The sequence below is a fragment of the Ensifer sp. PDNC004 genome (assembly GCF_016919405.1).
Taxonomy (GTDB): domain Bacteria; phylum Pseudomonadota; class Alphaproteobacteria; order Rhizobiales; family Rhizobiaceae; genus Ensifer.
The window spans coordinates 614,670-671,507 of sequence record NZ_CP070353.1 but is presented as its reverse complement, the minus strand read 5'-3'; the positions used below and the strand labels follow the sequence as shown (position 1 = coordinate 671,507).

Below are 56,838 nucleotides of genomic sequence, written 5' to 3'. Positions count from 1 at the left end.
GGGCATCGCGGCCTTCGAGGATCGCGAGCGCCATGTCCGCAAGACCGGCGGTGCGGTAGTTCGCCATCGGTCCCTGCGGGTGCTCCTGGTTGGCGATGCCGAAGGGATGATCCCAGGCTTCCAGCGGCTGGATGTTCTTGTCCTGCCCGCTGATCTCCACGGTTCCGCCGAAGAAGTTCGGATCGGGCACATAGAGCGAGCCTTCAGTGCCATAGAGCTCCATGTTGGCATGGCGGTGCGACCAGACATCCCAGCTCGCCGACAGCGTGATGGTCGCGCCGTTGTCAAATTCGAGCAGTGCGTGGATGTTGGTGGGGGTCTTGACCGGGATCACCTCGCCCTTGCGCGGCTCGCTGGTGATCGTGCGGGTCGGGTTGGCCATGGTGGCGAGCGCCGCCACGCGCTTCACAGGGCCGATCAGGTTGATCAGGTTGGCGATGTAATAGGGACCGAGATCGAGGATCGGGCCGCCGCCGGGCAGGAAGAAGAAATCCGGGTTCGGGTGCCACATCTCCATGCCCGGGCTCATGACGTGGCACGTGCCGGACGTCACCCGGCCGATCTTGCCGGCATCGACCGCGCTGCGGGTAAGCTGATGCGCCCCTCCGAGGAAGGTGTCGGGGGCGCAGCCGACCGAAAGGCCCTTCGCCTTGGCGATTGCCCTGAGCTCTTCGCCCTGCTCGAGCGAGAGCACCAGCGGCTTTTCGGAATAGACGTGCTTGCCCGCTTCGAGGATCGCCTTGGACACCGGATAGTGCGCATCCGGGATCGTCAGGTTGACGACGATGTCGACGGCAGGATTGGTGAGCAGCGCCTCGATGCTCTGGGCCTCGACGCCGTACTCAGTCGCTCGTGCCTCGGCAGCTGCCGGGTTGAGGTCAGCGCAGGCGACGACCTTGATGCCCTTAAAGAGCGGGGCGAGCTTGAAGTAGGTGGTGGAGATATTGCCGCATCCGATGATGCCGACGCCAAGTTCCTTGGTCATGGATGAACCTGCTTCTCAATAGGATTGAATGGAGGCGAGCGAACGCTTGGCGAAGCGTTTGAAATCGCTCGGATTGTCGTGCTCGGCGATGAAATAGCGCGCCTTGGTCCCCGAGAGCGCCTGGAACAGGCCCTTCCAGTCGACGGTGCCCTCGCCGACATCGGCCCAGCCGTCCTCGTCCTTCTTCTCGCCCGAAGGCGCGATGTCCTTCACGTGCACGGCGGTGATGCGGTTGCCGTACTTCTTGATCCAGGCGATCGGGTCGGCACCGCCGCGGATGATCCAGGCGACATCGGCTTCCCACGAGAGATCCGGTCCGCCCTCAAAGATCAGGTCCTGCGGGATGCTGCCGTCAGGCAGGGCAAGGAACTCGAAGTCGTGGTTGTGCCAGCCGAAGATCAGCCCGGCGTCGCGATAGGGCTTGCCGGCCTTCTGCAGCCGCTCGCCGAAGGCACGCCAGCCGGCGGCATCGGTCGGGCGCTGGTCGGGCATCAGGTAGGGGCAATAGATCGCCTTGATGCCGAGCGCTTTGGCGATTTCGAGCACGCGGGCCGGATCGCTCTCGAGCATGTCGAGACCGAAATGGGCGGTCGGCATGGCAAGGCCGTTCTCGTCGAGACCTTCCTTGAAGCTCGCGATCTCCGCGTCGCTGAGCGCCGCATAGAGCGCGCCATAGCCTTCGACCTGGCTGTAGCCGGCATCGCCGAGCGCCTTCAGCACATTGGCGAAAGGCGGGAAATTGCGGGCGCTATAGAGCTGGAAACTGACGTCCTTCATGAAATCCTCCTCGATTTCGTCTTGGGTCCTTGGGGGGCTAAGGGGGCTTGGGATTGTCGGGTCCTGGGGATCACTTGAGCCAGGTGTCGTAGTCCGACACCAAGAGGTGGGTTGGGCTTGCGTCCTCCTCGATCGCCGAGAAGCGACCGACAGGCTCGCGGAAGTAGTTGTCGGTGAGATCGTCGTTGACGGTCGAGACTTCGCCCATCAGCACGTCGGCGCCTTCCGCCCAGAAGGCGTGCCAGTTGCCGGGCAGCAGCGTGACGCTTTCACCAGCCTTCAGCTTCAGGAGGTCGCCGGCTTTGAGCGTGCGCAGGCGCGCATCGGTGGCGACAACCACGTCGCTCTCTTCGTCGACCGAGCCGTCGGGCTTGGAGTTGTACATCTGCAGCACCAGCGCGCCGCCGCCACGGTTGATGATATCCTCGGTCTTGACCGCATGACGATGCAGCGGATTGACCTGATCCTTGGCGGTGATCATCAGCTTTTCGGCATAGACCATGCCCTGCCCGGTGGTCAGGTTCGCGGCATTGCCGTTGCGCAGGGTGAAGAGCACGAGGCCCAACTGGTCGAAGCGGCCCTTGCCATAGTCGGTGATGTCCCAGCCAAGCCGGGCGTCGAAGATCGTCGGGCTGTCGGACCGGACACGCACCTTAAGCTGCTCCGGCGACCAGTAGGCAAAGGGCGGCAGGGTGAAGCCGAAGCTCTTCATGAAGGCATCGCTTTCGGCGATGATGTCGTTGACGTGGCTGCGTTTCATGGCGGTCAGCCCTTTCCCTGGCAGGATTCGAGATCGAAGGCGACAAAGCGCGGACGCTCACCCGCGCCAAGCGGCACCTTCGGGGTGAAGCGGATGACCTTGGTCTCGCCGGCCAGGAGGTCGAACGCGTTGTCGGAATAGCGCCCGGCGACATCCGCCTCGATCATCACATGCAGCGCCAGGCCGCTCGCCTTGACCGTGACATCAAAGGCGCCCTCGCCCGCAGGCGCCACGTCGAGCGTCAGGCCGGAGGGCTTGAGGTCCAGCGCCTTGTAGGTGCCGTTGACGTGGTGCCCCTCGCCCCGCATGCCGTTCGATGCCTCGAAAGACCAGAACAGCAGGTCGCCTTCCGGAATGTCGAAAGCTGCAAGCGTCGCCAGCGTTGCCGCCCGGTCCGGGCTGCAGGTGCCGGCGACAGCCGCGAGCGGCGTGCGCTGGCCGTCGAGCGAAACGAGGAAGGTCTGCAGCTCGACGGTCACGGGCTCAGCGGTGTCGTTGACCATCGAGAAAGCGATCTCCTTGCCGTCAGCCGACGGGATGGCCGCGACCGAGACCGGCTGGAAGAAGCGCCGCACCATGTAGTGCATCGCCTTCCAGCTGCCGCCATAGTCGAGGCTCGACCAGGAGGCGACCGGCCAGGTGTCGTTGAGCTGCCAGTAGAGCGTGCCCATGCAATGGGGCTTCAGCGAGCGCCAGTAGTCGACGGCGGTTTTGATCGCCAGTCCCTGCTGGATCTGGCTCAGGTAGACGAAGCTCGGGAAATCCTTGGGGAAGCGGAAGTAACGGAACATCGTGCCGGCGATGCGCTCGTTGCCGCCGACATTCTTCTGGTGGCTCTCGATGACAGGCGACGCGATGTTGAGATCCTTCTCGGCCGCGAACTGCCGAATGACCGGCATCGACGTATAGGACTGGAAGCCGAACTCCGAGCAGAAGCGTGGACGCACGCTGCGATAATTGTCGAACGACTTGTTCTCGTGCCAGACCGACCAGTAGTGCATGTCGCCGGAGCCATCGGCGTGCCAGGCGTCGCCGAAGTCGAGATAGCCGGACGCCGGGCTCGACGGCCACCAGATCGCCTCGGGCAGTGCCGCCTTCAGCGCCACCTCGATGGTGCGGTTCAGCCGGTCATAGGAGACGAGATAGCGGTCGCGATCCTTGCGCGGCTCGTCGAACCAGGTGAGCGCGCCGACAAGCTCGTTGTCACCGCACCAGACAGCGATCGATGGATGCGACGACAGGCGCTTGGCCTGATAGTCCACTTCGGCCGCAACGTTCTCCAGGAAATCCGGCGTCGAGGGATAGAGGTTGCAGGCGAACATGAAGTCCTGCCAGACCATGAGCCCGAGACGGTCGCAGAGATCGTAGAACCAGTCCGGCTCGTAGAAGCCGCCGCCCCAGACGCGGATCATGTTCATGTTGGCATCGACCGCCGAGGTCAAAAGATCCTCGACGCCGTCGCGCGTTACCCGCGACGCCAGCGCATCGGCCGGGATCCAGTTGGCGCCCTTGCAGAAGATTTCGCGGCCGTTGACGCGGAAGGCAAAGCGGCTGCCGGCCTCGTCCTTGTCGGTCAGAAGCTCGATGGTGCGCAAACCGATCTGGCGCGTTACCTGCTCTTGCGGCACCTCGACCGTCAGCTTCGAGAGATCTTGTTCGCCGCTACCGGCCGGCCACCAGAGCTTGGGTTCGCTCACAGTGAAGACATGGGTGATGCGTGTCTCGCCCTTGCCGACGGCGCAGTCCAGTCGTTCGCGGTCCTCGTCGAGCGAGAAATGCACTGGCACGATGCCCGGCCCATCGGCAAAGAGCGTCAGCGTCACCACGAGATCGACGCTGCCGTCCTCGAGCCAGACCTGCCGGGTCGTCACATGCTCGATGCGGGCGATCTCCAGCCGGCGCAGCGAAATCTCGCCGTAGACGCCGAGCGGCGCGATCGCGAGGTTCCAGTCCCAGCCGAAATGGCACTGGGGCTTGCGCAGCATGTTGCCGTTGGCGATCGGCGAATTGCCGGGATGATAGGGCACGTAGAAGGGCTGCTCCGCCTGACGGCGCGCGCCCTCTGATATCGAGGAATGCAGCACGATGCGAATGCGGTTTTCGCCGGCGACGAGTGCCTTCGAAACGTCAGGCCGATAGCGGCGGAAGCAGTTCTCGGCTTCGAGCACCGGCTTGTCGTTGACGAAGACGGACGCGACCGTGTCGAGGCATTCTAGGTCGAGATACCAATGGCCAGCGAGGTCCGCAGCCGCGACCGACACCGTGCGCTCGATTACCCAGTCCTTGTGCGCCACCCACTGCACGTCGTTCTCGTTGCGGCCGACATAGGGATCGTCGATCACGCCGGCCTTCTGCAATGCCGAGTGCACGTCGCCCGGCAGCGCGATCGCCAGCGTGTGGCTGTTGTCGACGGAGGAGAGCTGCCAATCCCCCGCAAGGTCGAGGCGGATGGCTGTGCGGGTGTAGTCCTCAGAGAGCATTGTCGTATTCCATGGGGTCGACCGGCTGTGCCGGCACAGTCATTGTCGGGATGGGCCGGGTGGCAGTTCCGCCCGGTGCCATCTCCATTGTTTAAAGGCGATTCTCGCTCGTTGCATCGAAGATCGAGGCAACGCCCATGTCGAAGGATAGCGTGACCGCGGTGCCCGGGGCATAGCGCCGTTGGCCGGCGATGCGCACCGACATCGATTGCCCGGCGAGCTTCAGCCAAAGCAGATTGTCGGCGCCCATCGGTTCCTCGATATCGACCACCGCCCGGTGCGAGGCCGCAGCACCGCTTGCTGCCTCGTCGACGCGTACGTGTTCAGGCCTGAGGCCAAGAACGACTTTCTGCCCATGCACGAAGGGTGCGCGCGACGGATAGGCCGACACGTCGAAATCGACGCCGTTGACGTGCACATAGGCGCGCTGGTCGCGCAGCTGCAGCTCGCCACGGAAGAAGTTCATCGACGGCGAGCCGATGAAGCCGGCGACGAACAGGTTTTCCGGGGCGTTGTAGATCGTCATCGGATCGGCAAGCTGCTGGATCACGCCGCTCTTCATGACCGCAATGCGATCGGCCAGCGTCAACGCCTCGATCTGGTCGTGGGTGACGTAGATCATCGTGTTCTTCAGCGACTGGTGCAGCCGCTTGATCTCGACGCGCAGTTCCGAACGCAGCTTGGCGTCGAGGTTGGAGAGCGGCTCGTCGAACAGGAACACGTCGACATCGCGCACCAGCGCCCGGCCGATCGCAACGCGCTGGCGCTGGCCGCCCGAAAGTTCCGAAGGCTTGCGCTTCAGGAGCGGCTGGATCTGCAGGATTTCGGCGGCGCGGCTGACGCGCTTGTCGATCTCCTCCTTCGGAACCTTGGCGACCTGCAGGCCGAAGGAGAGGTTCTTTTCCACCGACATCTGCGGATAGAGCGCGTAGGACTGGAACACCATGCCGATGCCGCGGTCCTTCGGTTCTTCCCAGGTGACGTTCTTGTTCTTGATGAAGATCTGCCCGTCGCTGACGTCGAGCAGCCCTGCGATGCAGTTGAGCAAGGTCGACTTGCCGCAGCCCGACGACCCCAAGAGCACCAGGAACTCGCCGTCCTTGATGTCGAGGTTGAGCGTGTCGAGCACAGTGACGGCACCGAAGCTCAACGACAGGTCTTTGACCGATACGCTGACGTTTTGCATGTTGTTACCCTTTCACTGCGCCGGCGGCGATACCGCGGACAAAAAGCCGTCCGGAGACGAAGTAGACGAAGAGCGGAACCGCCCCGGTCAGGATCGTCGCCGCCATGTTGACGTTGTATTCCTTCACGCCCTGGACCGAATTGACGATGTTGTTGAGCTGAACCGTCATCGGGTAATATTCCGGGCGGGTGAAGACGACGCCGAACAGGAAGTCGTTCCAGATGCCGGTGACCTGCAGGATCATCGCCACGACGAAGATCGGCAGCGACATCGGCAGCATGATCTTGAAGTAGATTGTCCAGAACCCGGCACCATCGACGCGCGCGGCCTTGAACAGTTCCTCCGGCAGACCGGCGAAATAGTTGCGGAAGAGTAGCGTCAGGATCGGCATGCCGAAGATGGTGTGCACGATGATGAGGCCGGTCAGCGTGCCATAGATGCCCAGTTCCCGGAGCACGATGACGATCGGATAGATCATCACCTGATAGGGGATGAAGGCGCCGACGATCAGGATGGTGAAGAACAGCTCCGCACCCTTGAAGCGCCAGTTGGCAAGCGCATAGCCGTTGACCGAGGCGATCGCGATCGAGACGATCGTCGAGGGAACGGTGATGCGCACCGAGTTCCAGAAGCCACGCGAAAGCCCGTCGCAGTTGAGCCCCGTGCAGGCGCTGGCCCAGGCCTTGACCCAGGGCTCGAAGGTGATTTCGACCGGCGGGGCAAAGATGTTGCCGAGCCGGATTTCCGGCATGCCCTTGAGCGAAGTCATGACCATCACGTAGAGCGGCAGCAGGTAGTAGAGCGCGACGACGATCAACGTGCCGTAGATCATGATGTTGCGGCCGGAAAGCGCCCGGCGGGGCTTGGCGCCGCGGGGACCGGCGAGGACACGCGCGGCCTGCGCCTTGGGTGCGGCTTCTTCCGCCACAGAATTGAAAGCAACGATATCAGACACGCTTGCGCCCTCCCCCGAATTCCAGATAGGCCCAAGGCACGATGATGATGGCGACGGTGATGAGCATCATGGTCGAGGCGGCGAAGCCCTGGCCGAGGTTCTGAGCCTGGAACATGTAGTCGTAGACGTATTTTGCCGGCACTTCCGACGCGATGCCCGGGCCGCCGCTCGTCTGCGCCACCACCAGGTCGTAGACCTTGACGATGCCGCTCGCGATGATCACCAGCGTGGTGATGAAGACGCCGCGCATCATCGGGATGACGACGAAGATATAGGTCTTCCACATCGGAATGCCGTCGACGCGCGCGGCCTTCCAGATGTCCTCGTCGATGCCGCGAAGCCCCGCAAGCATCAGGCACATGACGAGCCCGGTGCCCTGCCAGAGGGCTGCGATCAGGATGCCGTAGATGACGATGTCGGCATTATAGAGCGGGTCGAAGGTGAAGCTTTCCCAGCCGAGCGAGCGCACCACCGACTGGATGCCGAATTCCGGATTGAGCAGCCATTGCCACACCAGGCCCGTCACGATGAAGGACAGGGCAAAGGGATAGAGCATGATGGTGCGGAAGGTGTTTTCGAAGCGGATCTTCTGGTCCATCAATGCGGCCAGCACGAAGCCGATCACCAGGCTGAAGATCAGCGAAAAGATGCCGTAGATCGCGAGATTCTGCACCGAAATCAGCCAGCGCGGTGCCGCCCACAGGCGCTCATACTGGTCGAGGCCGACAAAGGACAGCCGCGGCAACAGCTTGGAATTGGTGAAGGAATAGACGACCGTCCAGATCGTACCGCCGAGGAAAATGACCACGGCCGTCAGGATCATCGGGACGGAGGCAATCTTCGCGTTCAGGTTCCGCAGCCACTGGTTCGGTCGGCCCGAACCCTGAGTGTAGCCTGCCATGTTTTGTTCCTCCGGAACTGCAATGGGTTTCGGACGATGGGCAGCGCCAATTGCGCCTTGCCTCATCAGGGCGACAACCACTCCCAAGGGCCCGCGAACGCGATCACGCGCGGACTGCCGGCACGGTCACGCCACGCCGAATGGGAGGCTTTGACCGGCCTCTTTTGAAAGCAAGGCCGGTCAAGGCAGTTGCGGTTACTCCGCCGCGGCGATGATGTCGGCGAAGCGCTTCTGCGCGTCTTCCGGCGTGATCGACGGGTTGGCGAAGAATTCGGAGAACAGGTCCTCCTTCTGCTTCTGGCTGTCGGCCGAAAGCAGCTGGTCGGTGCCCTGGATCACGTTGCCCTTGGCAAGAATGTCCAGGCCCTTCTTCATGCAGTCGTTGGCAGCCGCAAGATCGACGTCACCGCGCACCGGCAGCGAGCCTTTCTTGAGGTTGAAGGCCACCTGCGTCTTCGGATCGAGCAGCGTCGAGGCAAGCGCCTCCTGGGCCTTCGACTTCTCCTCATCCTTCAGCAGCGGGAAGTAGAAGGCATCGCCACCGGTCGAGATGATCTCGTTGACACCGAGACCGGGCAAGCAGGTGTAGTCGGTTCCGGCCTTCTGGCCGGCAAGCGCGAATTCGCCTTGCGCCCAGTCACCCATGATCTGGCCGCCGGCCTTGCCGGTAATCACCATGTTGGTCGCCTGGTTCCAGTCCTGGACATTGGTACCCTTCGACATGCGGCGGGCGTCGTCGGCAGCCTTGAAGACCTTGGCGATCTCGGGGCCCGCGGCCACTTCCTCATCCTTGTCACCGAAGACCTTCTGGAAGGTATCCTTGCCGGCAATCGCCACCATCAGCACGTCGAAGGCGCCGGCTGCCTGCCACGGCTGACCGCCGACGGCGAGCGGCACGATGCCTGCCTTTTCGAGCGCCGGTGCGGCGGCAACGAATTCGTCCCAGTTCTTCGGAACCTCGACGCCGGCCGTCTTGAAGGCGGCATTCGACAGCCACAGCCACTGCCAGGAGTGGATGTTGACCGGGGCGCAATAGATCTTGCCGTCGATCGTGCAGGAATCGAGCAGGCTCGCCGGCTTGATGATGTCCTTCCAGTGCTCGCGGGTCGCAACATCGGTGAGATCACGCATCAGCCCGGCCTGGACCAGCTCCTCCGCCTGACGGCCGTGGTTGAACTGCGTGGCGCCCATCGGGTCGCCACCGGTGATGCGGCTGATCATGATCGGACGGGCGGTGCCGCCGGAACCGGCGATCGCGCCGTCTACCCAGTGATTGCCCGTCGCATCGAAAGCCTTGGCAAGTTCGGCGACTGCGGCGGCTTCACCGCCTGATGTCCACCAATGCGTGACTTCGAGATCGGCGGCGCTGGCCGCACCAAGCGGTAGAGCCACGGCGGTTGCCAGCATGGCGGCGAAAGAACGTAATTTCATGAGTCTCCTCCCTCACTGTAACGTTACCGTAAAAAACTTAGTGCAATCGATTACAGGACGCAACACCCACCACAATCGATTTAAACAGAATCTTAAAAAACACCTATTGCGTGCAGATGACAGCGGCATTCCAAAGCGCTTTGCACCCCCTGCCAGCCCATTAGCGGCCAACGGGAAATCCCTATAGCATGCTGAAATTCATGTATTTTCAGCAAGAAAGGCACCCCATCGCCGGGATCGTCATTTCGCACGTGCAAAAATCACGTGTCGAAGGCTCTGATTCAACCTGCCCGCTCCATCTTTCGCAGCGCAGCAACGAAAACGCTCGACATCGCAACTGTATCGTTACAGATTTGAAGCAAATTGATCCGTCCAAAGCAGCATAGCCGCCAATGACTTTTCGTATATAAGGCGAGGAAGTGACAGGGCGACGGCGCGGCGGACGGGACTGAACCGACGCGTTTCGCTGCCGGGTGGGCAAACCGGCGGCGTGCGGCAAGAGAGTGGGCGGGTGACGGCGATGGACAACAAGACGAAAAACAGGCCGCAGTCACTGCCGGATGGGGCCCGGCCGACGTTGAAGACGATCGCCTTCATGACCGGGCTCGGCATCACCACTGTTTCGCGAGCATTGAAGGACGCGCCCGATATCGGCGCCGAAACCAAGGAGCGCGTCCGCCTCGTCGCCAAGCAGATCGGCTATCAGCCGAACCGCGCCGGCGTGCGTCTGCGCACCGGCAAGACCAATGTCATCAGCCTCGTCCTGACGCTGGAAGAAGAGATCATGGGCATCACCAGCCCGATGGTCGTCGGCATCACCGAGATCCTCGCCGGCACGCCCTATCACCTGGTCGTCACCCCCTATAGCGCCGTCAAGGACGCGATGGCGCCGATCCGCTATATCCTCGACACAGGCGCTGCCGATGGCGTGATCATCTCGCGCACCGAGCCGCACGACCCGCGCGTGGCGTTGCTCACCGAGCGCGGCCTGCCCTTCGTCACCCACGGCCGCACCGAGATGGGCATCGTGCATCCATATCACGACTTCGACAACGAGCGCTTCGCCTATGAGGCGGTGCGCAAGCTGGTGGCGCGCGGCCGGCGCAAGCTGGTGCTGCTCGAACCGCCGCCGCACCTCACCTTCTATTCGCACATGCGCGCCGGCTTCGAGCGTGGACTTCGCGACTTCCAGGCCGATGCGGTCGGCTTCCACCAGACCAACATCGACCATTCGCTGGTCGAGATCCGCGACGCCTTCGAGGTGCTGATGCGCTCGGACGATGCCCCCGACGGCATCGTCTCGGGCAGTGGCTCCGGCGCGATCGCGCTGATCGCGGGACTGGAGATGGCCAAGAAGAAGCTTGTCGAAGACTGCGACATGGTGTCGAAGTCCCCGAGCGACTTTCTGCGCTGGCTGCGCCCGGAAGTGATGACCATGTACGAGGATATCCGGATTGCCGGTCGCGAACTGGCAAAGGCGGTGATTGGCCATATCGACGGCCAGCCGCCGGAAACGCTGCAGAGCCTCAGCCAGCCGGAGTTCCAGCCGCCGATCTCGCGTGGTCTCAGGGCCTAGGAACGGCCGAAAACAGCCGTGAAGTCTTGCTTGTGACGCAGAAACCTGCGACAGGCCGGGGCAACAATTGGGCGCGTGCGCGCCCCGCTCCTCCCTTCAGGCTACCGCAGACATGATCCGTATCGAAAACATCAGCAAGCAGCTCAGCCACCGCATCCTCTTCATCGAAGCCTCCGCCGCGCTCAACCGCGGCGAAAGGGTCGGCCTTGTCGGCCCGAACGGCGCCGGCAAGTCCTCGCTCTTCCGCATGATCACCGGCGAGGAAACTCCGGACGAAGGCCAGGTCGCGGTCGATAAGGGTGTCACCATCGGTTACTTCAACCAGGACGTCGGCGAGATGTCCGGCAACAGCGCGGTTTCCGAAGTGATGAACGGTGCCGGGCCTGTCAGCGAAGTCGCCACCGAACTGCGCGAGCTCGAGGCCGCCATGGTCGATCCGGATCGCCTCGATGAAATGGACGCGATCATCGAGCGCTACGGCGAGGTGCAGGCACGCTACGAGGAGCTCGACGGCTACGCGCTCGAGGGCCGCGCCCGCGAAGTGCTGGCGGGCCTGAGCTTTTCCCAGGAGATGATGGATGGCGACGTCGGCAAGCTCTCGGGTGGCTGGAAGATGCGCGTGGCGCTCGCCCGCATTCTGCTGATGCGCCCCGACGTGATGCTGCTCGACGAACCGAGCAACCATCTCGATCTCGAAAGCCTGATCTGGCTCGAAGACTTCCTCAAGAACTACGACGGCGCGCTGATGATGACCTCGCACGACCGCGAGTTCATGAACCGCATCATCACCAAGATCATCGAGATCGACGGCGGCCAGCTCAATGCCTACTCGGGCGACTACGGCTTCTACGAGCAGCAGCGCGCCCAGAACGAGAAGCAGCAGCAGGCGCAGTTCGAACGCCAGCAGGCGATGCTCGCCAAGGAAATCAAGTTCATCGAGCGCTTCAAGGCGCGCGCCTCGCACGCCTCCCAGGTGCAGAGCCGGGTGAAGAAGCTCGAAAAGATAGACCGGGTCGAGCCGCCGAAGCGCCGCCAGACGGTCAACTTCGAATTCCGCCCGGCGCCGCGTTCCGGCGAAGACGTCATCAACATCAAGGGCGTGCACAAGAAATACGGCAGCCGCAGCATCTATGAAGGTCTCGACTTCATGGTGCGCCGCCGCGAGCGCTGGTGCATCATGGGCATCAATGGTGCCGGCAAGTCGACGCTTCTGAAGCTCGTCGCCGGTTCCACCGAGCCGGACGAGGGCAACGTCGCGCTCGGCGCCAGCGTCAAGATGGGTTACTTCGCCCAGCATGCGATGGACGTGCTCGATGGCGACCGCACGGTGCTGCAGCAGCTCGAAGACACCTTCCCGCAGGCGGGCCAGGCGCCGCTGCGCGCGCTCGCCGGCTGCTTCGGCTTTTCCGGCGACGATGTCGAGAAGAAGTGCCGGGTGCTTTCCGGCGGCGAGAAGGCGCGTCTCGTCATGGCGATCATGCTCTTCGACCCGCCGAATCTGCTTGTTCTCGACGAACCGACCAACCACCTCGACCTCGACACCAAGGAAATGCTGATCAAGGCGCTCGCGGACTACGAAGGCACGATGCTGTTCGTTTCGCACGACCGCCACTTCCTCGCAGCCCTTTCCAACCGTGTGCTGGAGCTGACGCCCGAGGGCATCCATCAGTATGGCGGTGGTTACACGGAATATGTCGAGCGGACCGGCCAGGAAGCGCCGGGTCTTCGCAGCTGAAGCAAAGCAAGCTGGGCGTCGCGCGCCGGCGCCCAGCATTTCGCAGTCACCGCCTTCCTCGGCGGGACCGAGGACCTGCAAGCAGAACCCAAACGCATAACGCGACCCTGCTCTAAATCGGTACTGAAAAAACTAGGTTCTTGTGGCGCTGCCGTGGCAACGCCCACCGATCCTAACTTATCGCGCCGTGAAATCGATGGGACTTTGGTCCGACTCTTGCTGCCAAAGGTCTGAGTGTCATTGCCGCGCCATGCACCGGTCACATATTGCACGGGCTGGGGCGCCATCGCAGCAAACAAAAAGCTGCCAATCACTTCAGACGGGTGATGTTCGGCATGACATCGAGAATTGCATGGAAAGACAGGCTGACTAACCGCGCGTGGGCCTTCCTGTCCAATCCCTTGACCATCGGCATCTATCTTGCGTTCGCCATGCTTTGCGCCTTCGTCGGCAGCGCAACGACCGGTGTCCCGGCCTATCTGCTTATGGCCATCGGCTTTCTGCTGGTGATCTTTGTCGATCCGCCAAAGAGGCTGGGTAGGCTGCGGCAACGGCGCCGCCGCTCGTCACCGGCAAACACGGTTGCGCCATTCCCACGTCGCACGGATGAGCGCGAAACGATGCGGGGTTCGCAGCGCCCTGGCGAACGCAGCCGAACCCGCGACGACCGCCACGCTTCTCGGCGCTAGCCGCGCCCGCCAGGGGTCTTTGGGACAACTGGCGTCACGCGGCGCACAAGCCTCAGCCCGCAACAATCGGCCCTTTCGGCCGTTTTCCGTCTGACGTACATTCCCATGAACGGACGCATGACGTCCACGGTGCAGCCAAGCCATCCAGCATGAGATGGCGATGAAAGCGCGTGGGCACGATGAAGACGAAACAGTACGTGCTGCAAATCTTTCGCGCCGCCTTCACCGATAGGCTGGTGCTGATCATCGTTGTGCTGATGATTGCCTCGCTTTTCGCCGTCCTGCCGATCAAGTCCTGTTCCAATCCCAGCGCTTCAGGCGGCGGGGGAACCACCGAACGATCTGTACCCGTCTCGATGACAGGCTAGCACCCCGTCCAGGCAAAACGAGGCCCAAACGAAAACGGGGCGACCCGAAGGCCGCCCCGCATTGATCTGTTTACCCGAACGGTCAGGCGTTGAGGCCGCTGCCCCACGGGCCATGATGGCTGTCGGCGCCGTCGACGCGGTCAAAGCCATGGGCGCCGAAGAAGTCGCGCTGCGCCTGGATGACGTTGGCCGTGCCGCGGCCGCGGCGATAGCTGTCGAAATAGCCGAGTGCCGAGGCAAGCGCCGGCACCGGCAGGCCGCCGAGAACGGCCGCCGAGACGACGCGGCGCAGTGCCCCGTCGGTGTCCTTGACCATGGCGGCAAAGGCCGGCGTGACGATCAGGTTGGCGGCGTCAGGCGCCTTGGTGAAGGCGGTGGTGATTTCGTCCAGGAACTGCGAACGGATGATGCAGCCGGCGCGCCAGATCTTGGCGATCGTCGGCATCGGCAGATTCCAGTCGAACTCCTTGGAAGCCGCCGACATCACGGCAAAGCCTTGCGCATAGGCGCCGATCTTGGCGGCAAGCAGCGCACTTTCGAGATCCTTGATGAAGGCCGCCTTGTCGGCCACCTTGAACTCGCCGACTGCGGGAAGGCCGAGGATCTTCTCGGCCGCTTCGCGCTCGTCCTTCATCGAGGAAATGCTGCGCGCGGCAACGGCAGCCTCGATGCCGGTTGCCGGCACACCCATGTTCTGCGCCTCGATCACCGACCACTTGCCGGTGCCCTTCTGGCCAGCCTTGTCGAGGATCAGGTCGACGATCGGCTTGCCGGTCAGGGGATCGGCAGCCTTCAGCACCTTCTCGGTGATCTCGATCAGGTAGGAATTGAGGCGTCCCTTGTTCCAGGTGCCGAAGACTTCGCCGATCTCGCTCGCCGACATCTTCAGGCCGTCGCGCAGGATGCCGTAGATTTCGGCGATCATCTGCATGTCGGCATATTCGATGCCGTTGTGGATGGTCTTGACGAAGTGGCCGGCGCCGTTTTCGCCGAGCCAGGCGACGCAGGGCACGTTGTCGTATTTGGCAGCGATCGAGGTCAGCACGCTCTCGACACGCTTCCAGGACTCTTCCGTTCCGCCGACCATGATCGACGGACCGTGGCGTGCACCTTCCTCGCCGCCGGAAACGCCCATGCCGATGAAGGTGAGGCCCGAATCCTTCAGCGCCTCGAAGCGACGCATCGTGTCGCGGAAGTTGGCGTTGCCGGCATCGATCATGATGTCGCCCTTGGCGAGGTACGGCTCAAGGATCTTCATCTGCTGGTCGACCGGCTCGCCTGCCTTGATCATGATGATGATCGGGCGCGGCGGGCGGATGGCGGCGACGAATTCTTCAATGGTGTCGCAGGGCACGATCTGGCCCTGGAGTTCGCCGGCTTCCGCGTAGAATTTGTGCGTGGCCTCGACGGTGCGGTTGAACACCGCGATCTTGTTGCCTTTTTCAGCGATGTTGAGCGCCAGGTTCGAGCCCATGACGCCGAGACCGATTAGGCCGATTTCCGCCTGTGACACGTGATTGTCTCCTTGGACAGAAGTGCCGGGCGCGATCGGGATAAGCGCGTCAGAGCCGGCTCTTCGAATTGAACTTCGCCCCGTCGCGCGGGGCTCTGTCGAAGGCCCGGGCGCGAGAAGCGACGGCGGAGGTTGTTTTGGCATTCAAATCGATTAAGGACAAGTGATTACTGCCGAAATCACTTCTTTTCGGGCTTGCCGTCGCCATCGTCCAGCACCCGCCAGGAGGCCCCTTCGAGGTCTTCGTACTGGCCGCTCTTCAACGCCCAGAGGAAGGCGACGAGGCCGATCCCACCGAGAAACAGCGCGATGGGAATGAGATAGATGAGCGTGTTCATGAGGCACTCCCGACCGGCCGCAGCGTGACGGCTGCCTTCTGTTCGGCTGCCGCCGTGACATTGCCGGTCGCCGCGCGCAGGCGCAAGGCATTGGCAACGACGATCACCGACGAGGTCGACATGGCAACCGCCGCGATCAGCGGCGTGGCATAGCCGAGGATCGCGATCGGCACGGCGATGACGTTGTAGCCGATCGCGAGCGCAAAGTTCTGGCGGATCAGCCGCCCGGCCCGGCGCGACGTATCGATCGCCATCGGCACGGCGTTCAGCCCCTGGTGCAGGAAGACGAAGTCCGCCGCCTGGCGCCCGACATCGGCCGCCGTTGCCGGCGCCATCGAGACGTGAGCCGCCCTGAGTGCCGGCGCGTCGTTGATGCCGTCGCCGACCATCAGCACCCGGTGGCCGCCCTCGGCAGCCGCCGCACATTCGTCGACCTTGCCGCGCGGCGTCAGTTCCGCCTTGTAGCGTTCGATGCCGATCCGGCGGGCGAGCGCCGCAACGACAGGCTCGCGGTCGCCGGAGAGAATGCCGGTCGACAGGCCGAGGCTTCCGAATTCCTCGATGCTTTCGCGGGCGAAGGGCCTCAGCCTATCCTCGAAGCGGAAGCAGGCGAGTTCGCGGCCGTCGAGCGACAGGATCACTTCCGACTGACCGGTCGCCTCGCCGGCATCGCCACAGGCAAAGGCGCGGCTGCCGAGCCGGTAGACACCAGCGTCGGTCTGCGCCGAGATGCCGGCACCGGGGATTTCGCGGATGTCGCCGTTGACGACGGGCGCGAGCGCCGCCGCATCATGAATGGCCATCGCCAGCGGATGGCGCGAATGCACCGCAAGCCCCGCCGCTGTCGCGAGAATCGAAGGTTGAATGTCCTGACCGTTGACGAGACGCGGCTCGCCCACCGTGAGCGTGCCCGTCTTGTCGAGCAGCACCGTATCGATCTCGGCAAGCCGCTCCATCGCCGAGCCGTCCTTGACCATGACGCCGTTCTGGAAGAGCCGACCGGCGGCAATCACCTGCACGACCGGCACCGCAAGCCCCAATGCGCAGGGGCAGGTGATGATCAGCACGGCGACCGCGACCAGCATCGCATGGTGGAAATCGCCATTGACGAACATCCAGCCGATGAAGCTCATGAGCGCCAGCAGATGCACCGCCGGCGAGTAATATTGCGCCGCGCGGTCGGCGATGCGGCGATAGCGCGCCCTGCCTCCTTCGGCGGCTTCCATCAGCCCCATGATCTCGGCAAGCAGCGAGTCGCGTGCCGCCGCCGTCGCTTCGATCGTCAGCGGTCCGGTAAGGTTCAGCGTTCCCGCCTCGACGGTGTCGCCGACCTTGACCGGCGCCGGCGCGCTCTCGCCGTTGACGATCGAGCGATCGAGATCGCTGGCGCCCAAGAGAATGCGGCCGTCGACGGGGATCCGCTCGCCGGCAGCGATGGCCAGCTTTTCGCCGGGCTTGATCTCGTCGACGGGACGATATTCGCGTCCGCCCTCAGCATCCACCACCATGGCGCCGCGCGGCGAGAGCCGCGCGAGGCCGCTGATCGCCGAGCGGGCGCGCCCGCGCATCATGTGGTCGAGCGTGCGGCCGATCAGCAGGAAGAAGAGCAGCATCACCGTGCCGTCGAACCAGGCATGGGTGCCGTGGGTGATCGTCTCGTAGAGAGAGATCGAATAGGAGAGCGTGATCGCGAGCGCGATCGGCACGTCCATGTTGGTGCGGCCGTGCTTCAACGCGTTCCAGGCGGACGCATAGAAGAAGCGTCCGGCATAGATCAGCGTCGGCGCGGCAATCAGCGCCGAGATCCAATGAAAGAGATCGCGGGTTGCCGCCTCCGCCCCCGACCAGACGGAGACCGAAAGCAGCATGATGTTGGCCGAGGCAAAACCCGAGACGGCAACGGCGCGCACCAGCTTCTTCAGCGTCTGGTCGCCGTCTTCCTCGCCCGGTGCGAAAAGATGGGTTTCGTAGCCGCGCGAGCGGATGGCCCGCGCCAGTTCTCGCGGATCGGTACGCGAGCCATTGACCTCTTCCTTCCAGACGATCGACACGCGCCGCGATGAAAGGTTCACGCGCGCCCGGTCGACCTCCGGCCGCGTCTTCAAGGCGCCTTCAAGCGTGGTGATGCAGGCGCCGCAATGAACGCCGGGAACGCTCAAATCCGTCTGGCGCAGGCCGCCGCCGAGCGCGCGGCTCATCAACCACAGCTCCTCCGTGGTCGGCAGTCCCTGCCCGGCCCTGTCTGTCTCCAGAGCCATTTCGGTTCCGGGGGCGCAGCAACTCATTGGGCGGCTCCCGGCACCATGAAGCGGATCGCCTGGCGATAGACGACGGTGTCGCCCGATGTCGCGGTGATGTCGGCGATCCACTGGCCGCGCTTCAACACGGTTGCGGCAACGAAGACGCCCTCGCCCTGATGCGCCATCTCGACCGTGACATCCTCATGCTCCTCGACCGGGCGCTTCAGCACGGCGACCACCTTGTCGGCAGTCATCTCGGGATTGCCCCGGCGCGTCAGCGTGTAGCGCAACGCCTCGTTTTCGACGCTGAGCTTGCCGTCGAGGCCATCGGCGACAAAGGCCTTCGCCTCCTTCACCTTGCCGTTGAACTGCTGGCTCGCGACATAGGTGTTCTGCACCACCAGCCCGCTCCAGCTGTTGCTGGCGTTCCAGGCCATGATCAAATTGACGGTGATGATGGTGCCGAAGAACAGCACCATGACGCCGAGCATGTGCCAGCCGGTGAAGGGCCGCGGTGCCTTTGCCTGTTTTGCCCCTGCCTGGTTGATTGTCATTTTGCGGCTCCCGGGCTGTTGAAGTTGGCCTTGTAGACGTCGCGCTCGTGGCTCGACGGATCCTCGACGATCAGGCTGAAACCGTCAGCCGCTTCGGTCAGCTTGTCCTTCGGCAGCGTTACGAACACCTTGACCGCCGTCACCTTGTCCGGATCGACACCGAGGGCAAAGGTGCGGCCGTCGCCCGGTGCCTGGCCGGCGATGCGCATGGTCGCCGAAGGCATGCCGTCGATGGCAAGCGTGATCGTGCGTTGTTCCGGGATCATGTTCAAGAGCTTGACCATGTAGCCGTTGCGTACCGAACCGTCGGATTCGACGACGAATTGCGGGTTGCGGTCGTGCAGCACGTTGAGCTCCAGCCGGTCGCGCGACAGAAGCGCATAGAGCAAGCCAATGCCGACGAGCGTCCAGACGCCGAGATAGACGAGCACGCGGGGGCGGAAGACGATCTTCCAGTTGAAGTGGCGCACCTTGTCGGAAAATGCGCCGTCGGCGTTGCGCACCCGGCCCGGATCAATCGCCGCCGTGCCGCCGTTGGTGGCAAGCGCCATGTTGGCGGCATAATCGTTGAGCGTCGCATAGGAGATCAGACCGCGCTCGCGCCCGAGCTTGTCCATGACGCCGTCGCAGGCATCGATGCAGAGCGCGCAGGTGATGCATTCGAGCTGCTGGCCGTCGCGAATGTCGATGCCCATCGGACAGACGACGACGCAGGCGTTGCAATCGACGCAATCGCCGACAGCCTCGCCGGCGGCAACCGCCTTCTTCTGGTGGCGGGAGCGCGGCTCGCCGCGCCAGTCGTTATAGGTCACGACAAGCGAATTCTCGTCAAGCATCGCCGCCTGGATGCGCGGCCACGGGCACATATAGGTGCAGACCTGCTCGCGCATCAGCCCGCCGAAGACATAGGTCGTCGCCGTGAGGATAGCGACGGTCATGTAGGCGACCATGGGCGCTTCCAGCGAAACGAAGCTTTTCAAAAGCGTCGGTGCATCGGCGAAATAGAAGATCCAGGCGCCGCCCGTGGCGATGCCAATCATGATCCAGATCGAGTGCTTCGACACCCGCTTGACGATCTTGTCGAACGTCCAGGGACCGGCATCGAGCTTCATGCGGGCATTGCGATCGCCTTCGATGTAGCGTTCGACCACCAGGAAGAGATCCACCCAGACCGTCTGCGGACAGGTATAGCCGCACCAGGCGCGGCCGACGGCCGACGTCACCAGGAACAGGCCGAAGCCGGCCATGACGAGCAGGCCCGCGACGAAGAAGAACTCCTGCGGCCAGATCTCGATGAAAAAGAAGTAGAAGCGCCGGGCGGCGATATCGACGAGCACCGCCTGATCCGGTGCATGCTCACCGCGATCCCAACGGATCCACGGCGTCAGATAATAGATGCCGAGCGTGACCAGCATCACCAGCCACTTGAAGCGGCGGAAACTGCCTTCGGCGCGCTTGGGGAAGATCTTCTTGCGCTTTTCGTAGAGCGGCTTGCGCACATGCGCCGCATTGACCGGTTCGGCCTCGTGACGTTCGACAGAGGCAGGATTTGCGGCGGATTGTGGGCTCATTTGTGGGAAATCCCCGGATATGTCATGTATTGCACCACGTTTTGCCTGATTTGGCCGCCGAAAACGTTGATCTGTGTCAAGTTTGCGGGCTAAAGCGCCTGCATGCGGCGAAAGGTCCGGGCATTCGCAAGATGCCTGGCTCAAGCGAAGTGAACGGCCTTTCCCATCCGATCCGCATTGCGGTTCGCCACGTCACCACACCTTGCAATACCAAAGAGGAACCGCATGGACACGATCATCGGCTTTCTGAACACGATCTTTTGGGGCTACGTGCTGATCTACGGCCTGCTCGCCGTCGGCATCTATTTTACGCTGCGCCTCGGCTTTCCGCAGATTGTGCATTTCGGCGAGATGTTCCGGGTCTTGAGCAGCGGCGGCTCGAAGGATGCGGCCGGCATCAGCCCGTTCCAGGCGCTGACCGTCAGCCTCGCCTCGCGCGTCGGCACCGGCAACCTCGCCGGCGTTGCCGTCGCGCTCTATCTCGGTGGTCCGGGTGCGACCTTCTGGATGTGGATGGTGGCGCTCGTCGGCATGGCAACGGCCTATGCGGAGAGCGCGCTGGCGCAGCTCTACAAGGTGCGCAACGAAAACGGCCAGTATCGGGGCGGTCCTGCCTTCTACATTGCCCGTGGTCTCAACGCGCCCTGGGCGGCAACGATCTTCTCCGTCTGCCTCATTCTGTCCTTCGGCCTCGTCTTCAACGCCGTGCAGGCCAACTCCATCGCTGATGCCGTCCAGGGCGCCTTCGGCGTGCCGAAGATCGCCGTCGGCATCGCGGTTGCGGCCATCTCCGGCATCGTCATCTTCGGCGGCATCCGGCAGATTGCCCGCGTCGCCGAAATCGTCGTGCCCTTCATGGCGATCGCCTATCTGCTGACGGCGATCTACGTGCTCGTCGTCAACGCGTCGATCGTGCCAAGCGTGCTGTGGACGATCATCTCCAGCGCCTTCGGCCTGCAGGAGGCGGCAGGCGGCGTTGCCGGCGGCGTCACGGCAGCGATGATGAACGGCGTCAAGCGCGGCCTCTTCTCCAACGAGGCCGGCATGGGCTCGGCCCCGAACATCGCGGCCGTCGCCACGCCCGTGCCGCATCACCCGGCATCGCAGGGCTTCGTGCAGTCGCTCGGCGTCTTCATCGATACCATCCTGATCTGCACCGCGACCTCGGTGATGATCCTGCTGTCGGGCACCTTGGAACCCGGCTCCGGCGTCACCGGCACGCAGCTGACGCAGGCGGCGATGAATGTGCATATCGGCTGGGCCGGTAGCTACTTCATCGCGGTCGCGATCTTCTTCTTCGCCTTCACCTCGATCATCGGCAACTATTCCTATGCGGAGAACGCGCTCACCTACCTGGGCGGTGCCAACCGCCTCGGCGTCACGATCATGCGCTGCGCGGTCCTTGCGATGGTCGTCTGGGGCGCGTCGGAAAGCATCACCACAGTGTTCGACGCCGCCGATGCATCCATGGGCTTGATGGCGACGATCAACCTCATTGCCATCGTGCTCCTCTCCGGTACCATTGCCAAACTGACGAAGGACTATTTCGCCCAGCGCCGGCAGGGCCTCGATCCGGTCTTCCATGCAGCCGACTATCCGGAACTGCAGGGCCAGATCGACGGCGAGATCTGGTCGCGCGAAGAGGCGATCGGAACCGGGCGAAGCTTGGAGGAAAAGGCATGGACGGCGCCCTCGGGCCGCTGACACAGACGAAGCTGCCTCCGCCAGAACCGACGCTGGCCAAACGGCGTGGCATCTATAAAGAGCATGCCGCGCCCGACGAACTTGGCCGCCATGTCGAATGCCTCTGGCGCCACCAATTGCTGGATGGGACGGCCGCACCCATCGCGGTCGTGCCCGACGGCTGCGTCGATATCCTCTGGTCCCGGCATGGCCTGGCAGTTGCCGGGCCCGATCGGGTAGCCGCCTTCCCGGTCTTTGCGCCCGGCACCGATATCATCGGCCTGCGGTTCCGCCCAGGCATCGCAGCCTCCTTCCTGCGCACATCGCTTTCGCAGATCCTCGGCGAGGTCGTTCCGCTCGATGCCTTCTGGGGCCGTGCCGCGCGCGAACTCGAAACCAGGATTGAGGACGCGCCCGATGCAGCCTGCCGCGCCGCGATGCTCGCGGAAGCGGTGCTTGAACGCCTGCCGGCCGTCTCGTCGCCACCGGGCGATATCGCCGCCACCCTCGCCCATCTGCGGCAGAGCCATGGCTCGTCCGACAACCCCATCCGCGCCCTCGCCGCCGCCACCGGCACGAGCGAAAGGACGCTGAGGCGCCGCTGCCACGAGCATTTCGGCTACGGCGCCAAGACGCTCGACCGCATCCTGCGCCTGCAGCGCTTCCTCGGGACATGCCAAAGGGAAACGTCGGCGGCGCTCGGCCTGCTCGCGCTCGACGCCGGCTATGCCGACCAGGCGCATCTGTCGCGCGAGGCCAGGGAACTCACCTCGCTCTCACCCGCCGAAATCCGCCGCCAGCTCGCAGCTGACCGGCAAGCAGCCTGACTGGCCGTTTCGTTCAAGACCGATCAGGCCGCCCATGCTACTCCTTCGCTCAGGAGAACAATGCATGGCAACACTGGAGCAAAGATCGTTCACACCACCATCGACCGCGACTGGCGCGCGGTCTATGCCTTCATGGCTAAGCCCGAGAACATGCCGCGCTGGGCGTCCGGCCTCTCGTCGGGTCTAACCCGCGACGGCGACCATTGGCTTGCGCCGGGCCCTCTCGGCAATGCCCGCGTCCGCTTTGCGCCGGACAACGCCTTCGGCGTCGTCGATCATCGCGTTACGCTGGAAGACGGCACGGAGGTCCACAATGCGTTGCGCGTCGTTCCGAACGGCGACGGCGCGGAGGTGATGTTCACGCTGCTGCGCCAGCCGGGCATGAGCGCGGAACAATTTGCCGGCGACGCCGGCTGGGTGGCGAAGGATCTCGCCACTTTGAAATCAATCATGGAATCCGGAGAAGACAGATAAAATGGGTAACAAGGGCAACGACAGCCGCATCGACTATGTCGAGTTCAACGTCTCCGACATCGCCGCCGCCAAGGCCTTCTACGGCAGCGCCTTCGGCTGGACCTTCACCGATTACGGCCCGGAATATTGCGAATTCAAGGACGGCCGACTGACCGGCGGCTTCACCACCACCGGCCCTGTCGGCAGCGGCGGACCGCTGATCATCCTCTATGCGGACACGCTGGAGGACATGCTCGCCCGCGTCGAAAAGGCCGGCGGCAGGATCGTCAAACCGATTTTCACCTTTCCCGGCGGAAGACGCTTCCATTTCGCCGACCCGGATGGTTACGAACTGGCGGTCTGGTCGGCGCAGTAGAGGGTTCAGAAGGCGCGGCCCGGAAGGAAGAGGCGACGGGACCATTCGGGTTCAGTGAAATAGTTGAACACTGGCGAACGGCCGCTCCTTCCTCATACGTCATTTCCGTGCTCGTCACAGAAATGACGTAGGAGGAGGGAGAGAGGGCAGCGCGCGTACCATGCTCGCGGCGTGTCTCTTTGCGTGACCGGCAGTCAACCGATACGTCCGGGACTGCGTCGCCGCCCCCCCGTAACCTGTGGACAGGCCATCCCGCTTTACGCCGGTTTAATCTCTACACGTCAGAATTGCGCGCGACGAACACGAGGGCGCGCAGAGCATGGCCGACACGCATGATTTTCTGAAGAACTCCGTCATCATCGGCGCCCATCCCGATGACGAGTTGCTGTGGTTCACCTCGATCCTCAACAAGGTCGATGAGGTGATCATCCTTTATCGCGACATCTGGTCTGAGCCGCAAATGGGCGACGCGCGCACCGCTGCGATCAAGGCCTATCCGCGTGGCAACGTGCGCTTCCTCGAAATGGAAGAAACCGGCTCGTTTGACTGCGCCGACTGGACGAGCCCGAAACCCGGCCCCTTCGGCATGGAGTTCGGCACCGAAGGCACGCGCCGCGAAGCCAAGCGCATCGTCAAGAAATCGCTGTCGCAGATCATGCCCGGCAGCTTCCGCCACTCGACCCGGCCGATCGCGCAGGCCTATCGCGACAACTACGAGACGCTCTACCGCACGCTCCTGCCGCTCTTGAAGCCCGACATGAATGTCTTCACCCACAATCCCTGGGGCGAGTATGGCCACGAGGATCACGTGCAGGTCTTCCGGGTGCTCGACCGCCTGCGCGACGAAATCGGCTTCAAGCTCTGGATGTCGAACTATTGCACAGAGCGCTCCATGCCGCTCGCCATGCAGTATTTCAGCCGCCGGCCGCAAAACTACGTCCGCCTGCCGGCCGACAAGGGCTTCGCCGAGCAGGTGGCCAACATCTATCGCCAGCACGGCTGCTGGACCTGGCGCGACGATTGGGTCTGGTTCGACGACGAGTGCTTCATGGAAGCGCCGTCGAGCAAGCCGGAAAGCGGCGGCTTTCATCTCCTGCCGATGAACCTCTTCAACTTCGGCACGGTCGTGAAGCGGCCGGTCAACACCTCGCTGCTTCTCGGCACGGCGCTGTCGAGCGTTGTCGTCGGCGCCACCATCGCCGCAGCTCTCGAATAGGCCGAACCAAAAGAGGCGGCCGCTTCGGTTATCGCTCTCGGGCGAGCACCGGTTCGGCGAAATAGACCACCATGCGCAGATGCCGGTGTTCGTCCACCACCAGCGTCTCATGGCGGAAACGCCGGCGCTCGGCTGCAGCATCGATCAGGGATCCGATCCCGCGCCGGGCCTCGTCGCCACCAGGGGCTGCCCACCAGCGCCTGAAATCGGCCGAAAGGTCCTTGAGGCTTTCAACCAGGGCCAGCATCGACGGATCATCCGGAGCCACGGCGAAATCATATCGAAACTGGGCGAGCAGCTTCGGCGCGTCTTCGCGCCAGGCGGGCATACGCCGCCGCATCTCGGGATCGGCAAACACCATCTGCAAAATATTGCCAAGCTCCGGCCTCCGGGCACTGAAGCCGAACAGCGCGTCCGCCGCCGCATTCCAGGCAACGACATCCCAGCGCAGGTTGACCACATAGGCCGGCCGTGCCGTCAGCTCGTCCAGCAACTGCTGGACCAAAGGCGAAACTGTGACGCGATGATGCGCCTCCGGCGGCGGCGGCCGTTTGTGGGCCAGCAGGAACAGATGGCTGCATTCGGCGTCATCGAGCTTCAGCGCCCGCGCCACATTCAACAGGAACGCCTCCGACACCTTGATGTCACGCCCCTGCTCGAACCAGGTGTACCAGGTGAGCCCGACGCCGGCGAGCGCTGCCACCTCCTCGCGCCTGAGGCCGGGGGTGCGCCGCCGGCCGTTGAACGCGAGCCCAGCATCGGCCGGCGTCAGCTTCGCCCGGTGCCGCGTCAGAAACTCCGACAGCTCGTTCTTGCTCCGCTCAAGGCTTCGTTCGTTCACGCTATTGCTCGCAGTAATAGGATAAATACTTAAATTGTAACAGGACAAGTGTGCCCTGAAGATGTGGTTTCCGCAACCAGCCCAAGCGACGACGGAGATCACTTTTGACCATGCTCAGCGACCGACCATCCCACCTCACCGAGGGACATCCCGTCCACGCGGACCCCGCAGAACCGCGCGCAGGCCTGCGGGAATGGGCCGGCCTTGCCCTGCTCGCACTCCCCACCATCCTGCTCGGGCTCGACCTGACGCTGCTGCATCTGGCCTTGCCGGCGCTCGCGGCAGACCTGAAGCCCACCAGCACGCAGGCGCTCTGGATCGTCGATGCCTACGGCTTCATGATCGCCGGCTTCCTGATCACCATGGGGACGCTCGGCGATCGCATCGGTCGCCGCAAGCTGCTGATGCTGGGCGCTGCCGCCTTCGGCGTGGCCTCGATCCTTTCGGCCTATTCCACCAGCGCCACCATGCTGATCGCCGCGCGCGCAGCCCTCGGCGTTGCCGGCGCAACGCTGATGCCGCCGACGCTGGCGCTGATCAGCAACATGTTTTTAAACCCGCACCAGAGGGCGCTTGCGATCGGGGCGTGGGCAACCATGTTCGCGCTCGGCATGGCGGCGGGGCCGATCGTCGGCGGCATCCTGCTCGAACGCTACTGGTGGGGTGCTGCCTTCCTCGTGGCACTGCCGATCGTCGGGCTGCTCCTCATCGTCGCGCCGTTCCTGCTGCCGGAATACCGTGCGCCGCAAGCGGAGCGGCTGGACATGACGAGCGTGGCGCTGTCGCTGGCGGGGCTGCTTCCCATCGTCTACGGCATCAAGCAGATCGCCAAGGATGGCTTCGGACTCGCTGCCATGCTCGGTCTGACCGTCGGAATCGTCGCCACACTCCTCTTCATCCGGCGGCAGCGCCGGCTGAAAAGCCCGCTGATCGACCTCGACCTCTTCTCCGATCGCGCTTTCAGCACAGCGCTGTTGATCCTCCTGGTCGGCTTGACGGCCGTCGGCGGCACGATGCTGCTCGTCACCCAGTATCTGCAGCTCGTCGTCGGGCTTTCTCCCCTGTCGGCGGGCCTGAGAATGGGACCCTCGGCGCTCGCCATGCTTTTGGCCGGCATCACCGCACCGCTCATCGCCCGGCGCTTCGGCCCCGGCCCCGTGATCGCAACGGCGCTGGCGCTCTCGGTCGTCGGCTACCTTCTGCTCGCCTTGCTCGACCACGCGCCGCACGGTGTCGGGCTGGTGACGGCCGCATTCGCGCTCGTCTATCTCGGCCTCGGTACCATTGCCGCGCTTGGCACCGATCTCGTCGTCAGCGCAGCACCTGCCGAAAAGGCCGGATCGGCCTCGGCCCTCTCCGAAGTGGTGCAGGAGCTCGGTCTTGCCGTCGGCATCGCCACGCTCGGCAGCCTGACCACCGCCGTCTACCGCACCGAAATGGCCGGGCAGACAAAGCTTGCAGGCGACATAGGTGGCAGACTGTCGGACAGCCTCGCCGGCGCTGTGTCGGTCGCCGCCGAACTGCCGGCGGGCGCGCTGGAGCAGGCCCAGGCCGCCTTCATGACCGGCTTTAGCGCAGCTGCCGCCGCGTGCGCCGTCGCCATCGCTCTCATGGCGACGCTGGCGGTGGTTTCGTTGCCGAGGCGTGTCGGCGAAACAGCCAAATCGTGAGAGGACAGCTCGGCCATTTCGTTGCGATCTCCCGTCAATGACGAAACGTCTCCAAACAAAAAAGGCCGCGCCCGTTGGCGCGGCCTGCTCGATGGATGGATGAGAGCTGCCCCTCACGGTCCTGCCGGACTTCTCTCGCCGCCAGGCGGGGAGAGAGACGCTGGGCGCACTGCCTCCGCAAAGCAAAGGCATTTCGGTCTGGCCGAGACCGGCGCAATCTGCGTCCTTCTCACCGCATGCCGCAGAGAAGGTGCCGGCAGGCGGATGAGTGGCAACCTCACCGCGCGGACGAGGGCAAACCCTCACCGCGTGAATGAGAGCCAGCCCCAGCCCTCAGTCACGAGACGTCGCGGGCCTTACTCGCCGCCACCCAGCGAATGCACGAAGATGGCGAGCTGCTTGACCGTGGTGTCGCCGAGGCGCGGCAGCCAGGCAGGCATGACGCCGTGCTTGGGCGCCTTCATCTGGGCGACGATCGCCTGCTCGCTCGAGCCGTTCAGCCACAGCGCATCGGCAAGGTTGGGCGCGCCGAACTCGCGGTTGCCCTTGGCGTCGGCACCGTGGCAGGAGGCGCAGTTGGTCTCGAACAGCGCCTTGCCCGGCTCCACCATGGATGCATCCGACGGCGTGCCGGTGAGGCTGACGACATAGGCTGCCGTCTGTTTGATCTCCTCCGGCTTGAGGATTTCCGCGAAGGACGGCATCTCCGAGACGCGGGTCTCGTCGTCGCCGTTGTAGCGGATGCCGTGGGCGATCGTCTGGTAGATCTCTTCGGGCTTTCCACCCCAGAGCCAGTCGTCGTCGTTCAGGTTCGGGAATCCGGCAGAACCGGCCGCACCCGAGCCGTGGCACTGGGCACAGTTGACCTTGAAGGCCGAGGCACCGCCGGATACGGCAAAGTGCTGCAGCTGCGGATCGGCCATGATGTCGGCAAGCGAGCTTGAGGCGATCTTCTCGAGGTTGCCGGCCTGCGCCGCCTTGGCGCTCGCAAGTTCGGCGCTCACCTCGGCGCGGCTCGAATAGCCAAGCACGCCCTTGGTGGCGTCGGTCAGGAGCGGCACGGCCGGATAGACGATCATGTAGCCGACAGCCCATACGATGGTCGCGTAGAAGGTATAGACCCACCAGCGCGGCATCGGGTTGTTGAGCTCGCGGATACCGTCCCATTCGTGGCCGGTGGTCTCGACGCCGCTGATTTCGTCGACGTGTTTGTCCGCCATTCTATTAATCCTCCTTCAGGGGGATGGCTGCGGCATCATCGGCGGCCTTCTTGGCGCCGGGCCGGAAGATGAAGGCAACGACGCCGAGGAAGAAGAGCGTCATCGCAAGGAGCGCCCAGCTATCGGCGAACTGGCGCATGGCCGTGTAGGTTTCCATGTGCTGATCTCCTTAGCGATAACCGGTGGTGTCGTCGTAGGTAGAGAAGTCGACCAGCGTGCCGAGCATCTGCAGATAGGCGATGAGCGCGTCCATCTCCGTCAGCTTCTGCGGATCGCCGTCGAAGTCGCCGAGCTTGGCCTTCGGATAGCGCCCCTCGACGCCTGTGGTGTCGGCGTTCGGATCGGCCTGCGCCTTGATGTCGGCAAGCGCGTTGTCGATCATCTCGTCCGTATAGGGAACGCCGACCGCCTTGTTCGCTTTCAGGTTGGCGGCGATGTTGTTCACGTCGAGCGGGGTCGCCTTGAGGAAGGCGTAGCTCGGCATGACAGATTCCGGCACCACCGAGCGCGGCTCGATCATGTGCTGCACGTGCCACTCGTTGGAGTAGCGGTCGCCGACGCGCGCCAGGTCCGGCCCGGTGCGCTTGGAGCCCCACTGGAACGGATGGTCGTACATGGATTCCGCCGCCAGCGAGTAGTGGCCGTAGCGCTCCACTTCGTCGCGGAACGGGCGGATCATCTGGCTGTGACAGACGTAGCAGCCTTCACGCACGTAGATGTCGCGGCCGGCGAGCTCCAGCGGCGAATAGGGCCGCATGCCCTCCACCTTCTCGATGGTGTTTTCGAGATAGAACAGCGGCGCGATTTCCACGATGCCGCCGACGGAGACGACGAGCAGCGAGCCGACGAGCAGCAGGGTCGCGTTGCGTTCGAGCGTCGCGTGTTTGTCGAGAATGGACATTCTCTATGCCCTCCTATTCCGCAGCCTTGAGCGCGGGCGTCGCACCGAAGATCGGAGCTTCATCGCGCACGCGGCCAAGGATGGTCATGGTTACGTTGAAGGCCATGAGCAGAGCTCCGGCGAGGAAGAGTGCGCCGCCAAGGGCACGCAGCACGTAGTAGGGAACCATGGCCGCGACCGATTCCGCGAAGGAATAGACGAGGAAGCCCTGGTCATCGTATTCGCGCCACATCAGGCCCTGCTGGATGCCGGCAACCCACATGACCGCCGCGTAGACGACGATGCCGAGGGTGGCGAGCCAGAAGTGCCAGTTGACCATGCGCACGCTGTAGAGGCGCTCGCGGTTCCACAGCTTCGGAACGAGATAGTAGATCGCGCCGAAGGTGATGAGGCCGTTCCAGCCGAGCGCGCCCGAATGCACGTGGCCGATGGTCCAGTCGGTGTAGTGGCTGAGCGAGTTGACCGTCTTGATCGACATCATCGGGCCTTCGAAGGTCGCCATGCCGTAGAAGGCAACGGCCATGACCATCATGCGGATGATCGGGTCGGTGCGGATCTTGTCCCAGGCGCCCGAAAGCGTCATCAGGCCGTTGATCATGCCGCCCCAGGAGGGCATCCAGAGCATGACCGAGAACACCATGCCGAGCGTCTGCGCCCAATCCGGCAGCGCGGTGTAGTGCAGGTGGTGAGGACCCGCCCAGATGTACATGAAGATCAGCGACCAGAAGTGGATGATCGACAGACGGTAGGAGTAAACAGGACGGTTCGCCTGCTTCGGGATGAAGTAATACATCATGCCGAGGAAGCCGGCCGTCAGGAAGAAGCCGACGGCGTTATGCCCGTACCACCATTGCGTCAGCGCGTCCTGCACCCCGGCAAAGGCCGAATAGCTCTTGGAACCGAGGAAGGAAACCGGAACCGCCAGGTTGTTGACGATGTGCAGCATCGCGATCGTGACGATGAATGCGAGGTAGAACCAGTTGGCCACATAGATATGCGGCTCCTTGCGGGTCAGAAGCGTGCCGAGGAAGACGGCGAGATAGGCGACCCAGACGATCGTCAGCCACAGGTCCACATACCATTCCGGCTCCGCATATTCCTTCGACTGGGTGATCCCCAGCAAGTAGCCGGTTGCGGCCATGATGATGAAGAGCTGGTAGCCCCAGAACACGAACCAACCGAGATTGCCGCCGAAGAGGCGCGCGCGGCTGGTGCGCTGGACGATGTAGAACGACGTTGCGATCAGCGCGTTGCCGCCGAAGGCGAAGATGACCGCCGAGGTGTGCAGCGGCCGCATGCGGCCGAAGTTGAACCAGGGCTCGATGTTGAGGTCCGGGAAGGCAAGCTGGAGCGCAACCACAACGCCGACGAGAAATCCGACGACGCCCCAAAAGACGGTGGCGATCACGCCGTATTTGACCACCTCGTCGAAATACTCCGACTGGGGTGGCGGCGGTGACGCCCTGCCCGCCGAAGCCGGGCTGAACTCGATGCGGCGCATCAAAAGGATGGTGCCGGCAAGAAGCGTGAAGAACAGCACCCACATATGGGCTTCGAAGTGCCGGTCCTGGGCAAGCCCGGCGCCGACGAGCGCCAGGAATGCACCGACCCCGAGCAGGATCATCTCGAATGTGTATTTCATGGTTGGGTCCCCAACTTGGTCCGAACGCACGCAATGACACCCCGAAACGAGGGGTGTCACCGCAGCTTGCCGGAAAGTGTCAGAATCGGGGCAAGCCGGCCTTGATTCAGATCAAGGCTTTGCCACCTCGTTTGGATCATCCTCGGCAAACAATAGGGAGCGCCGTGGGAGTTGGCGTCTGAAGCCGATGAAAAAGACTTTTGAAGACGGACGAATCCGCAGCCGACTGGACCCAGCCCCCCGGCGGGAACCCGTGGCCGAGCCGTTTGCCTGGCTTGCCCGCGCCCACGAGGAGCAGCTGGCGCTCTGCAATTGCCTGGAGGAAATCGCCGACAGCCTGCCGGCCGACATCGACCGGCAGAAATGCGTCTATGCCGCCAAGGTGCTGGAGCCGCTGATCCGCGAGATGCATTCGGGCGAAGAAAACCTGGTCTTCCCCTGGATCGAGCGCACCTACCGCTCGGACCCGACGCTCGGCGCGACACTGGAGCGGCTGAAATACGAGCATTGCGAGGACGAGTGCTTCGCCGAGGAACTGACCGAAATGCTGGAGCGCCTCGGCGCCGCCGACGAGACGGTCAATGCCGAGACCGCCGGCTACATGCTGCGCGGCTTCTTCACCAGCCTCAGGCGGCACGTCGGCTTCGAGCAGGAATGTCTGCGCAGCATTACCGCGCCGGTCGGATAGACCGGCCGCCCGAGCAGCGCGACGCAATGCGGACACGTATCGTGGCCGTTATCCGGCCGCGCATCCCCTTCTGCATTTTCGGGTATCGCCGGAACCGGCGCTTCAGGCCGCGATCGCGCGGCGGCGGTCGGCATGTTCCTGGATCACCAGGATGGCGCCGATCAGCTTGCCTGTGCTCGACATGCACGGCGTCAGCCGGCAGCGCACGACGACCGTGCGCGCATCGACCGTCTTGGCGAAGGTGTAGTCCACCACCTCGCCGGCGAAACACCGGTCGAGATAGGATTTCACCCGCAGCTCGAACCGCTGGATGCCGATGAACTCGACGATATGCCGGCCGATCAGGTCCATCGGGCGGCTTTCCAGATGCTCGGCATTGCGTGGATTGGTGTAGAGATAGCGGTAGTCGGGCGTGATCACCGCCAACCGGTCCGGGAAGCTGTCGAGGATGGCCTCGTTGAGCAATCCTTCGTCCGCCCTGCCCTTGTTCGGTTGCGCCGGCAGGCGCTCCAGCTGCAGGTCGGCAAGGTTCTCCGCGCCGGTCGCGGCGAAATAGCGGTTGATCAGCGATTGCAGCAACTGCGAATGGCGCAGCACGCAGGAAATGTCGTCGGCTTCGACGCGCAGAATGTCGATCAAGAACTGGAACTGAAGCCGGGCGTCTTCGACGCTCACCGCCTTCTCGTCGTAGACTGACCTCAAGATCGGATCCAATTCGCGATCCAGAATCCCGATCAAATGCTCGTCTGCCGTACGTACGGCATACTGCAGCTGCGAATACTTGAACCAGAACAGCTCAATCAGTGCGTTCAATTCGAAACCCCAATTCCCCCACGGCAAAGCCGCTTCGATGCACTTACAAAACAGGCGTAGATGCTCAGGACACTGATCTGGTTCTTGACGTTTCCCCCACCCCTTTCGCGTAAAACCGTACCGCTCGGGTCATCCAAAGCGCTTGCAGGCATTTTCTCACGCGACAGGCATAAGTTTACACTCATTGCGATAGCGTTCAACAGCAGAAAGAAAAACTTAACGCTTACGCACGTTTTCGAGGGAGGATCGGCGCTGATGTCCCCGCGTAGCTGGCAAAACGCAAAGCCCGACACAAGGGTGCCGGGCTTGCAGTAACGTCAAGCCTGCTTGCGCTAGGCGCAATCAGGCGCTGTTCAGATGCGAAAGAGAATCAGTCTTTCAGGTAACGCTTGATGTGCCAGCGGTCGTGATACCAGAGCCATTGGCCCGGATATTCCCTCACCCAGCTCTCCACCTTGTCGTTCAGCACCTGCGCCGTGGCGGTGACGTCGACGCTGCCGTCGGCCTTGCGGGGAATGGCGATCGCCGGTTCGATTTCCAGGCGGAAACGGCCACCCGGCAAGCGGATGCAGCGGGCCGGATAGACCTCGCAGTTGAACTGGCGCACGAGCTTGGCGAGCAGCGGGTTGGTCTGCACGTCCTGGCCGAAGAACTTGGTCTTCAGCCCCTTGCGGAACTTCTGGTCGACGAGGACGCCGACGCCCTGGCCGCGCTCCAGCTGGCGGGCGAGCGCAAAGGACGAGCCCGCATGCGACGGCACGAGCTTGCCCATGCGTTCCGCGCGGAAGTTGAAGACCTTCTCTGCCACGTAAGGATTGTTCGGCGGACGGAAGAGCACGGTCACGTCGAGCCCGAAGGCGGATCCGGCGACCGGCAGCATCTCGAAATTGCCGCTGTGCGCGGTAAAGACGATGAAGGGGCGCGGATTGTCGCGAAGCTCGAGGAACAAGGGAATGCCCGAGACCTCGACCCGCCCCGGCGTCGTGCGCTCCGGATCGAAATCGAAGAGCCGGTCGAGGAACACGTATTCGGCCGCCATGCGACCCATGTTGCCCCAGCTTTCGAGCGCGATCTCATTGATCTCCGCTTCGCTCTTTTCCGGGAATGCGTTGCGCAGGTTGGTCAGCGTCAGCTTCTGACGGCTGGTCTTCGGGCCGATGAATCGCAGGGCGCGATCCATGAAGCTGATCGCGCCGTCGGCGGGAAACATCTTCAGGATCGTCAGAAGCAGAAACACGAACTGCGCAATCAGCCATTGGCGGAAACGATCCGCCGCCAGCACCAGCCGTGTGATCACCATGCGCACAGTCGATCAATCCATCTTCAGGATGATCTTGCCGAAGATCTGGCGCGACTCCATGCGCTCCAGTGCCCGGTCGATCTGGTCGAGGGTGATTTCAGTGTCGATGACCGGATGCACGAGACCGCGCGCCATCTTCTGCATGGCGTTCGCCATGTTCTCCATGCGGCAGCCGAACGAGCCGAGCAGCTTGAGCTGCTGCTGGAAGAGCATCATCAGGTTCATGTCGGTGGAGACGCCCGAGGTGGAGCCGCAGGTAACGAGACGTCCGCCGCGCTTCATGCAGAGCATGGAGCCGGCCCAGGTGTCCTTGCCGACGTGTTCGAACACGACGTCGACGCCCTTCTTCTTGGTGAGCTTGCGCACGACGCCTTCAAACCGGTCGGTGCGGTAGTTGATGACGTGATCGGCGCCAAGCGCCTTGGCCTTCTCGATCTTGTCGTCGGAGCCAACGGTGGTGATCACGGTGCAGCCGATCTTCTTGGCAAGCTGGATCGCCGCCGAGCCGATGCCGGAGCCGCCGGCATGCACGAGGATGGTTTCACCGGGCTCCAGCTTGGCGTTGTCGAACAGCATGTGCTCGACGGTACCGAAGGTCACCGGAGCAAGGGCGGCAGCAACCGCATCGACGCCCGGAGGGGCCGGTACCAGCAGGCGCGCCGGCAGGTTGATCTTTTCCTGCGCAAAGCCGTCGAGGTGGAAGCCGTGAACGCCGCCGACATGTTCGCAGAGGTTGTCGCGGCCTTCCTTGCACGGACGGCAGAGGCCGCAGGTGCGTGCACCGTAGACCGAGACGAGCTGGCCCGGAAGCACGCTGGAAACGCCCGGGCCGATCTGATCGACGACGCCGGAGGCTTCCGCACCGATGACGAGCGGCATCTTGCGCTTGGCGAACGCCATGCCGCGCCAGCCCCAGACGTCGATGTGGTTGAGCGCAACCGCCTTGACGCGCAGCGTCACCTCGCCCGGGCCGGGTGCTTCCGGTTCCGGAATGTCGGTGATTTCGAGCTTGCGGTCATCGAGCAATTGCAGGGCGCGCATGGTTCTTCCTTTAGATCTCTTTACATAGTCGAGCGGCTGGGCCGTGCTGACTGGCATATATACACTTTGGGAGAGTGGCGCAGCACCCCCTTTGGCCTGCCGGCCATCTCCCCCAAAAGGCGATCGACCCGCGACAAGCTTATCGCTTCAACGGAGGGCTCAGCTTCGGCCCCCTGATGAGCAGGACAGCGCTACACCCGATCTCCCCTCGTGCGGGAGATGCCCGGCAGGGCACAGGGGGCAGCGCCAAATCGTATTGCCCTCGAATTGGTTCAGGCCGGCTCGGCCGTCATCACCAGGCTGGCGTTCTGGCCGCCGAAGCCGAAGGAGTTCGACAGCACCGCAGAAACCTGCTGGCTGCGCTTCACGTTCGGCACGACGTCGAGCACGATCGCCGGATCGGGGTTCTGGTAGTTGATCGTCGGCGGCAGCGTGCCGGTCAGCATCGTCTGGATCGAGAACACCGCCTCGACCGCACCGGCGGCCGTCAGCGTGTGACCGATCATCGACTTGTTGGACGAGACCGGGATCGACGGCAGGCGATCGCCGAAGACGGCCGACATCGACAGATATTCCATCTTGTCGTTTTCGGGCGTCGAGGTGCCGTGCGCGTTGATGTAGCCGATGCCGGTTTCATCGATGCCGGCGTCGGCAAGGGCAGCGCGGATCGTCGCGATAGCCGGTCCACCGTCCGGCGAGGAGCGCGTGCGGTGGAAGAGGTCGGCCTTCTCGCCGCAACCCTTGAGGATGCCGTAGACGCGGGCGCCGCGGGCAACGGCTGCTTCCAGCGATTCCAGCACCAGCGTCGCTGCACCTTCGGCGATGACGAAGCCATCACGGTCCTTGGTGAAGGGCTTTGAGGCCTTTTCCGGCGGATCGTTCTGGGTGGAGAGCGCGGAAAGCAGCGCAAAGCGGATCAGCGCTTCGGCGCTGACCGAACCATCGGTCGCAACCGTCAGTGCGCGATCGGTGCGGCCCTGGCGGATCGCCTCGACGCCGAGCTGGATCGCGGTCGCGCCGGAAGCGCAGGCGGTCGACAGCGTCACCGGCAGGCCACGCGTGCCGAAGCGATCGGCAAGGCGCTCGGAGATCGAGCCGAAGAGCACGGCCTCATGGAACACCGGATCGGCCTTCTGGCGCATCGCAGCGAGGAAGCGGTTATAGGCATCGCCTGGCTGTTCGGAAGGCGGCGAACGATCGGCGAGCTCGAAGCGTGCGCTCCATTCCGGCTCGATCGGCGGGGCGGCCAGAAACAGCGGGCCGTTGAAGTCGCCGGAAAGCCCGGCCTGCGCCAGCGCTTCCAGTGTCGTCTCGCGCGCCATGGCATAGGAGCGCTCGACGGAGTTGGCCGCCGGCACCTCGATGAAATCGACCATGCCGGAGATGCGGGTGTTGAGGCCTTCCGTCGGGAAACGGGTGATCTTGCGGATGCCGGAGACGCCGCCGGTCAGCGCCGACCAGTTGTCTTCCAGCCCCTGGCCGAGCGAGGTAATGACGCCCATGCCGGTAACGGCGACGATCGGGCGGCCGAGGTGATCCTTGTAAGCGTTGCTCATCAATCGTTCCTCTTATTCGGCCGAAAGGACCGCGACGCCTTCGCCGCGTGAATGACCGACGGTGGTCACGACCGCCGACCGGGCAGCAGCCGTCATCGGCTTTTCGAAGCTGGCGTCGAAGGCCGGCACCTTGGCGCCGTGGCCGAGCGTGAGCGCGGCAAGCGCCAAGCCCGCCGGAAACTGCGCCTCGATGCTGTGGCCGACGATGCCGCCATAGGCACGCACAGGCGCGCCGGCCAGATTGGCCTGCAGGAACGCCTTTTCGCTGGCGACGAGATCATGAAAACCGGACGTGCCGGAAAAGACCACCGTGCTTGCCGGATCGAGCTTTTCAGCCGGTTTCGCAAGGTCCGCAAGGCGTGCTTCGAGCTTGCCGTCAGCGCGGCTGCCGCGGTCGCTGCCGATCGCGTCGATCGTCGCATAGATGCGGGCGCCACGGGCTTCGGCGTACTCGCGTGATTCCAGCACCAGGAAGGCGCCGACCGACCCGGGGATCATGCCGCCACCGTTGTCGCGGCTGCGCGACCAGATCGGGTGCCAGTCACCGGTTGCCTGGCCCTGGATCGCCTCGATCATCAGCATGATGTCCAGGCGCTCGGCCGAAAACGCGCCGCCGACGAGCGTATGCGTCGACTGGCCGGCCTTGATCCGGGCAAAGGCGGTTTCGATCGCCGAGATACCGGCCGCTTCTTCGCCCATGAAGGTGCGGGACGAGCCGGTCACCTTGTGCACGATCGAGATGTTGCCGGCGAGCAGGTTGGAAAGCTGGGCCAGGAACAGCGTCGGTCGCAGTTCGGTCGTCAGCTTTTCGTTGAGCAGCTGTTCGCGGTCGTTGCGCTTCAGCGCCTCGTCGACGATCAGTGAATCGACGTTGATGTCTCGCTCGCCGCCGCCGGCAGCGACGATCATGTCCATGCTGCCGCAGGCTTCGAGATTGTCCTTCAGACCGGCGTCATCCAGCGCCAGGCCCGCGGAAAAGACGCCGAGGCGCTGCCAGTTTTCCATCTGGCGCTGGTCGCCACGCTTGGCGATCTGCTGCGACCAGTCGATTTCCGGCAGCGGATGCACCGGATAGGGGCTGAACTTCTCGGTCTCGACGCGCGCGGCCGGCGACGTGCCGGCGGTCAGCATCGCCAGATGCGGCTCGACCCCGACACCCTGGCTGGTGACGATACCGATGCCGGTAATGACAACGTCGTTTGCAGATTTGCTCATCTTACTTCTCCGAACCGGCTGCCGCTGAAAGCGCCGCCATCAGACCCACTTCTCCAGCCCGCTTGCGCACGATATCGCCGAGCGGAACCTGATCGAACGGCATGGTCCGCAGCTTCAGCTGGGCGTCGCAGACCTTCTTGCCGCCAGAGGTGATCTTCGCCTTGGTGACGGCGAAGCCCGAACCTTCATGCTCGAGGAAGGCTTCGATCTCGAGTTCGGCCGAGGGCTCGACGAAGGTCCGCATCTTGGCGCCGTCGACCGACATCAGGAAGGGCATGGCGGCGAAATTGGTAGCGGCGAGCACCAGGAAACCGGAGGCCTGCGCCATGGTCTCGATGAGAAGCACGCCGGGCACCAGCGGATAGCCTGGAAAATGGCCTTCGAACACCGGGCTCTTCTCCGGCACGACGGACCGCGCCGTCAGCCGGCCAGCCGAAAGATCGACCGTTTCGACACGATCGATCATCTGGAAGTATTCAAGGAGCATTGAGGCTCACCCCGTTGGTTTCGGGCTCAAGTAAAAACGCCAATGCCGCCTGTCAAGCGCGGGGCGCGACGGGCGGCATTGGAAATCGAGTGGCAAGGCTCGGGCGAAAGCCCGATCAGCCCTTGGCAGCCCGCAGTTCGTCGATCTTGGCGCAGAGGTTCTTCAGAACGAAGTATTCTTCGGTCGAAACCTTGCCTTCGTTGACTTCCTGCGTCCACTGCTCGAGCGGAATCTTAATGCCGAATTCCTTGTCGATCGCAAACACGATGTCGAGGAAGTCCAGGCTGTCGATGCCCAGATCGTCGATCGTGTGGCTTTCCGGCGTGATCGTCTCGCGATCGATCTCGCTCGTTTCCGCGATGATGTCGGCAACCTTGTCGAATGTAGCTGTCACGCGCATACCTCTAATATTTTAAAGTCGAGTCTCGGCGATCCTATAGGTAAATGCGCCGCAAAAGCCAATGGCCTTGATGGCGAAGGCTTTCGAATTGGAAAACGGTGTTGCGACAGAGCATGGCTCAGACCGCCACCGAATGCCGGCCGCGGCCGTTGCCGAGATAGGCATCGAAGGTGGCCGCAACCGAGCGGGCAAAGGGCCTGCCGCGTTCGGTCAGGCGGAAAACCCCGCTTTCGATCGTCGTCAGCTCGTCCACATCGCGCGCCCGGAAGAGCCGCGCCTCCTCGATCACCGCGCCGGCAAGCGCCGGGAAGTCATGCTCGATCTCGTCGAAAGAGAAGGCAAAGCGGCACATGACGTCGGCAATCACTTTTGCTCTCAGGATGTCGTCCGGTGTGAAGCGGTAACCACGCACGGCTGCCAGCCCGGTGTTTTCCACATGGCGCAGATATTCGCCGGTGGCCGGCATGTTCTGAACATAACCTTGACGAAACTGACCGATCGCCGAGGCGCCGAGACCAATAAGCGTTTCGGCCGCGTCGTCGGTATAGCCCTGGAAATTGCGGCGCAGACGCCCTTCCCTGTTGGCCCGCGCCAGGCTGTCGTCCGGCTTTGCGAAATGGTCGATACCGATTGCCTCGTAGCCGGCAGCAACCAGCATCTCGGCGGCGCGGCTCATCTGCGCGAAACGCTCGACGATGCCGGGCAGGCTTTCGTCCGGAATCATCTTCTGGTGTGTCTTCATCCACGGCACATGGGCGTAGCCGAAGAGTGCGACGCGATCAGGCGCGAGCGAAAGCACGGCCTCCATGGTCCGCTCCAGCGACTGAAGGCTTTGGTAGGGCAAACCATAGAGCACGTCGCAATTGACCGAGTGTACGCCCCGTGCCCGGGACGCCTCGATCGCGTCGCGCGTCTGCTCGAAGGTCTGGATGCGGTTGATCGCATTCTGCACGACCGGATCGAAATCCTGGATGCCGAAGCTCGCCCGCGTCATGCCGATCTTAGCCAGCGCATCATGGCGCGCTTCATCGAGATCGTTCGGGTCCATCTCGACGCTGATCTCGCAATCGGGCGCAAAGGTGAAGTGTTCGGCAAAAGCACGTTTCAGCGCGATCATGTCGTCGGGCCTGACGAGCGTCGGCGAGCCGCCGCCGAAATGCAGCGCCGTCACCCTGGCCTCGCGGCTCACCCGGCTGCCGATTTCTGCAACCTCGCGATGCAGGCCGGTTAGATAGGTTGCCACCGGATCATAGCGCAGCGTCTGCTTCGTATGGCAGGCACAGAACCAACAGAGCCTGTCGCAATAGGGCACGTGCGCATAGAGCGAGATCGCCTCGCCCGCACGGATCGCACCGAGCCAGCCTTGATAGTCAACCGGCCCCACCGCCTCGGAAAAATGCGGTGCGGTCGGGTAGCTGGTGTAGCGCGGCACAGGGCTCGCATGCTTGAGGATGAGCGCGTCGTCCATAAGTCTCTCCGCTGTCATGAAGACGGCTTAGGACGGATCGGCAAAGAGGCCTTTGATTTTGATCAAGTCGGCGAATTAACACGTTAAAATTGACAATGCTCAAGCTGGCATGAGACATTGTTTCGCGCTTTCGGAATTAGCACCTGTCAACTCTTGATTTAACGACCCGCATCCTCTTTGGTCATCCAGAGACCAACGGCATGCAGGTAGAAAGAATTGCAGATCGTGAACGAACATCGTCGCAAGGATATCCATAATTCGGAGGTTCCAGCCGTCTGCGCCGCCTGCGAGGCGCGCCATGGCGGCGTTTGCGGCACGCTCACCCCGGATCAGCTGCTCGACCTCAGCCGCCATTCGACTCGCCGCAGCATCGAGCCCGGCCGCGAGGTCATCGGCCAGGGAGAAGCGACCGAGAGCTACGCCAACATCATCAACGGTGTCGTCAAGCTCAGCAAGGTTCTGGCCGACGGCCGACAGCAGATCGTCGGCCTGCAGTTTGCCCCTGATTTCATGGGCCGGCCCTTTACCCGCGAAAGCGCCCTGACGGCGGAAGCAGCCGTCGATACCGACATCTGTTGTTTCCCGCGCACCGTCATCGATCGCCTGGTCTCCGAAGCGCCCAACCTCGAGCACCGGCTGCACGAGCAAGCGCTGAAGGAACTCGACGAGGCGCGTGACTGGATGCTGACGCTCGGCCGCAAGACTGCGCAGGAAAAGGTCGCGAGTTTCCTCTACATCATCGCCACCCATATCGACCCGGAAAACGGCACCTCGAACGAGTTCGACCTGCCGCTGTCGCGCGCCGACATCGCAGACTATCTCGGCCTGACCATCGAAACGGTCAGCCGCCAGATCACCAAGCTGCGCAAGGAGAACGTCATCCGCATCGAAAACAGCCGCCACGTCACCGTGCCGAGCCTCGACCGGCTGATGCATGTGGCGGGTATCGACTGACGGCCGTTAGCGGCTGCTAAGCAGTAGTCGCAGCAACTTTCTCGACAGTATCGCCCCTCTCCTCGGGTTCGACCCGAGGACGACCGCTCTCAGCGCAAGCGGCGAGAGGGAACGAGGACGACTGCAGCCTTGCCATCTTCGGCAAGCTCGCGGGCGAATCCGACGGTGCGATTGAAACGGCCGCGTGCCGCAATTCCCCTTCTCCCCGTCAAAACGGGCAGAAGGTCCCGGCAAGGGGATGAGCAGCGGATCTATCAAGAAGGCAACAAGCCGGACGTGCGACGCGAGGCAGCGTCACCGCGTAATGACGATCCGCGTGTTCGCCAACCCGTGTTCCTTGGTAAGGGCGAAAAACTCCGCCGCATTGTTGGGATGCAGCCGCACGCAGCCATGCGAGGCCGGGCGGCCGAGCCGCTTGATGTCGTAGGTGGCGTGGATGGCGTAGCCACCGTTGAAGAACACGGCGTAAGGCATCGGCGCATCGTCGTACTTGCGCGAACGGTGGTTGCGCGAGAGCCACTTCGCACTCCAGCTGCCGCGTGGCGTCACATAGCCCTTGCGCGCCGTCGAGACCTTCCAGCGATACATCACGATGCCGTTCTGGCTGACGGTCATCGTCTGCGACGACAGGCTGATATCGGCAATCAGATTGGCGGCGTTCACGGGTTGAACGGTAAACTGCAGCAGAGCGGCAATCAGCGCAGTCAGAAGGCTTTTGCGCATGCTTCTCTCTCCGGGAAGACGAACACGTACCGGTGGAACCAAACGTTCCAGGAGAATAACTGATCGAATATGATACGATCTTAATACATATGGAAAGCAGAGTCTTAATGCGAAGGTCAACTTCCGCGATCAAATCATTGCGATTGCAAGAACAAGCCCGGTCATGACCGTGCAGGCGCCGTAAAAGACAGCAATACCGGCGTCGATGTCTTGGCTTTTCGCAACCGCCCGGCCCGGACCGTTGATCATCGGCTCGCCGACCTTGACGCCGCCATAGATGCGCGGACCCGCAAGCTGCAGGTCAAGCGCGCCGGCCATGGCCGCTTCCGGCCAGCCTGAGTTCGGCGAGCGGTGCAGGCCGTGGTCGCGAAGGCTCACCGTCAGAGCATCCTTGGCGGCACGCGCGCCGCGGTGGATCAGCGCACCGGCCGAGATCAACAGGATCGAGAGCCTGGCAGCCGGCAGGTTGGCGACGTCGTCGAGCCGGGCCGAAGCCCAGCCGAAGTGCAGATATTTCGGCGACTTGTGGCCAATCATCGAATCGGCCGTGTTCAGCATCTTGTAGGCGAGAAGCCCCGGAAGGCCGGCAACCGCATACCAGAAGGCCGGCGCCACGACGCCATCGGAAAAGTTCTCGGCCAGGCTCTCGATCGCCGCGCGGCAGACCGCCGGCTCGTCGAGCGTCTCCGGATCGCGACCGACGATCATCGACACGGCGGCCCGTCCGCCTTCAAGCCCACCCTGTCGCAGGCCCTCGGCGACGCGACGCACGTGATCGGCAAGGCTCTTCTGCGCCAGAAAGATCGCGACCAGAACGGCCTCCAGCAGGAAACCGAGCGGCCCGAAGACGGCGAACAGGCGATGCAGCAGATGGCCGAACCAGGCGCTGAGGCCAAGCAACAGCAGGATTGCGACGACGCCCCGAAATTTGCGGGCGCCATCCTCCAGATCCTCACGGTTCAGCCGGGCGTCGAAAAAGCCGATCGCCTTGCCGAAGAATACGACCGGATGCGGCACGCGCGCCCAGAGCCAGTCCGGATCGCCGACGACGCGATCGATCACCAGCGCCAGCGCGAGGATGAAAAGGATGGTCTCCGACACCTCAGAGCTCCATGCCGGCAAGCGCGTCCGCAAGCCGCCGGTCGCCCGCCGCGTCAGGTGCCAACCCGATCCTGAGCCAGGTCGGCGCATAGTCGAACTTGCGCGTGAGGATATGAGCCTCGCAGAGCCGCTCCTGCAGCAGACCTGCCCTCGGATGCTCGACCAGCACGAAAAGCCCCGTGCCGCCGATGCGGGCGAGCCCTGCCCCATCGAGTGCCGCGTCGAGGCCGGCGCGACGCGCGAGGATGCCGGCTGCGATCGCCTTCGTATCGCCCTGCATCAACGCTTTCGAGATCGTCAACGCCGGACCGGAGACGGCCCAGGGGCCGAGCCAGTCGGCAAAGGACGCAAGCACCGGTTCGGTCGCAACGACGAAACCGAGGCGCAGGCCCGCAAGGCCGAAGAACTTGCCGAAGGAGCGGAAGACGATGAGATTGCCCTGCCCCGGCACATGGCCGGCGACGCTCAGCTCCGGCTCGAGATCGCCGAAGGCCTCATCGACGAGCAGCAGCCCGCCGCTCGCTTTTTGCCTTGCGGCGATCGCCAAAAGCTCCGTCGGCGTCAAGGCGCGGCCGGTCGGGTTGTTGGGGTTGACGACGATGACAAGGCCATGTTCGGCCGTCAGCGCGTCGGCATCCGCGACGCGATCGACGGCAAAGCCGGCCGCCTCGAGCACGCGGGCATATTCGCCATAGGTCGGGCCGAAGATCGCGACGCGCCTGCCTGCCGGGGCAAGACGCGGCAGCAGCTGGATCACCGATTGCGTGCCCGGCACTGGCAACGGGAGCACGCCGTTGGTGCGGTAGTAGTCGGCGGCCGCGCGCCGCGCGTCATCCACCGTCTGCCGGTCCGGCAGCCGGTGCCAGGCGCGCTCGGGCACTTCAGGCAGGGCGACGGGGCATGGGTTGATGCCGGTCGAAAGATCCAGCCAGTCTTCGAGCCGGCCGCCATAGCGCGCCGCGGCTTCGGTGATGCCGCCGCCGTGAACGATCGGTGCGCTCATGCAGCACCTGCGACATCGATCAGATGCATGAAGGAACCGGCGACAGGGCCACGCCGGAGGCCTGCCTGGCCGAGATCCTCGCCGGCGGCGTCGCTGACGGCAAACAGCCGATCGGCCGCCCCTTCGGCGAGGATGGTCGCATAGTGGAATTCGTGCGCCGTCATGGGTCCATCGAAGAAGGCGTTGTCGACAGGCACGACGCGGCGATAGCCGAGGTGCCGCCTGCGCTCGGCAAAACTGGTGACGAGTGGCAGCAGGCCGAGCATGTCGTAGCGTGCGCCATCGGCAGCGACAAGCCCTTCGCCAAGCACCATGTAGCCGCCGCATTCGCCAAAAATCCGGGCGCCGCGTTCGGCAACCGAATTCATGCCCGAGCGGAAGCGGGCGGCGGCGCTTAAGCGCCCCGCATGCAGCTCCGGATAGCCGCCGGGCAGATAGACGGCATCGGCCTCTGCATCCGGCGCCTCGTCGGCGAGCGGCGAGAAGAAGGAAACCTCCGCCCCGCCTTGCCGCCAGCCGTAAAGCAGGTGCTCGTAACAGAAGGCAAAGGCGATATCGCGCGCGACGGCGATGCGCTGGCCGAACGGCTGCAGCCGCCTCGTATCGGCGGCCGCGGGCACCTGCGGAAAAATCGTCGCGATCAGGCGGATGGCCTCAAGATCGCAGGCAGCCTCGACGCGCGCGGCCGCCGCCTCGATGAAACCTTCGAGCGCCGAATGTTCGCCCGCCTGCACCAGGCCGAGATGGCGCTCCGGCAGTTGCAGCGCGCTGTCCTGGCGGAGCACGCCGAACACAGGCATGCGCACCTTGGCGAGCGCATCGCGCAGCATCATTTCATGCCGATCGCTGCCGACCTTGTTGAGGATGACGCCGACGACCCGGATATCGTCGCGGTGATCCGCATAGCCGCGCACCAGTGCGGCAACCGACTGGGACATGCGGGCGCAATCGACCACCAGAATGACCGCGAGGTTCAGCGTCGCGGCGAGATCAGCCGGCGTTCCCGAACCGTCGGCAGCCCCGTCATGCAGCCCCATCATCGCCTCGACGATCAAGGTGCGCCCGCCGGCAGCCGCATGCGACGCATTGGCCAGCAGCAGTTCCGGGCGCATCGCCCAGGGATCGTAGTTGAAGCAGGGCTCCCCGGTCGCCGCCGCATGGAAGGCGGGATCGATATAGTCCGGCCCCGCCTTGCCGGGCGCGATCGCCACGCCGCGCTTCTTCAGCGCGCGCATCAGCCCGAGCGTCACCGTCGTCTTGCCGGAGCCGGACGATGGTGCGGCAATCAGCAATCCGCTCATGCCGGGTTCCTGAGGATACGATTGGCGAAGGGGTCGGCGGCGAGCTTGCGCCCGTCGAGCGCGCCGATCCAGTCGAGCGCTGCGCGCAGTCGCACCACCTCACCGACGACGACGATCGCCGGCGGCTCCAGGCCTGCCGCCGCGACATCGGCCTCGGCGCGCGACAGCGTCGTTTCCAGTACTGTCTGCTCCGGCGTTGCCGCGTTGCAGACAAAGGCGACCGGCTCGTCCGGCGAGCGCCCGCCGGCAATGAGGTTGGCAGTGATGGCGCCGATATGCTTCATCGCCATATACATGACGATGACGGGCGAGCCGCTGGCGATGCCTTGCCAGTTGATGCGGTCCGGCACCAGGCCGGAGGAATCATGGCCAGTCAGGAACGTGACGGCGTGGTTCACCTCGCGGTGGGTCACCGGAATGCCGGCATAGGCAAGGCCACCGATGCCTGCGGTGATGCCGGGCACGATGCGAAACGGCACCTGATGCTCGACCAGCGTCAGCGCCTCCTCGCCGCCACGGCCGAAGACGAAGGGATCGCCGCCTTTGAGGCGCAGCACCCGGTTGCCGGCGCGCGCGAGTTCGACGAGGCGAAGCGAGATGTCGCGCTGCTTCGGCGACGGCTTGCCGCCGCGCTTGCCCGCAAACTCCAGCACGGCACCCGGCCGCGCGAGCTTGAGGCAATCCTCGTTGACCAGCGCATCGTGCACGATCACATCCGCCTGGCGCAGCGCATTGGCCGCATGCAGCGTCAACAGGCCGGGATCGCCCGGGCCGGCGCCGACCAGCCAGACCGAACCTTTTTCGAGCGCCGGCAACCCGGCAAAGAGGTTGTCGATCATGCGTGCTGTCCCACCTGTATTTCGGCGCCGCCCAACGGCGCGCCTGACGCGATCTCTAAAGAACCGGATTCCATTCCTGAGCAAACCCGGACAAAAGATTGATTCAATTCAACAACATAAGCGCGCATCAGACAGCCTCCGCCGCCGGGATGCGCTTTTCAGCGCGCAAGGTCGCCGGCCCTGCGAGGGCCGCCGTCGCATGGGCGGAGACGATCTTCGCCACGATCAGCACGGCCTCGCTGCCGGCGCCGACGAGCGCTGCCCCTTCGGCGACGCCATGGCAGCCGGTGTAGGCAAAGACGATCTCCGAGGGATTGGCGAGCCGCGAAGCTTCGGCTTCGAGCGTGGCGGCATCGTAGAACGCGGCCGGAACCGCGAAATGTCTGGCCGCCGCCAGGATCGCCGGTTCCTCGGCGCGGGCATCGAGCGAGGCGACCAGCCGCAGATCGCTGGCCACAGCACCGGCATCGGCAAGCGCGCGCTCGGCAAGGACGATCACCTCGTCGGCCGGCGTGCGACGCTCGCAGCCGAGGCCAAGCACCAGCCCGGCTCCTGCCTTTGTCGTCTGTGCAGCGTGTTGGCCCGATGGCATCGGCGGCCGGCTCCCTTCGTCGGTTCTCCTTAACGAAGCGCCGGCTGGGACGAATGGTCCCGGCCGATCTGGACAGCACCGGCTGATGGCCCCCTGGCTGGGTCGGCCGCACCGGACGCTCTTTCAGTCCACCGAAGCGGACGCCGTCGCATATCCTTCATTTTTACCGGAGCGCGAAAGGCCGGTCAAACCGGATTGCGCCATCGCCATGTCGCGTTTGAGGAAGATCGTCATCCGCCCGCCGTATCGCAATGACAGCCCATCTCGGCGGCGGTGCGCGCAAGAGCGCCTCCATCCAGAAAGCCAGCGACTCAGGACAAGGCTTTGAATCTCTGCCGGTTTCGCGGTTCCGATGCCTGCGTGAACAGCGACACCGCGACAGAAGGCTTTGCAAATCGCGCCGGGCTCTGACACAAGGCGGAAAATCCCGCCTGACATCTCCCCCTTTGAGTCCCCGCCGTGCAAGATCTCGCCTTCCACCTGCTCGCCTTCCTGTTCGTCGCCGCGTTCATTGCCGGCTTCATCGATTCGATCGCTGGCGGCGGCGGCATGATCACCATTCCGGCCATGCTGATTGCCGGTATCCCGCCCTTGCAGACGCTCGGCACCAACAAGCTGCAGGGATTGTTCGGCTCCGGCTCGGCGACGCTGTCCTATGCCCGGCGCGGCCATGTGAACCTGAAAGAGCAACTGCCGATGGCGCTGATGTCGGCGGCCGGCGCCGTGCTCGGCGCCCTGCTTGCGACCATCGTTCCCGGCGATGTGCTGAAGGCGATCCTGCCCTTTCTGTTGATCGCCATTGCGCTTTATTTCGGCCTGAAGCCGAACATGGGCGACGTCGACCAGCACAGGCGCGTCACCCCCTTCGTCTTCACGCTGACGCTGGTGCCATTGATCGGCTTTTACGACGGCGTCTTCGGCCCCGGCACCGGCTCCTTCTTCATGCTCGGCTTCGTCACGCTTGCCGGCTTTGGCGTGTTGAAAGCGACGGCGCACACGAAGTTCCTCAACTTCGGTTCCAACGTCGGCGCCTTCGGCGTCTTCCTCTTCTTCGGCGCCGTCCTCTGGAAGGTCGGCCTGTTGATGGGCCTCGGCCAGTTCCTCGGCGCCCAGGTCGGCTCGCGCTATGCCATGGCCAAGGGCGCCAAGATCATCAAGCCGCTGCTCGTCATCGTCTCGATCGCGCTCGCGATCCGGCTGCTCGCCGATCCGACGCATCCCTTGAGGATCTGGCTGGGGCTTTGAGGCGCCAGCGCGGTCGCCAAGTTCTGCGCCGTCCTAATGGGCGCGCGGATCGAGCCTACGAGGCGTCATGGGCCACACCGGCGGGCAGAGACCGCAAGCGCACGTCCGTTCTGCAATCCTCGATGACCGGCGGGCCGGATCGACGGGGCGCGGAGAGGCTTGCCGATAAACGGCAGAACTCTCAATCCGGCGCCAATGCACGGGCCTTTGCGAGAAGGGTTTCGTCGCCGTCGCCCAAGACTTCCAGTAGGCGCTTCATCTCGGCGCCGAACACTTTCCAGAAATTCGGATCGCCGGCTTTGATCGCTGTCGCATTGTCGATCAGGTCGGCGAGCTTGATGGTTTTCGCCGCCGCTGGCGCCAGCGCAAGGTGCTGGCGATCCAGTTCCTTGCGCACCTGTCGGTTGCCGTGGAACGGGGTGGATATATCGGTGAGCCACGCAACCAGCGTTGCGACCTTGGGGCCGAACGCCTCCTTGATCTCCAACAGCGTCGCGTCGGTATCCTCGACCGTATCGTGAAGCAGCGCTGCGGCGATCATTTCGGGCGTATGGGGAGCGCTTCGAACGATCTCGGCCACCGCGACCGGATGAACGATATAGGGCCGGCCGTCATATTTGCGCTTCTGCTCCCCATGTGCTCGGGTCGCGAACTGAAGCGCACTGTTTTCGAGGTCGGTCATTTTTCTGCGTTCAACGCCGGCTTCCATCACTCAAACCCAATTCCAAGCCTTTGGAACGAACCAGCCGACCTGCGCTTTCGATCGCGTCAGGTTGCTTCGAACGGCGCGCTTGCCGGCCCGCGCGCATGTCGCGGGCGATCAACGTCTGACAGTTATGCCAAGATCCGGCGCACCGGATTTAGACCAGCACGAGCACTGTTCTCCGACCGGACCTGCGCCATAGCCGCATTCGTTGTCCCGGGTCTTGCAGAGCCGTGGGCGGCGCGCTTCGGCGAGCGCCTTGGCCTTGGCTTCATCCGCGGCCCTTTGCTTGCGCGTCGTTTTGGTTTTCGGTTTCGTCTTCTGGCTGGCCGTCGTTTCCTGGGCCCGTGACGCACCGCTCTTCACGGTTTGCGCCTGCCCCGCCACGCCTGATGACAAGAACAGCAAGATCGATGCGACACCAAGCGCAGCTTTGAGAGTATTCTTCAAGGTTCACCCGTATTTAGCCTGTCGACGCTCTAACATGGGTGCGGCCTCCTGCCTATACAATCGCCCGACGGAAGGAGCAGCCTTCAAGGCTCGAATTTTGCCACCCTTCCGACACGGCGGACGACGAGGACAGCCTCCAGACCTCGGCAAAAGATCCGGTAACCATGACGAAAGTCGGACAACCCCGGCACTTGAACCTCCAGTCACTAGAGATTTCAAGATGATCCGGAATGCTTCGCCAGGCCGACGCTCACAGGGAGAGCCTACCCGGCGAACGCGCCTGTCTTGTCACTCCGCTCGCTCCAGAGGTTTCCATGTCCACCACCCTTCCCGCCATGCTGATGCTCGTCGTCGGATTGTCCACGCAGGCGCTGGCGATCCTCCGCCGTGTGCAATCCGGCCGCTCCCCGGTCGTGCTGACCTATGGCGACGATGCCGAGGGGTTTGCGGGCAAGCTTTTCCGCCTGATCGTCGCGGCGCTGGTGATCCACCTTTTCGCGGTCGCCATGCTCCCGGCATCCGTCGATGCCGCCCTCGGACGGATTCCGGCGCTCGACACGCCCCTCCTTCACGCCGTCGGGCTGGCGCTGATGACGCTCGGCGGCGGGCTCACGATGCTGTCACAATGGGCGATGCGCCATTCCTGGAAGATCGGCATCCCTGAAAAGCAGGATACGCCGCTTGTGACCAACGGCCTCTATGCGTTCTCGCGCAACCCGATCTATCTCGGCATGGTGACCGCGCTCATCGGCACGGTTCTGGCCGTGCCGAACGTCGTCTCGGTGGCGCTGGCGCTCTCGGCCTGGATCACGATTTCCTACCAGATCCGCATGGAGGAAGCCCACCTCGCCCGCGCCTTCGGCAACGCCTACGACGCCTATTGCAGGCGTGTCCGCCGGTGGGTGTGACCTCGGAATGCTGCCGCCTCAGGCGGCAGCATTGCCCGCCTCGACTGCGCGGCGTGGTCGCTCACGGTCGATAAAATAGAGGGCCGCAAGCGCAGCCACAAGGCCAGGCAAACCAAGCTCGAAGAAGGACGCGAACGAAATCGGCATGGGCGTCGACATGACGTAATCGTCGAGGCTATGGCCCAGGCTGCCCGTAAACAGGAACATCAAGAACAGCAGGGGGATGAAACCGATTGGCCCCACCACAACTGCCGCAAGCAGGAAGCGTAGCGCCAGCGCTTGCAGCGCCACGACTGCCCAGATCCTGTAAGCGATGGCCCAGATTTCGGGATCGAAGGCCCGCAACCGCCCGATGAACGTGGCATCTGGAAATGTCCACGGCGAGGCAGCGACGAAGACGCCATAAGCAAAGGCTGCGATGAGCGGTGCGACGAGACCGGCGACGATCAAGGGGCGCGCCAACGCCCATCCCCTCAGCCGCGCCTCTGCCCACGTGTCTCCCAAGGTTTGCCGGCGTCGATCGGGAAACCATATCGCCGCACAGGCGGCCGCAGACAGGGCGCCGGCGGCCCCGCCGATCAGCGGCAGATCCGATTGTGTTTCAGCATTGCCCTCCGAAGGAACGAACAGAAGCAGGAATATCGCGCCGGCATGAAGGCCGACGCAGAGTGCAGCTGGCCAGGCTGACCAACGGGAGCGCTTGAAGACGAGCGTGAGCATCAGAACCGCGGAGACGGCGGCGGCAAATGTCCCGCCGTAGTAGAGCCTCAGCACGAACCACAGCAATGGCAGCACCCTTCCGTTGGCGTTCCCGGGGGAAGAAAGCACATCCAGGAGAAAGGCTATCGGAAAGACAACGATGATCGGACCCAATGCGGTCGTGAGCCAGAAATAGCGCTCTTCACGATTGGCTTTGCCCGTCTGCCCATTCGCCTCGACCGCTGGTGCAACAGCGATCGTTCCATCCGCGGCTTCGATGCCGCCTGCCTGTGGCTTTCGTCCCTCGCGATACAACCAAAGCGCCGCACTGATACTTGCCACCAGCGCGCCAATTCCAGCCGGAAGGAGGACGTAGAAAACGGCCTCTTGCAGCAAGCCGATGATAGCCGCACGCGCATCGCCTGGCCAAACAAAAGAAGGTTCATTTTCGCTGGGATCCCACCTCGCCACGGTAGCCGCAATTACGTAAACGAGGGCAAAGCCAGCCATCGTCACGAAAGCACAAGCGGCGGAGAGTGCTGGAAGCTGCCACCTTTCATGGAGAAACCGCCGGAGGGTGACCGTCAGCCACGCCGAACTCATCGCAGGCAAGGCGCAGAGAAATGGTACGACAAACATTAGAACCGGAAGACCGGCAGTTTCCGATGCCGCTAAACAGCCGACGACCGTGCCGGCCGCCACGAATGCCGCCGCAACCCATGTCGAAAACGGAACATATTCCCGCGCGAGGCGCCCACGCCAATTCTCCATGACATCCATGCCGCTTTCCCTCGCCAACGCTCAACCCTGTCGTGCAGGCAGGATTGTCGTAAATCCACGAACATTTCAAGAACATTATACTTAGCAGCCGGTATCGCGGTCAGATTCGCGCCGCTCGCAAGCCGCGATTGTCGAAGCCGCACTGCCGGTCCCCAAGACACCCGAAGAGCTGTGCCCGCGTCCATGAAAGCGTCTGTCCGCCCGGTCGCCTTTCGGTTGGCCCAGGATGCCGACAACGGCGCGTCCGCTGGTAGGCTGGATCGCGAGCTTCGTCCTCAGGCAGCGACGCTCTCCACATTGGCCGCTTCGCGCAAAGGGCCGCGGCGGATCAGAACGACGGCTGAAAGGCCGGCAACGACGCTGGTAAGACCAAGCCCGAGGAAGGTGGCCGCCGATATCGGCACGATCTTCCGAAGAATGTCCTCGCTCAGGCTATGTGCCATTGCGCCGCCGACGAGAAAGGCTGCAAGCGAGAGGATGACGATGGCGACGCCCGGCCGGGCGGCCCTGTCTTTGAGAAACTGGTCGAGCATCATCGTCATCAAGGCCACAACCGCCCAGACCCGATAGTTCAAGACCCACGTCTCTGCCGCGCCAACCTGCCTGCCACCGTTGAACAGGTCCTGGGGCGCGATGCCAAACATTTGCGCGGCGACGGCCAAAAGGCAGCAAACAAGCGCAGCCACAGTGGGTGCCGCAAAGCCGGCGATCACCAGCCCACGCATCAGATCCCGCGCTGACGCTGTCTGTTCCGCAGTCTGCCCACCAAGGCCACGCCGATCGGGAAACCACATCGCGGCGCAGATGGCAGCCGAAAGAGCGCCGAGAAGGCCGGCGAACAGCAACAGAAACGCCTGATTGCTGGCGGTATTGTCTGCATAATCAAACAGAAGCGTGAAGACCGCTCCGACGTGCAAGCCGATAAATAGGGCCGCAAGCCAGGCCGAGCGGCGTGAGCGATTGGATACGAACGCAAGAACCAGCACCGCGCTGATTGCGACGGCGTAAGTGCCACCGAAATAGTATCTCAGCACCGCCCACGGCAGTTTGTCTGCGCTGATCGCGTTTTGCGGCCAGAAAATCATCTCCAGAATTATCAGCGGCAGGATAACGACAAAGGGGCCGATGAAAATCGATAGCCAGAAGTAGCGTTCGTCTGCCCGCGATTGGCGGCTGCGAATGTACGGCTCGTGCGCGACAACCACCGAAGGCATCGAAGCGGCCGTCCCGCCCGGTTCGCCATCAGCGCCATTGCGTTGCACCCGCCCGTCTCGCAGCAGCCACAGCCCCAAGGTCGCCCCGGCCATGAGCGCACCGGCGACCGAGAACACCAGCAGATCGGACGCCGGTCCGTAACGCGCCAGCACCGCATAAGGCACCGCATATCCACCGGGATCCCAACTCGCAAAATACGTGGTCAGAGTGTAGACGCCGACAAACCCGGCAACCGTGCCGAAACCACAGATGCAGGAAAGCGCCAGCAACTGCCAGGTATTGCGAACCGGTCGGCTGAACGCGACCGTCAACCGCGCCGCGACCATTGCCGGAAAGATACCGAGGAGAGGAACGACAAGCTTAAAGGGGCAGAGTGAAGCCGATGCCACGAGGTGGACGGCAGCCCAGGTGACCGCCAGCGCTGCCGTCGCTGACACGGCAAAGGAAAGATAGTCCCTTTCAAGGCGCTTGCGCCTATCGTCACCATCCCGCATGCCGTCCTCCCACCACCCACAACCATTTCGTGTATCAGGATTGCGGCTTGACTGAGGCGAACATTAAGGGAACAAATTCACGCGAGGCAGGCGCGTAGAAATTCAGAAAACTGCGATCAACAATGCCCCTGTCGCAATGAAGGCAACGCCGAGCCAGTTCATCAGGTTGAGCTTTTCGCCGAGGAACAGTACGCCGAAGATCGCGACCATGACGATCGAGAGCTTGTCAATCGGGGCAACACGGGCCGCATCGCCGAGCTTTAGCGCGCGGAAATAGGCAAGCCAGGAGGCGCCGGTCGCAAGGCCCGACAGCGCCAGGTACAGCCAGGTGCGTCCCGAGATTTCCGATGGCTTCTGCCATTGCCCGGTCGCCGCCACGATGGCGGCGATCACGCAGAGGATGACGACGGTGCGGATCAGCGTTGCGAAGTCGGAGTTGATCTGCGCAACCCCGACCTTGGCAAACACGGCCGTGAGCGCAGCGAAGGCCGCCGAAAGCAGTGCCCAGAACTGCCAGCTCTGGCTCATCAGAATTCGACGCCCTGCTGCGCCTTGATGCCGGAGCGGAACGGATGCTTGATCAACTCCATCTCGGTGACGAGGTCGGCGATCTCGATCAGGTCTTCCTTTGCGTTGCGGCCGGTGAGCACCACGTGGGTCATATGCGGCTTTTCCTCTTTCAGGAAGCGCACGACCTCGGCGACGTCGATGTAGTCGTAGCGCAGCGCGATGTTGATCTCGTCGAGCAGCACCATCGAGTTGCGCTCGTCGCGGATCAGTTCCTTCGCCTTCTCCCAGGCCTTTTCCGCCATCGCCACGTCGCGGGCGCGGTCCTGCGTTTCCCAGGTAAAACCTTCGCCCAGCGTATAGAACTGGCAGACGTCGCCGAAATGCTTCTCGATCAACTCACGCTCGCCGGTCGCCATAGCACCCTTGATGAACTGCACGACGGCGCAGGGCATGCCATGGGCGATATGGCGGAAGATCATGCCGAATCCGGCGGTCGACTTGCCCTTGCCCTTGCCGGTGTTGACGATGATCAGACCCTTCTCGTCGGTCTTCGTCGCCATGATCTTTTCGCGGGCTGCCTTCTTCTTCGCCATCTTCATGGCGTGGCGGGCATCATCCTTCTCGGCCGGGGCTTCGCCGCCTACTGTCGTCTCGTCGCTCATGATCACTCCCTCAGTTCTCAAGTTCGGGATGGGCAGCTGCCCTCGTCCCGCTTCGGTTCCTTCACTGAACAGTGAAACGGAACCGGGTCTTTGTTTCCAAGCAATTCCGGACGGAAGACCGCCAGCCCGGAACCGCTCTATTCGTTGCCGGCGCGACACCGGGTTGCTGCCGTGCCGATGCCGGCGAGTTCAAATCGCGCCGAGTTCGAGCGCGGGGTCCAGAGATTGCGGTCGATCGCTTCGAGGAAACGTTCGGCCAGTTCGGCAAAAGCGGCCGGGTTCTTCTCGCGCAGGAAATCCGCCACGCGCTCGTCGACGACGAATGCCTGATAGGCCGCCTCGAAATGGTGGTCGCGCACGGCCCCCGTGGTCGCCGCAAAGGCGAACATGTAGTCGACCGTGGCGGCGATCTCGAAGGCGCCCTTGTAGCCATGGCGCATGACGCCATCGATCCACTTGGGATTGACGACACGCGCCCTGACCACGCGGCCGATCTCCTCTTCGAGCGAGCGGATCACCGGCTTTTCCGGCCGGGAATGGTCGTTGTGGTAGATCGCCGGGCGGTGTCCGCCGAGCTGTTCGGCAGCAGCACTCATGCCGCCTTCGAACTGGTAATAGTCGTCGCTGTCGAGCAGGTCGTGCTCGCGGTTGTCCTGGTTCTGCACCACCGCCTCGATCGTGCGCAGGCGCTCCTCGAAGAGGCCGCGCTCGGCCTTGCCCTCCTCGCCGGCGCCATAGGCATAGGCGCCCCAGGTGAGATAGGCCTCGGCGAGATCGGCCTTGGTTTCCCAGCCCTTCTCGTCGATCAATGCCTGCAGGCCGGCACCATAGGCGCCGGGTTTGGCGCCGAAGACGCGGTAGGAGGCGCGGCGTGCAGCCTCGGCCGCCTCGACACCTTCTGCTTCCAGCCGCCGGCTTTCCGCCCGCATGCGCGCCGCGATCATGTTGTCGGCATCGTCCTCTTCCAGCGCGCCGACGGCTCGGATCGCCTTGTCGAAGAGCGCGATCTGATCCGGGAAGGCATCGCGGAAGAATCCGGAAATGCGCAAGGTGACGTCGACGCGCGGACGGTCGAGCACCGCAAGCGGCACGATCTCGTAGCCCATCACCCGGCGCGAGACCATGTCCCAGGTGGGCTTGGCACCGATCAGCGCCAGCGCCTGGGCGATATCATCCCCACCGGTGCGCATGTTCGCCGTGCCCCAGGCCGTCAGCCCGAAGGAGGATGGCCACTCACCGTGATCCTGCAGATAGCGACGGATCAGGAGTTCGGCGGATTTTTTGCCGAGCTCGTAGGCCGCCGGTGTCGGCACGGAGCGGCTGTCGACGGAATAGAAATTGCGCCCCGTCGGCAGCACGTCCGGTCGGCCGCGCGTCGGCGCCCCGGAGGGACCGGGGGCGACGAAACGGCCGCTGAGGCCGGTGAGGAAGCCCGCCATTTCCGCAGCGCCGGAGCCCGAAATCGAGGGCTTGAGGCGGGTGTCGATTTCGTCGAGCACGGCCCGGGTGTTGGTCCAGCTTTCCGGGCAGGCCAGTTCGCCGGCAACGAGATGTGCGGCCAGCAACTCGATCCGCTCCACCGTATCGCCGGCGGTGCGCCAGGGGGCGTCGGACACGTCGCCGAGGATTGGTGGCTTCGGGGCTGTCCAGCTGTCGGACATGACGCAGTCGAGTGGGTCGAGGGCGAGCCCCGCATCCGCTGCGATCGCCCGCTGCAGGCTCTGGTCGCCGCCCTCGCCGAGACCGCGCGGCACACGTGCGAGCGCCACGGTCAGATCCGTCAACAACCGCCCCTCCGGCGCGACGCCGAAGATGTGCAGGCCGTCGCGGATCTGCATTTCCTTGAGGTCGCAGAGATAGGCGTCGAGTTTTTCCAGCGCCTTGTCGTCGCTGTCACCCTTGTGAATGCCGGCGTCGCTGTCGAGGCCGATGTCGCGCACGAGGTCGAGGATCTGGCGGCTGAGCAGACGCAGGCGCCGCGGGTCGCCGCCGGCCGCGTCATAGTATTCGTCGACGAGCGCTTCCAGGTCCTTCAGTGGCCCGTAAGACTCGGCGCGCGTCAAAGGCGGCGTCAGGTGGTCGATGATCACGGCGCTGGTGCGGCGCTTGGCCTGCGTGCCTTCGCCCGGATCGTTGACGATGAAGGGATAGATATGCGGCAGTGGACCGAAAATCGCCTCGGGATAACAGGTCTCCGACAGCGCCAAGGCCTTGCCCGGCAGCCATTCGAGATTGCCGTGTTTGCCCATGTGCACGATCGCCTGCGCGCCGAATTGCTGGCGGAGGTAAGCATAGAAGGCGAGATAACCATGCGGCGGCACGAGGTCCGGCGAATGGTAGCTTTCCTTCGGATCGATGTTGTAGCCGCGCGCCGGCTGGATGCCGACGATCACCTCGCCGAAGCGAGCGAGCGGCAGCGCGAAGGCACCATCGAGGAAGAAGGGATCGACTTCCGGCGCACCCCAGCGGCCCGCGACTTGATCCTTTATCTGTTTCGGAAGCGAATCGAAGAAAGATTTGTAATCGTTCAGCGAAATGCACTCGCGGATTTCGCGATCATGGCTTGCCGAATTGGTCGGGCCGGCCATGAGATACCGGATCAGCGCGTCACCGTCGTCCGGGATATCGGCAACGGCATAACCCTCTTTCGCCATCGCCCGCAGCACTTCGACGGTGCCGGCTGGGGTATCAAGCCCGACACCATTGCCGAGGCGACCGTCGCGGTTCGGATAGTTGGCCATGACGATGGCGATACGGCGCTCAGGCGGTTGCGCCCGGCGCAGCTTCGCCCAGTTGACCGCAA

At 63.6% G+C, this 56,838-nt stretch carries 54 protein-coding genes (2 of these 54 running past the window's edge); 15 read left to right on the top strand and 39 right to left on the bottom strand.

The features are described from left to right. The 8 genes from JVX98_RS11255 to JVX98_RS11220 all read right to left on the bottom strand — a co-directional run. A protein-coding gene (locus JVX98_RS11255; protein WP_205238637.1) for a Gfo/Idh/MocA family protein crosses the window boundary here: on the bottom strand, positions 1-985 show its 5' portion. It extends 194 nt beyond the left edge of the window; 985 of the gene's 1,179 nt are visible here — the first part of the coding sequence; the start codon lies at positions 983-985; the stop codon falls past the left edge of the window. A gap of 15 nt (positions 986-1,000) precedes the next feature. After that, positions 1,001-1,762, bottom strand: a complete 762-nt coding sequence (locus tag JVX98_RS11250; RefSeq protein ID WP_205238636.1) for a sugar phosphate isomerase/epimerase — start codon at positions 1,760-1,762, stop codon at positions 1,001-1,003. Positions 1,763-1,832: 70 nt separating this feature from the next. After that, positions 1,833-2,522 carry a D-lyxose/D-mannose family sugar isomerase gene (locus JVX98_RS11245; RefSeq protein ID WP_205238635.1) on the bottom strand — a complete coding sequence of 230 codons (690 nt, stop codon included), beginning with the start codon at positions 2,520-2,522 and terminating at the stop codon, positions 1,833-1,835. 5 nt (positions 2,523-2,527) lie between these two features. Further along, complete coding sequence (locus JVX98_RS11240; protein ID WP_205238634.1) at positions 2,528-5,002, bottom strand: glycoside hydrolase family 2 protein; 2,475 nt, start codon at positions 5,000-5,002, stop codon at positions 2,528-2,530. A 91-nt stretch (positions 5,003-5,093) separates the two neighbouring features. Next, entirely contained in the window at positions 5,094-6,188 is a 1,095-nt protein-coding gene (locus JVX98_RS11235) for an ABC transporter ATP-binding protein (RefSeq protein ID WP_192446350.1), read from the bottom strand. Between the two features lie 4 nt (positions 6,189-6,192). Continuing rightward, positions 6,193-7,143, bottom strand: coding sequence for a carbohydrate ABC transporter permease (locus tag JVX98_RS11230; RefSeq protein WP_205238633.1), 951 nt, complete (start codon positions 7,141-7,143; stop codon positions 6,193-6,195). Continuing rightward, positions 7,136-8,044 carry a carbohydrate ABC transporter permease gene (locus JVX98_RS11225; protein WP_192446352.1) on the bottom strand — a complete coding sequence of 303 codons (909 nt, stop codon included), beginning with the start codon at positions 8,042-8,044 and terminating at the stop codon, positions 7,136-7,138. Before JVX98_RS11225 ends, JVX98_RS11230 begins: the two co-directional genes overlap by 8 nt. A 195-nt stretch (positions 8,045-8,239) precedes the next feature. After that, on the bottom strand, positions 8,240-9,475 hold the full coding sequence (locus JVX98_RS11220; protein ID WP_192446353.1) for an ABC transporter substrate-binding protein: 1,236 nt from the start codon (positions 9,473-9,475) through the stop codon (positions 8,240-8,242). Positions 9,476-9,663: 188 nt separating this feature from the next. On the opposite strand from JVX98_RS11220, the gene JVX98_RS11215 reads away from it, so the two are divergent. The 5 genes from JVX98_RS11215 (at position 9,664) to JVX98_RS11195 (ending at position 13,843) form a co-directional block, all read left to right on the top strand. Then, positions 9,664-9,861, top strand: a complete 198-nt coding sequence (locus JVX98_RS11215; RefSeq protein ID WP_205238632.1) for a hypothetical protein — start codon at positions 9,664-9,666, stop codon at positions 9,859-9,861. Positions 9,862-9,995: 134 nt separating this feature from the next. After that, positions 9,996-11,051, top strand: a complete 1,056-nt coding sequence (locus tag JVX98_RS11210; protein WP_205238631.1) for a LacI family transcriptional regulator — start codon at positions 9,996-9,998, stop codon at positions 11,049-11,051. 112 nt (positions 11,052-11,163) lie between these two features. Continuing rightward, positions 11,164-12,786 carry an ABC-F family ATP-binding cassette domain-containing protein gene (locus JVX98_RS11205; RefSeq protein ID WP_205238630.1) on the top strand — a complete coding sequence of 541 codons (1,623 nt, stop codon included), beginning with the start codon at positions 11,164-11,166 and terminating at the stop codon, positions 12,784-12,786. A 335-nt stretch (positions 12,787-13,121) separates the two neighbouring features. After that, positions 13,122-13,475, top strand: coding sequence for a hypothetical protein (locus JVX98_RS11200; RefSeq protein ID WP_192446356.1), 354 nt, complete (start codon positions 13,122-13,124; stop codon positions 13,473-13,475). 170 nt (positions 13,476-13,645) lie between these two features. Next, complete coding sequence (locus JVX98_RS11195) at positions 13,646-13,843, top strand: hypothetical protein (RefSeq protein ID WP_205238629.1); 198 nt, start codon at positions 13,646-13,648, stop codon at positions 13,841-13,843. Positions 13,844-13,925: 82 nt separating this feature from the next. Here JVX98_RS11195 and gndA read toward each other — a convergent pair whose 3' ends face one another. From gndA to ccoG, 5 genes are all read right to left on the bottom strand, one after another. Beyond that, complete coding sequence (gndA, locus tag JVX98_RS11190) at positions 13,926-15,356, bottom strand: NADP-dependent phosphogluconate dehydrogenase (RefSeq protein ID WP_192446358.1); 1,431 nt, start codon at positions 15,354-15,356, stop codon at positions 13,926-13,928. 179 nt (positions 15,357-15,535) lie between these two features. Next, positions 15,536-15,694: a cbb3-type cytochrome oxidase assembly protein CcoS gene (ccoS, locus tag JVX98_RS11185; RefSeq protein ID WP_043615060.1), complete on the bottom strand. Its 159-nt coding sequence runs from the start codon at positions 15,692-15,694 to the stop codon at positions 15,536-15,538. Continuing rightward, on the bottom strand, positions 15,691-17,979 hold the full coding sequence (locus JVX98_RS11180) for a cation-translocating P-type ATPase (protein WP_205238628.1): 2,289 nt from the start codon (positions 17,977-17,979) through the stop codon (positions 15,691-15,693). Before JVX98_RS11180 ends, ccoS begins: the two co-directional genes overlap by 4 nt. Further along, a complete protein-coding gene (locus JVX98_RS11175) occupies positions 17,976-18,488 on the bottom strand; it encodes a FixH family protein (protein WP_205238627.1) in 513 nt (170 codons plus the stop codon). Before JVX98_RS11175 ends, JVX98_RS11180 begins: the two co-directional genes overlap by 4 nt. After that, positions 18,485-20,059: a cytochrome c oxidase accessory protein CcoG gene (gene ccoG, locus JVX98_RS11170; protein ID WP_043615050.1), complete on the bottom strand. Its 1,575-nt coding sequence runs from the start codon at positions 20,057-20,059 to the stop codon at positions 18,485-18,487. Before ccoG ends, JVX98_RS11175 begins: the two co-directional genes overlap by 4 nt. Before the next feature lie 225 nt (positions 20,060-20,284). On the opposite strand from ccoG, the gene JVX98_RS11165 reads away from it, so the two are divergent. The 5 genes from JVX98_RS11165 to JVX98_RS11145 all read left to right on the top strand — a co-directional run bounded on the left by JVX98_RS11165 (position 20,285) and on the right by JVX98_RS11145 (position 24,614). Next, positions 20,285-21,763 carry a sodium:alanine symporter family protein gene (locus tag JVX98_RS11165; protein WP_192446361.1) on the top strand — a complete coding sequence of 493 codons (1,479 nt, stop codon included), beginning with the start codon at positions 20,285-20,287 and terminating at the stop codon, positions 21,761-21,763. Further along, positions 21,739-22,569 carry a helix-turn-helix domain-containing protein gene (locus JVX98_RS11160; RefSeq protein WP_205238626.1) on the top strand — a complete coding sequence of 277 codons (831 nt, stop codon included), beginning with the start codon at positions 21,739-21,741 and terminating at the stop codon, positions 22,567-22,569. Before JVX98_RS11165 ends, JVX98_RS11160 begins: the two co-directional genes overlap by 25 nt. Positions 22,570-22,629: 60 nt before the next feature. Further along, positions 22,630-23,043 carry an SRPBCC family protein gene (locus JVX98_RS11155; RefSeq protein ID WP_205238625.1) on the top strand — a complete coding sequence of 138 codons (414 nt, stop codon included), beginning with the start codon at positions 22,630-22,632 and terminating at the stop codon, positions 23,041-23,043. Between the two features lies 1 nt (position 23,044). After that, positions 23,045-23,398, top strand: coding sequence for a VOC family protein (locus JVX98_RS11150; protein WP_205238624.1), 354 nt, complete (start codon positions 23,045-23,047; stop codon positions 23,396-23,398). Between the two features lie 319 nt (positions 23,399-23,717). Then, positions 23,718-24,614, top strand: a complete 897-nt coding sequence (locus JVX98_RS11145; protein ID WP_205238623.1) for a hypothetical protein — start codon at positions 23,718-23,720, stop codon at positions 24,612-24,614. A gap of 28 nt (positions 24,615-24,642) precedes the next feature. Here the strand turns inward: JVX98_RS11145 and JVX98_RS11140 are convergent, their stop codons facing one another. Beyond that, positions 24,643-25,557: a helix-turn-helix transcriptional regulator gene (locus JVX98_RS11140; protein ID WP_246764999.1), complete on the bottom strand. Its 915-nt coding sequence runs from the start codon at positions 25,555-25,557 to the stop codon at positions 24,643-24,645. Positions 25,558-25,565: 8 nt separating this feature from the next. On the opposite strand from JVX98_RS11140, the gene JVX98_RS11135 reads away from it, so the two are divergent. Then, positions 25,566-27,125 (top strand): MFS transporter, encoded by a 1,560-nt coding sequence (locus JVX98_RS11135; protein ID WP_205239428.1) that lies wholly within the window; start codon positions 25,566-25,568, stop codon positions 27,123-27,125. A 356-nt stretch (positions 27,126-27,481) separates the two neighbouring features. Here JVX98_RS11135 and ccoP read toward each other — a convergent pair whose 3' ends face one another. From ccoP to ccoN, 4 genes are read right to left on the bottom strand one after another with little or no spacing between them, the layout of a single operon-like run. Further along, complete coding sequence (ccoP, locus tag JVX98_RS11130; RefSeq protein WP_043617325.1) at positions 27,482-28,345, bottom strand: cytochrome-c oxidase, cbb3-type subunit III; 864 nt, start codon at positions 28,343-28,345, stop codon at positions 27,482-27,484. 4 nt (positions 28,346-28,349) lie between these two features. After that, complete coding sequence (locus JVX98_RS11125) at positions 28,350-28,502, bottom strand: CcoQ/FixQ family Cbb3-type cytochrome c oxidase assembly chaperone (protein WP_034788377.1); 153 nt, start codon at positions 28,500-28,502, stop codon at positions 28,350-28,352. Between the two features lie 12 nt (positions 28,503-28,514). Continuing rightward, complete coding sequence (gene ccoO / locus JVX98_RS11120; protein WP_205238622.1) at positions 28,515-29,246, bottom strand: cytochrome-c oxidase, cbb3-type subunit II; 732 nt, start codon at positions 29,244-29,246, stop codon at positions 28,515-28,517. A 13-nt stretch (positions 29,247-29,259) separates the two neighbouring features. Beyond that, positions 29,260-30,888 carry a cytochrome-c oxidase, cbb3-type subunit I gene (gene ccoN / locus JVX98_RS11115; RefSeq protein ID WP_043617330.1) on the bottom strand — a complete coding sequence of 543 codons (1,629 nt, stop codon included), beginning with the start codon at positions 30,886-30,888 and terminating at the stop codon, positions 29,260-29,262. Positions 30,889-31,141: 253 nt separating this feature from the next. Here ccoN and JVX98_RS11110 point away from each other — a divergent pair, with 253 nt between their 5' ends. After that, positions 31,142-31,576 carry a hemerythrin domain-containing protein gene (locus JVX98_RS11110; protein ID WP_371258871.1) on the top strand — a complete coding sequence of 145 codons (435 nt, stop codon included), beginning with the start codon at positions 31,142-31,144 and terminating at the stop codon, positions 31,574-31,576. A gap of 102 nt (positions 31,577-31,678) precedes the next feature. Here JVX98_RS11110 and JVX98_RS11105 read toward each other — a convergent pair whose 3' ends face one another. The 8 genes from JVX98_RS11105 to hemN all read right to left on the bottom strand — a co-directional run bounded on the left by JVX98_RS11105 (position 31,679) and on the right by hemN (position 39,856). Next, on the bottom strand, positions 31,679-32,389 hold the full coding sequence (locus JVX98_RS11105; protein WP_192446368.1) for a PAS domain-containing protein: 711 nt from the start codon (positions 32,387-32,389) through the stop codon (positions 31,679-31,681). Positions 32,390-32,759: 370 nt separating this feature from the next. Continuing rightward, positions 32,760-33,689 carry a lipid A biosynthesis lauroyl acyltransferase gene (locus JVX98_RS11100; protein WP_043617336.1) on the bottom strand — a complete coding sequence of 310 codons (930 nt, stop codon included), beginning with the start codon at positions 33,687-33,689 and terminating at the stop codon, positions 32,760-32,762. Positions 33,690-33,701: 12 nt separating this feature from the next. Beyond that, the gene (locus tag JVX98_RS11095) at positions 33,702-34,730 is read right to left on the bottom strand and encodes a zinc-binding dehydrogenase (protein WP_043617339.1); all 1,029 of its coding nucleotides are present in this window, start codon (positions 34,728-34,730) and stop codon (positions 33,702-33,704) included. Between the two features lie 272 nt (positions 34,731-35,002). Then, complete coding sequence (locus JVX98_RS11090) at positions 35,003-36,286, bottom strand: beta-ketoacyl-ACP synthase (RefSeq protein ID WP_043617343.1); 1,284 nt, start codon at positions 36,284-36,286, stop codon at positions 35,003-35,005. A gap of 12 nt (positions 36,287-36,298) precedes the next feature. Beyond that, complete coding sequence (locus JVX98_RS11085; RefSeq protein ID WP_192446369.1) at positions 36,299-37,501, bottom strand: beta-ketoacyl-ACP synthase; 1,203 nt, start codon at positions 37,499-37,501, stop codon at positions 36,299-36,301. A 1-nt stretch (position 37,502) separates the two neighbouring features. Next, complete coding sequence (locus JVX98_RS11080) at positions 37,503-37,988, bottom strand: 3-hydroxyacyl-ACP dehydratase FabZ family protein (protein WP_034788315.1); 486 nt, start codon at positions 37,986-37,988, stop codon at positions 37,503-37,505. Positions 37,989-38,103: 115 nt separating this feature from the next. Next, positions 38,104-38,388, bottom strand: coding sequence for an acyl carrier protein (locus JVX98_RS11075; RefSeq protein ID WP_089044188.1), 285 nt, complete (start codon positions 38,386-38,388; stop codon positions 38,104-38,106). Between the two features lie 118 nt (positions 38,389-38,506). Then, positions 38,507-39,856, bottom strand: coding sequence for an oxygen-independent coproporphyrinogen III oxidase (hemN, locus tag JVX98_RS11070; protein WP_205238621.1), 1,350 nt, complete (start codon positions 39,854-39,856; stop codon positions 38,507-38,509). A gap of 216 nt (positions 39,857-40,072) precedes the next feature. Between hemN and JVX98_RS11065 the strand changes: the two genes are divergently transcribed. Further along, positions 40,073-40,810, top strand: a complete 738-nt coding sequence (locus JVX98_RS11065) for a Crp/Fnr family transcriptional regulator (protein WP_052201805.1) — start codon at positions 40,073-40,075, stop codon at positions 40,808-40,810. A gap of 294 nt (positions 40,811-41,104) precedes the next feature. On the opposite strand, the gene JVX98_RS11060 is transcribed toward JVX98_RS11065, so the two are convergent. The 6 genes from JVX98_RS11060 to JVX98_RS11035 all read right to left on the bottom strand — a co-directional run bounded on the left by JVX98_RS11060 (position 41,105) and on the right by JVX98_RS11035 (position 46,369). After that, positions 41,105-41,533: a L,D-transpeptidase gene (locus JVX98_RS11060; protein ID WP_192446372.1), complete on the bottom strand. Its 429-nt coding sequence runs from the start codon at positions 41,531-41,533 to the stop codon at positions 41,105-41,107. 129 nt (positions 41,534-41,662) lie between these two features. After that, positions 41,663-42,634 carry an adenosylcobinamide-phosphate synthase CbiB gene (cbiB, locus tag JVX98_RS11055; protein ID WP_205238620.1) on the bottom strand — a complete coding sequence of 324 codons (972 nt, stop codon included), beginning with the start codon at positions 42,632-42,634 and terminating at the stop codon, positions 41,663-41,665. A gap of 1 nt (position 42,635) precedes the next feature. Beyond that, positions 42,636-43,637 (bottom strand): threonine-phosphate decarboxylase CobD, encoded by a 1,002-nt coding sequence (cobD, locus tag JVX98_RS11050; RefSeq protein ID WP_205238619.1) that lies wholly within the window; start codon positions 43,635-43,637, stop codon positions 42,636-42,638. Next, positions 43,634-44,938 carry a cobyrinate a,c-diamide synthase gene (locus JVX98_RS11045; RefSeq protein ID WP_205238618.1) on the bottom strand — a complete coding sequence of 435 codons (1,305 nt, stop codon included), beginning with the start codon at positions 44,936-44,938 and terminating at the stop codon, positions 43,634-43,636. Before JVX98_RS11045 ends, cobD begins: the two co-directional genes overlap by 4 nt. Beyond that, positions 44,935-45,774, bottom strand: a complete 840-nt coding sequence (gene cobA, locus JVX98_RS11040) for a uroporphyrinogen-III C-methyltransferase (RefSeq protein ID WP_371826560.1) — start codon at positions 45,772-45,774, stop codon at positions 44,935-44,937. The genes JVX98_RS11045 and cobA overlap by 4 nt, the downstream gene beginning before the upstream one ends. A 130-nt stretch (positions 45,775-45,904) precedes the next feature. Then, positions 45,905-46,369 carry a cobalamin biosynthesis protein gene (locus JVX98_RS11035; protein ID WP_192446376.1) on the bottom strand — a complete coding sequence of 155 codons (465 nt, stop codon included), beginning with the start codon at positions 46,367-46,369 and terminating at the stop codon, positions 45,905-45,907. A 459-nt stretch (positions 46,370-46,828) separates the two neighbouring features. On the opposite strand from JVX98_RS11035, the gene JVX98_RS11030 reads away from it, so the two are divergent. Further along, complete coding sequence (locus tag JVX98_RS11030; protein ID WP_192446377.1) at positions 46,829-47,614, top strand: TSUP family transporter; 786 nt, start codon at positions 46,829-46,831, stop codon at positions 47,612-47,614. Positions 47,615-47,795: 181 nt separating this feature from the next. Here JVX98_RS11030 and JVX98_RS11025 read toward each other — a convergent pair whose 3' ends face one another. Further along, positions 47,796-48,296 carry an HD domain-containing protein gene (locus tag JVX98_RS11025; RefSeq protein WP_205238616.1) on the bottom strand — a complete coding sequence of 167 codons (501 nt, stop codon included), beginning with the start codon at positions 48,294-48,296 and terminating at the stop codon, positions 47,796-47,798. A gap of 138 nt (positions 48,297-48,434) precedes the next feature. Continuing rightward, the gene (locus JVX98_RS11020) at positions 48,435-48,767 is read right to left on the bottom strand and encodes a hypothetical protein (RefSeq protein WP_205238615.1); all 333 of its coding nucleotides are present in this window, start codon (positions 48,765-48,767) and stop codon (positions 48,435-48,437) included. A gap of 314 nt (positions 48,768-49,081) precedes the next feature. Between JVX98_RS11020 and JVX98_RS11015 the strand changes: the two genes are divergently transcribed. Next, positions 49,082-49,675, top strand: coding sequence for an isoprenylcysteine carboxylmethyltransferase family protein (locus JVX98_RS11015; RefSeq protein ID WP_205238614.1), 594 nt, complete (start codon positions 49,082-49,084; stop codon positions 49,673-49,675). Between the two features lie 18 nt (positions 49,676-49,693). Here the strand turns inward: JVX98_RS11015 and JVX98_RS11010 are convergent, their stop codons facing one another. The 5 genes from JVX98_RS11010 to cobN all read right to left on the bottom strand — a co-directional run. Continuing rightward, entirely contained in the window at positions 49,694-51,154 is a 1,461-nt protein-coding gene (locus tag JVX98_RS11010; protein WP_205238613.1) for a hypothetical protein, read from the bottom strand. 275 nt (positions 51,155-51,429) lie between these two features. Beyond that, positions 51,430-52,863, bottom strand: coding sequence for a hypothetical protein (locus JVX98_RS11005; RefSeq protein ID WP_205238612.1), 1,434 nt, complete (start codon positions 52,861-52,863; stop codon positions 51,430-51,432). Positions 52,864-52,965: 102 nt separating this feature from the next. Beyond that, a complete protein-coding gene (locus tag JVX98_RS11000) occupies positions 52,966-53,391 on the bottom strand; it encodes an EamA family transporter (RefSeq protein WP_205238611.1) in 426 nt (141 codons plus the stop codon). Further along, positions 53,391-54,035, bottom strand: a complete 645-nt coding sequence (cobO, locus tag JVX98_RS10995) for a cob(I)yrinic acid a,c-diamide adenosyltransferase (protein ID WP_043617391.1) — start codon at positions 54,033-54,035, stop codon at positions 53,391-53,393. The genes JVX98_RS11000 and cobO overlap by 1 nt, the downstream gene beginning before the upstream one ends. A 137-nt stretch (positions 54,036-54,172) precedes the next feature. After that, positions 54,173-56,838: the 3' portion of a cobaltochelatase subunit CobN gene (cobN, locus tag JVX98_RS10990; protein ID WP_205238610.1), read on the bottom strand. 1,117 nt of this gene lie beyond the right edge of the window; the window shows 2,666 of its 3,783 coding nt (coding positions 1,118-3,783); its start codon lies off the right edge, out of view; its stop codon occupies positions 54,173-54,175.

Coding starts and splice junctions, on each gene's coding strand:
- JVX98_RS11250 (WP_205238636.1), bottom strand. CDS start 1,762: ATGAAGGACGTCAGTTTCCAGCTCTATAGCGCCCGCAATTTCCCGCCT.
- JVX98_RS11245 (WP_205238635.1), bottom strand. CDS start 2,522: ATGAAACGCAGCCACGTCAACGACATCATCGCCGAAAGCGATGCCTTC.
- JVX98_RS11240 (WP_205238634.1), bottom strand. CDS start 5,002: ATGCTCTCTGAGGACTACACCCGCACAGCCATCCGCCTCGACCTTGCG.
- JVX98_RS11235 (WP_192446350.1), bottom strand. CDS start 6,188: ATGCAAAACGTCAGCGTATCGGTCAAAGACCTGTCGTTGAGCTTCGGT.
- JVX98_RS11225 (WP_192446352.1), bottom strand. CDS start 8,044: ATGGCAGGCTACACTCAGGGTTCGGGCCGACCGAACCAGTGGCTGCGG.
- JVX98_RS11220 (WP_192446353.1), bottom strand. CDS start 9,475: ATGAAATTACGTTCTTTCGCCGCCATGCTGGCAACCGCCGTGGCTCTA.
- JVX98_RS11215 (WP_205238632.1), top strand. CDS start 9,664: ATGCTGAAATTCATGTATTTTCAGCAAGAAAGGCACCCCATCGCCGGG.
- JVX98_RS11210 (WP_205238631.1), top strand. CDS start 9,996: ATGGACAACAAGACGAAAAACAGGCCGCAGTCACTGCCGGATGGGGCC.
- JVX98_RS11205 (WP_205238630.1), top strand. CDS start 11,164: ATGATCCGTATCGAAAACATCAGCAAGCAGCTCAGCCACCGCATCCTC.
- JVX98_RS11200 (WP_192446356.1), top strand. CDS start 13,122: ATGACATCGAGAATTGCATGGAAAGACAGGCTGACTAACCGCGCGTGG.
- ccoS (WP_043615060.1), bottom strand. CDS start 15,694: ATGAACACGCTCATCTATCTCATTCCCATCGCGCTGTTTCTCGGTGGG.
- JVX98_RS11180 (WP_205238628.1), bottom strand. CDS start 17,979: ATGAGTTGCTGCGCCCCCGGAACCGAAATGGCTCTGGAGACAGACAGG.
- JVX98_RS11175 (WP_205238627.1), bottom strand. CDS start 18,488: ATGACAATCAACCAGGCAGGGGCAAAACAGGCAAAGGCACCGCGGCCC.
- ccoG (WP_043615050.1), bottom strand. CDS start 20,059: ATGAGCCCACAATCCGCCGCAAATCCTGCCTCTGTCGAACGTCACGAG.
- JVX98_RS11165 (WP_192446361.1), top strand. CDS start 20,285: ATGGACACGATCATCGGCTTTCTGAACACGATCTTTTGGGGCTACGTG.
- JVX98_RS11160 (WP_205238626.1), top strand. CDS start 21,739: ATGGACGGCGCCCTCGGGCCGCTGACACAGACGAAGCTGCCTCCGCCA.
- JVX98_RS11155 (WP_205238625.1), top strand. CDS start 22,630: ATGCATGGCAACACTGGAGCAAAGATCGTTCACACCACCATCGACCGC.
- JVX98_RS11150 (WP_205238624.1), top strand. CDS start 23,045: ATGGGTAACAAGGGCAACGACAGCCGCATCGACTATGTCGAGTTCAAC.
- JVX98_RS11145 (WP_205238623.1), top strand. CDS start 23,718: ATGGCCGACACGCATGATTTTCTGAAGAACTCCGTCATCATCGGCGCC.
- JVX98_RS11135 (WP_205239428.1), top strand. CDS start 25,566: ATGCTCAGCGACCGACCATCCCACCTCACCGAGGGACATCCCGTCCAC.
- ccoP (WP_043617325.1), bottom strand. CDS start 28,345: ATGGCGGACAAACACGTCGACGAAATCAGCGGCGTCGAGACCACCGGC.
- JVX98_RS11125 (WP_034788377.1), bottom strand. CDS start 28,502: ATGGAAACCTACACGGCCATGCGCCAGTTCGCCGATAGCTGGGCGCTC.
- ccoO (WP_205238622.1), bottom strand. CDS start 29,246: ATGTCCATTCTCGACAAACACGCGACGCTCGAACGCAACGCGACCCTG.
- ccoN (WP_043617330.1), bottom strand. CDS start 30,888: ATGAAATACACATTCGAGATGATCCTGCTCGGGGTCGGTGCATTCCTG.
- JVX98_RS11100 (WP_043617336.1), bottom strand. CDS start 33,689: ATGGTGATCACACGGCTGGTGCTGGCGGCGGATCGTTTCCGCCAATGG.
- JVX98_RS11095 (WP_043617339.1), bottom strand. CDS start 34,730: ATGCGCGCCCTGCAATTGCTCGATGACCGCAAGCTCGAAATCACCGAC.
- JVX98_RS11090 (WP_043617343.1), bottom strand. CDS start 36,286: ATGAGCAACGCTTACAAGGATCACCTCGGCCGCCCGATCGTCGCCGTT.
- JVX98_RS11085 (WP_192446369.1), bottom strand. CDS start 37,501: ATGAGCAAATCTGCAAACGACGTTGTCATTACCGGCATCGGTATCGTC.
- JVX98_RS11080 (WP_034788315.1), bottom strand. CDS start 37,988: ATGCTCCTTGAATACTTCCAGATGATCGATCGTGTCGAAACGGTCGAT.
- JVX98_RS11075 (WP_089044188.1), bottom strand. CDS start 38,388: ATGCGCGTGACAGCTACATTCGACAAGGTTGCCGACATCATCGCGGAA.
- hemN (WP_205238621.1), bottom strand. CDS start 39,856: ATGGACGACGCGCTCATCCTCAAGCATGCGAGCCCTGTGCCGCGCTAC.
- JVX98_RS11060 (WP_192446372.1), bottom strand. CDS start 41,533: ATGCGCAAAAGCCTTCTGACTGCGCTGATTGCCGCTCTGCTGCAGTTT.
- cobD (WP_205238619.1), bottom strand. CDS start 43,637: ATGAGCGCACCGATCGTTCACGGCGGCGGCATCACCGAAGCCGCGGCG.
- JVX98_RS11045 (WP_205238618.1), bottom strand. CDS start 44,938: ATGAGCGGATTGCTGATTGCCGCACCATCGTCCGGCTCCGGCAAGACG.
- JVX98_RS11035 (WP_192446376.1), bottom strand. CDS start 46,369: ATGCCATCGGGCCAACACGCTGCACAGACGACAAAGGCAGGAGCCGGG.
- JVX98_RS11025 (WP_205238616.1), bottom strand. CDS start 48,296: ATGACCGACCTCGAAAACAGTGCGCTTCAGTTCGCGACCCGAGCACAT.
- JVX98_RS11015 (WP_205238614.1), top strand. CDS start 49,082: ATGTCCACCACCCTTCCCGCCATGCTGATGCTCGTCGTCGGATTGTCC.
- JVX98_RS11010 (WP_205238613.1), bottom strand. CDS start 51,154: ATGGATGTCATGGAGAATTGGCGTGGGCGCCTCGCGCGGGAATATGTT.
- JVX98_RS11005 (WP_205238612.1), bottom strand. CDS start 52,863: ATGCGGGATGGTGACGATAGGCGCAAGCGCCTTGAAAGGGACTATCTT.
- JVX98_RS11000 (WP_205238611.1), bottom strand. CDS start 53,391: ATGAGCCAGAGCTGGCAGTTCTGGGCACTGCTTTCGGCGGCCTTCGCT.
- cobO (WP_043617391.1), bottom strand. CDS start 54,035: ATGAGCGACGAGACGACAGTAGGCGGCGAAGCCCCGGCCGAGAAGGAT.